Origin of the sequence: Budvicia diplopodorum, from assembly GCF_009800925.1 — a bacterium.
In the GTDB taxonomy this organism is placed as follows: Bacteria; Pseudomonadota; Gammaproteobacteria; order Enterobacterales; family Enterobacteriaceae; genus Budvicia; species Budvicia diplopodorum.
Map to the genome: position 1 here is coordinate 57,672 of NZ_WOYF01000011.1, position 56,103 is coordinate 113,774.

Annotated in this window: 50 protein-coding genes, 1 pseudogene, 1 riboswitch and 1 other annotated feature (1 of these 53 cut by a window edge); of the genes and pseudogenes, 28 read left to right on the top strand and 23 right to left on the bottom strand. The window is 48.5% G+C overall.

Annotation, left to right across the window (positions count from 1 at the left end):
- A protein-coding gene (locus GVI43_RS11040; RefSeq protein WP_159566916.1) for a tetratricopeptide repeat protein crosses the window boundary here: on the top strand, positions 1–828 show its end. It extends 1,488 nt beyond the left edge of the window; the window shows 828 of its 2,316 coding nt (coding positions 1,489–2,316); its start codon lies beyond the left edge, outside the window; it ends in the stop codon at positions 826–828.
- A gap of 84 nt (positions 829–912) precedes the next feature.
- Here the strand turns inward: GVI43_RS11040 and xseA are convergent, their stop codons facing one another.
- Entirely contained in the window at positions 913–2,274 is a 1,362-nt protein-coding gene (xseA, locus tag GVI43_RS11045) for an exodeoxyribonuclease VII large subunit (RefSeq protein ID WP_159566917.1), read from the bottom strand.
- A gap of 168 nt (positions 2,275–2,442) precedes the next feature.
- Between xseA and guaB the strand changes: the two genes are divergently transcribed.
- The 7 genes from guaB (at position 2,443) to pspE (ending at position 10,872) form a co-directional block, all read left to right on the top strand.
- Positions 2,443–3,906: an IMP dehydrogenase gene (gene guaB, locus GVI43_RS11050; RefSeq protein ID WP_159566918.1), complete on the top strand. Its 1,464-nt coding sequence runs from the start codon at positions 2,443–2,445 to the stop codon at positions 3,904–3,906.
- Between the two features lie 195 nt (positions 3,907–4,101).
- On the top strand, positions 4,102–5,679 hold the full coding sequence (gene guaA, locus GVI43_RS11055; RefSeq protein WP_159566919.1) for a glutamine-hydrolyzing GMP synthase: 1,578 nt from the start codon (positions 4,102–4,104) through the stop codon (positions 5,677–5,679).
- A gap of 332 nt (positions 5,680–6,011) precedes the next feature.
- A complete protein-coding gene (locus GVI43_RS11060) occupies positions 6,012–6,329 on the top strand; it encodes a type II toxin-antitoxin system RelE/ParE family toxin (protein WP_159566920.1) in 318 nt (105 codons plus the stop codon).
- Between the two features lie 34 nt (positions 6,330–6,363).
- Positions 6,364–6,660 carry a NadS family protein gene (nadS, locus tag GVI43_RS11065; protein ID WP_159566921.1) on the top strand — a complete coding sequence of 99 codons (297 nt, stop codon included), beginning with the start codon at positions 6,364–6,366 and terminating at the stop codon, positions 6,658–6,660.
- 421 nt (positions 6,661–7,081) lie between these two features.
- Positions 7,082–8,323, top strand: a complete 1,242-nt coding sequence (locus GVI43_RS11070) for a DUF3142 domain-containing protein (protein WP_159566922.1) — start codon at positions 7,082–7,084, stop codon at positions 8,321–8,323.
- Positions 8,310–10,466: a hypothetical protein gene (locus tag GVI43_RS11075; protein ID WP_159566923.1), complete on the top strand. Its 2,157-nt coding sequence runs from the start codon at positions 8,310–8,312 to the stop codon at positions 10,464–10,466. Before GVI43_RS11070 ends, GVI43_RS11075 begins: the two co-directional genes overlap by 14 nt.
- An 85-nt stretch (positions 10,467–10,551) precedes the next feature.
- Complete coding sequence (gene pspE / locus GVI43_RS11080) at positions 10,552–10,872, top strand: thiosulfate sulfurtransferase PspE (RefSeq protein WP_159566924.1); 321 nt, start codon at positions 10,552–10,554, stop codon at positions 10,870–10,872.
- Between the two features lie 43 nt (positions 10,873–10,915).
- Here pspE and GVI43_RS11085 read toward each other — a convergent pair whose 3' ends face one another.
- Together GVI43_RS11085 and btsR are read right to left on the bottom strand one after the other, a co-directional pair.
- Positions 10,916–11,278, bottom strand: coding sequence for a DUF2799 domain-containing protein (locus tag GVI43_RS11085; protein WP_159566925.1), 363 nt, complete (start codon positions 11,276–11,278; stop codon positions 10,916–10,918).
- A gap of 71 nt (positions 11,279–11,349) precedes the next feature.
- Positions 11,350–12,066, bottom strand: coding sequence for a two-component system response regulator BtsR (gene btsR / locus GVI43_RS11090; RefSeq protein WP_159566926.1), 717 nt, complete (start codon positions 12,064–12,066; stop codon positions 11,350–11,352).
- A 245-nt stretch (positions 12,067–12,311) separates the two neighbouring features.
- On the opposite strand from btsR, the gene GVI43_RS11095 reads away from it, so the two are divergent.
- Positions 12,312–13,385 (top strand): 3-deoxy-7-phosphoheptulonate synthase, encoded by a 1,074-nt coding sequence (locus GVI43_RS11095; protein WP_281351007.1) that lies wholly within the window; start codon positions 12,312–12,314, stop codon positions 13,383–13,385.
- 118 nt (positions 13,386–13,503) lie between these two features.
- The gene (gene tyrA / locus GVI43_RS11100) at positions 13,504–14,625 is read left to right on the top strand and encodes a bifunctional chorismate mutase/prephenate dehydrogenase (protein ID WP_159566928.1); all 1,122 of its coding nucleotides are present in this window, start codon (positions 13,504–13,506) and stop codon (positions 14,623–14,625) included.
- Between the two features lie 65 nt (positions 14,626–14,690).
- Here the strand turns inward: tyrA and speD are convergent, their stop codons facing one another.
- The 3 genes from speD to GVI43_RS11115 all read right to left on the bottom strand — a co-directional run bounded on the left by speD (position 14,691) and on the right by GVI43_RS11115 (position 16,985).
- Positions 14,691–15,491, bottom strand: a complete 801-nt coding sequence (gene speD / locus GVI43_RS11105) for an adenosylmethionine decarboxylase (protein WP_159566929.1) — start codon at positions 15,489–15,491, stop codon at positions 14,691–14,693.
- Between the two features lie 43 nt (positions 15,492–15,534).
- Positions 15,535–16,392 carry a polyamine aminopropyltransferase gene (gene speE, locus GVI43_RS11110; protein ID WP_159566930.1) on the bottom strand — a complete coding sequence of 286 codons (858 nt, stop codon included), beginning with the start codon at positions 16,390–16,392 and terminating at the stop codon, positions 15,535–15,537.
- Positions 16,393–16,628: 236 nt separating this feature from the next.
- Positions 16,629–16,985 (bottom strand): YacC family pilotin-like protein, encoded by a 357-nt coding sequence (locus tag GVI43_RS11115; RefSeq protein ID WP_159566931.1) that lies wholly within the window; start codon positions 16,983–16,985, stop codon positions 16,629–16,631.
- 371 nt (positions 16,986–17,356) lie between these two features.
- Here GVI43_RS11115 and GVI43_RS11120 point away from each other — a divergent pair, with 371 nt between their 5' ends.
- On the top strand, positions 17,357–17,635 hold the full coding sequence (locus GVI43_RS11120) for a YdgH/BhsA/McbA family protein (protein WP_159566932.1): 279 nt from the start codon (positions 17,357–17,359) through the stop codon (positions 17,633–17,635).
- 203 nt (positions 17,636–17,838) lie between these two features.
- Here GVI43_RS11120 and GVI43_RS11125 read toward each other — a convergent pair whose 3' ends face one another.
- Both GVI43_RS11125 and GVI43_RS11130 read right to left on the bottom strand, forming a co-directional pair.
- Positions 17,839–18,669, bottom strand: a complete 831-nt coding sequence (locus GVI43_RS11125) for a phosphoenolpyruvate hydrolase family protein (protein WP_159566933.1) — start codon at positions 18,667–18,669, stop codon at positions 17,839–17,841.
- Positions 18,670–18,678: 9 nt separating this feature from the next.
- Positions 18,679–19,890 carry a Tm-1-like ATP-binding domain-containing protein gene (locus GVI43_RS11130; protein ID WP_159566934.1) on the bottom strand — a complete coding sequence of 404 codons (1,212 nt, stop codon included), beginning with the start codon at positions 19,888–19,890 and terminating at the stop codon, positions 18,679–18,681.
- A gap of 116 nt (positions 19,891–20,006) precedes the next feature.
- Between GVI43_RS11130 and GVI43_RS11135 the strand changes: the two genes are divergently transcribed.
- Positions 20,007–20,669 carry a TetR/AcrR family transcriptional regulator gene (locus tag GVI43_RS11135; protein WP_246201813.1) on the top strand — a complete coding sequence of 221 codons (663 nt, stop codon included), beginning with the start codon at positions 20,007–20,009 and terminating at the stop codon, positions 20,667–20,669.
- A gap of 153 nt (positions 20,670–20,822) precedes the next feature.
- A complete protein-coding gene (gene hpt, locus GVI43_RS11140) occupies positions 20,823–21,359 on the top strand; it encodes a hypoxanthine phosphoribosyltransferase (RefSeq protein ID WP_159566935.1) in 537 nt (178 codons plus the stop codon).
- A gap of 77 nt (positions 21,360–21,436) precedes the next feature.
- On the opposite strand, the gene can is transcribed toward hpt, so the two are convergent.
- Positions 21,437–22,090 (bottom strand): carbonate dehydratase, encoded by a 654-nt coding sequence (gene can, locus GVI43_RS11145; protein WP_159566936.1) that lies wholly within the window; start codon positions 22,088–22,090, stop codon positions 21,437–21,439.
- Between the two features lie 338 nt (positions 22,091–22,428).
- Between can and GVI43_RS11150 the strand changes: the two genes are divergently transcribed.
- The 4 genes from GVI43_RS11150 (at position 22,429) to GVI43_RS11165 (ending at position 26,152) form a co-directional block, all read left to right on the top strand.
- Positions 22,429–23,355, top strand: a complete 927-nt coding sequence (locus tag GVI43_RS11150; RefSeq protein WP_159566937.1) for an ABC transporter ATP-binding protein — start codon at positions 22,429–22,431, stop codon at positions 23,353–23,355.
- Complete coding sequence (locus GVI43_RS11155; RefSeq protein ID WP_159566938.1) at positions 23,352–24,122, top strand: ABC transporter permease; 771 nt, start codon at positions 23,352–23,354, stop codon at positions 24,120–24,122. Before GVI43_RS11150 ends, GVI43_RS11155 begins: the two co-directional genes overlap by 4 nt.
- Positions 24,123–24,174: 52 nt before the next feature.
- Positions 24,175–24,726, top strand: a complete 552-nt coding sequence (locus GVI43_RS11160; RefSeq protein WP_246201821.1) for a DUF1287 domain-containing protein — start codon at positions 24,175–24,177, stop codon at positions 24,724–24,726.
- A 139-nt stretch (positions 24,727–24,865) separates the two neighbouring features.
- Positions 24,866–26,152 (top strand): polysaccharide deacetylase family protein, encoded by a 1,287-nt coding sequence (locus GVI43_RS11165; RefSeq protein WP_425482145.1) that lies wholly within the window; start codon positions 24,866–24,868, stop codon positions 26,150–26,152.
- A 236-nt stretch (positions 26,153–26,388) separates the two neighbouring features.
- Here GVI43_RS11165 and folK read toward each other — a convergent pair whose 3' ends face one another.
- The 5 genes from folK to sfsA form a co-directional block, all read right to left on the bottom strand.
- Positions 26,389–26,883, bottom strand: a complete 495-nt coding sequence (gene folK, locus GVI43_RS11170) for a 2-amino-4-hydroxy-6-hydroxymethyldihydropteridine diphosphokinase (protein WP_159566941.1) — start codon at positions 26,881–26,883, stop codon at positions 26,389–26,391.
- Positions 26,884–27,075: 192 nt separating this feature from the next.
- Complete coding sequence (pcnB, locus tag GVI43_RS11175) at positions 27,076–28,470, bottom strand: polynucleotide adenylyltransferase PcnB (protein WP_159566968.1); 1,395 nt, start codon at positions 28,468–28,470, stop codon at positions 27,076–27,078.
- Positions 28,471–28,601: 131 nt separating this feature from the next.
- The gene (gene gluQRS / locus GVI43_RS11180) at positions 28,602–29,489 is read right to left on the bottom strand and encodes a tRNA glutamyl-Q(34) synthetase GluQRS (protein WP_159566942.1); all 888 of its coding nucleotides are present in this window, start codon (positions 29,487–29,489) and stop codon (positions 28,602–28,604) included.
- 130 nt (positions 29,490–29,619) lie between these two features.
- The gene (dksA, locus tag GVI43_RS11185; RefSeq protein WP_159566943.1) at positions 29,620–30,075 is read right to left on the bottom strand and encodes an RNA polymerase-binding protein DksA; all 456 of its coding nucleotides are present in this window, start codon (positions 30,073–30,075) and stop codon (positions 29,620–29,622) included.
- A 200-nt stretch (positions 30,076–30,275) separates the two neighbouring features.
- A complete protein-coding gene (gene sfsA, locus GVI43_RS11190; protein ID WP_159566944.1) occupies positions 30,276–30,980 on the bottom strand; it encodes a DNA/RNA nuclease SfsA in 705 nt (234 codons plus the stop codon).
- Between the two features lie 193 nt (positions 30,981–31,173).
- On the opposite strand from sfsA, the gene hrpB reads away from it, so the two are divergent.
- Positions 31,174–33,618, top strand: coding sequence for an ATP-dependent helicase HrpB (gene hrpB, locus GVI43_RS11195; RefSeq protein WP_159566945.1), 2,445 nt, complete (start codon positions 31,174–31,176; stop codon positions 33,616–33,618).
- Positions 33,619–33,806: 188 nt separating this feature from the next.
- Positions 33,807–36,137: pseudogene (gene mrcB, locus GVI43_RS11200) on the top strand (bifunctional glycosyl transferase/transpeptidase); the annotation flags it as partial.
- A gap of 350 nt (positions 36,138–36,487) precedes the next feature.
- Here the strand turns inward: mrcB and pheA are convergent.
- From pheA to raiA, 3 genes are all read right to left on the bottom strand, one after another.
- The gene (gene pheA, locus GVI43_RS11205) at positions 36,488–37,645 is read right to left on the bottom strand and encodes a bifunctional chorismate mutase/prephenate dehydratase (RefSeq protein WP_159566947.1); all 1,158 of its coding nucleotides are present in this window, start codon (positions 37,643–37,645) and stop codon (positions 36,488–36,490) included.
- A 32-nt stretch (positions 37,646–37,677) separates the two neighbouring features.
- Positions 37,678–37,814: a sequence feature (Phe leader region), on the bottom strand.
- Positions 37,815–38,054: 240 nt separating this feature from the next.
- Positions 38,055–38,975 carry a L,D-transpeptidase family protein gene (locus GVI43_RS11210; protein ID WP_170324329.1) on the bottom strand — a complete coding sequence of 307 codons (921 nt, stop codon included), beginning with the start codon at positions 38,973–38,975 and terminating at the stop codon, positions 38,055–38,057.
- A gap of 168 nt (positions 38,976–39,143) precedes the next feature.
- Positions 39,144–39,482, bottom strand: coding sequence for a ribosome-associated translation inhibitor RaiA (raiA, locus tag GVI43_RS11215; RefSeq protein ID WP_159566949.1), 339 nt, complete (start codon positions 39,480–39,482; stop codon positions 39,144–39,146).
- 397 nt (positions 39,483–39,879) lie between these two features.
- A riboswitch (TPP riboswitch) is annotated at positions 39,880–39,987 on the top strand.
- A 49-nt stretch (positions 39,988–40,036) separates the two neighbouring features.
- Here raiA and thiM point away from each other — a divergent pair.
- Both thiM and thiD read left to right on the top strand, forming a co-directional pair.
- Positions 40,037–40,846, top strand: coding sequence for a hydroxyethylthiazole kinase (thiM, locus tag GVI43_RS11220; RefSeq protein ID WP_425482146.1), 810 nt, complete (start codon positions 40,037–40,039; stop codon positions 40,844–40,846).
- The gene (gene thiD / locus GVI43_RS11225; RefSeq protein WP_159566951.1) at positions 40,843–41,640 is read left to right on the top strand and encodes a bifunctional hydroxymethylpyrimidine kinase/phosphomethylpyrimidine kinase; all 798 of its coding nucleotides are present in this window, start codon (positions 40,843–40,845) and stop codon (positions 41,638–41,640) included. Before thiM ends, thiD begins: the two co-directional genes overlap by 4 nt.
- A 100-nt stretch (positions 41,641–41,740) precedes the next feature.
- Here the strand turns inward: thiD and epd are convergent, their stop codons facing one another.
- Positions 41,741–42,799 (bottom strand): erythrose-4-phosphate dehydrogenase, encoded by a 1,059-nt coding sequence (epd, locus tag GVI43_RS11230; RefSeq protein ID WP_159566952.1) that lies wholly within the window; start codon positions 42,797–42,799, stop codon positions 41,741–41,743.
- A gap of 440 nt (positions 42,800–43,239) precedes the next feature.
- On the opposite strand from epd, the gene GVI43_RS11235 reads away from it, so the two are divergent.
- Both GVI43_RS11235 and GVI43_RS11240 read left to right on the top strand, forming a co-directional pair.
- Complete coding sequence (locus tag GVI43_RS11235; protein ID WP_159566953.1) at positions 43,240–43,524, top strand: hypothetical protein; 285 nt, start codon at positions 43,240–43,242, stop codon at positions 43,522–43,524.
- Between the two features lie 123 nt (positions 43,525–43,647).
- Complete coding sequence (locus GVI43_RS11240; protein WP_159566954.1) at positions 43,648–43,860, top strand: hypothetical protein; 213 nt, start codon at positions 43,648–43,650, stop codon at positions 43,858–43,860.
- Positions 43,861–43,962: 102 nt separating this feature from the next.
- Here the strand turns inward: GVI43_RS11240 and purN are convergent, their stop codons facing one another.
- Entirely contained in the window at positions 43,963–44,610 is a 648-nt protein-coding gene (gene purN, locus GVI43_RS11245) for a phosphoribosylglycinamide formyltransferase (protein WP_159566955.1), read from the bottom strand.
- Complete coding sequence (gene purM, locus GVI43_RS11250; protein ID WP_159566956.1) at positions 44,610–45,647, bottom strand: phosphoribosylformylglycinamidine cyclo-ligase; 1,038 nt, start codon at positions 45,645–45,647, stop codon at positions 44,610–44,612. The genes purN and purM overlap by 1 nt, the downstream gene beginning before the upstream one ends.
- A gap of 439 nt (positions 45,648–46,086) precedes the next feature.
- Between purM and upp the strand changes: the two genes are divergently transcribed.
- The 4 genes from upp (at position 46,087) to hda (ending at position 50,031) form a co-directional block, all read left to right on the top strand.
- The gene (upp, locus tag GVI43_RS11255; protein WP_159566957.1) at positions 46,087–46,713 is read left to right on the top strand and encodes a uracil phosphoribosyltransferase; all 627 of its coding nucleotides are present in this window, start codon (positions 46,087–46,089) and stop codon (positions 46,711–46,713) included.
- A 153-nt stretch (positions 46,714–46,866) separates the two neighbouring features.
- Complete coding sequence (locus tag GVI43_RS11260; protein ID WP_159566958.1) at positions 46,867–47,766, top strand: endonuclease/exonuclease/phosphatase family protein; 900 nt, start codon at positions 46,867–46,869, stop codon at positions 47,764–47,766.
- A gap of 195 nt (positions 47,767–47,961) precedes the next feature.
- On the top strand, positions 47,962–49,233 hold the full coding sequence (locus GVI43_RS11265) for a uracil-xanthine permease family protein (protein ID WP_159566959.1): 1,272 nt from the start codon (positions 47,962–47,964) through the stop codon (positions 49,231–49,233).
- A gap of 90 nt (positions 49,234–49,323) precedes the next feature.
- Positions 49,324–50,031, top strand: a complete 708-nt coding sequence (gene hda / locus GVI43_RS11270) for a DnaA inactivator Hda (RefSeq protein ID WP_159566960.1) — start codon at positions 49,324–49,326, stop codon at positions 50,029–50,031.
- Between the two features lie 24 nt (positions 50,032–50,055).
- Here the strand turns inward: hda and arsC are convergent, their stop codons facing one another.
- Positions 50,056–50,406 carry an arsenate reductase (glutaredoxin) gene (arsC, locus tag GVI43_RS11275; protein ID WP_159566961.1) on the bottom strand — a complete coding sequence of 117 codons (351 nt, stop codon included), beginning with the start codon at positions 50,404–50,406 and terminating at the stop codon, positions 50,056–50,058.
- 25 nt (positions 50,407–50,431) lie between these two features.
- Positions 50,432–51,901 carry a beta-barrel assembly-enhancing protease gene (gene bepA, locus GVI43_RS11280; RefSeq protein WP_159566962.1) on the bottom strand — a complete coding sequence of 490 codons (1,470 nt, stop codon included), beginning with the start codon at positions 51,899–51,901 and terminating at the stop codon, positions 50,432–50,434.
- A 476-nt stretch (positions 51,902–52,377) separates the two neighbouring features.
- Here bepA and GVI43_RS11285 point away from each other — a divergent pair, with 476 nt between their 5' ends.
- A complete protein-coding gene (locus GVI43_RS11285) occupies positions 52,378–53,445 on the top strand; it encodes an AI-2E family transporter (RefSeq protein ID WP_159566963.1) in 1,068 nt (355 codons plus the stop codon).
- Between the two features lie 144 nt (positions 53,446–53,589).
- Here the strand turns inward: GVI43_RS11285 and GVI43_RS11290 are convergent.
- On the bottom strand, positions 53,590–56,103 hold a 2,514-nt coding region (locus tag GVI43_RS11290), incomplete at its 5' end, for an autotransporter outer membrane beta-barrel domain-containing protein (RefSeq protein WP_159566964.1).

Here is a 56,103-nt window from a genome sequence, read left to right on the forward strand (position 1 = left end):
AAGCAAATGATTGAGGCTGCGCCGGAATATCGCGGCCCACGTATGCTGCTGGCTGAAGCATCGATGAACCAAAAGTCATTTCAACAGGCTATCGAATGTTATCAGCAACTGGCTAAGCAGCTGGACGACCCGAGCAATACCCTTTGGGATTTAATGACCGCGGCCAGCGCTGCCGAACGTTGGGATTTAGTGCGTGAAACGGCCGAACGGCTGGATATCAAGCTGGCGCCGGGTGAAGGGGAAATTAATGAAGATTGGGGCTGGGTTCGTTTACGTATAAAAGACCGTGACGAAGAGGTTGAATATTACGGTCAGTTTATTGGCCCTGTAACGGCCAGAGTTATGCAATTGGCGGCTCCGAACGGTACGCAATGCTTTAATGACGTGGTGGTTATTGATGCCGGGATGTTGGAAAACCCGCCGGAAGATGAAGAGGAACGTAAAGAGTACACCGCGGTTTATCGGGTGGTACATACCTTAAAACGAGGGAATTTCGGCGATAGCTGGTTTGTCGATGGCGTAATGCCAACCGAAGAGCAGTATCAAACTTTTGTTGATGCTATCGAGCAGCTTGGGTGGCAAATTCGCATCAGAAGTTCGGCCGATTATCAGGTTAGTGACGCACAGGATCCCGATGGTGAACCGCTGGATGGCATCTATTTTTATCTGGCTGCGCCGGAAAATGTGACTCCGGCAGAAATTAACGCCAAAATGTGGGCGTTAACCCAGAACTGGCAGCACGATTGGTGTTGGTTGACTTTGGCAGAGGAAGCCGATGCCGCGGATGTAGAAAGGCATCGGGGAGTGGTTGACCGTTATAGCCTATAACCTGGCTTTTTCCGCTAACGCTCGTTTTAGTTCGACCATGGGGAATTAATCTGAACCTCTGCCGCTATATTCGGTAGGGGTCTTTTATGACAAAATTTTTGTAGATTTTGTCACATGGTTCACGCTGCTTTCTACCCATCCGTCGCTCAGCCGGGTTTTTAGTACATCACCGGCTTTCACCTGTTTAGTCTTTTTCAGCGCGGTTCCGTCCGGTGCGCTGGTCACGCTGTAGCCTCTGGCGAGCGTTGCTAGCGGGCTAACGGCTTCCAGCTGTGAATAGCTAATGCTAAAGCGCTGTTTGGCTGCGTTCATTTGGCGTTCTAGCGCCTGTTGTAGTTGATACTGGCGCTGCTGTAGCAACTGCTGATAACGATGAATACGCGCCTGCGGCTGGGTTTGGGCTAAACGTTGTTGTAAACGCTCGGCCTGACGAATGTTTAGCCGTAGCTGGGTCTGGATACCATCTTCTAAACGGTTGTGTAATTTTAGTAACGCCGTTTGCTGGCGTGACAGACGTAGCTGTGGGTGCTGTTGCTGTAACCGGCTGTCTAAGCGGTTAACGATTTGGTGCTGGCGAGAGAGGAAATAATCCATTGCCATTTCCAGCCGCTGTTGCTGAGACTGTAAACGGCGCACCAGTTCTAGCTGATTACGGCTGACCATTTCAGCCGCCGCGGACGGCGTGGGTGCCCGTAAATCGGCGACGAAATCAGCAATAGTCACGTCGGTTTCATGGCCAACGGCGCTGACTACCGGGATTCGGCTGTTAAAAATTGCTCTGGCGACTAGCTCTTCGTTAAAGCACCATAAATCTTCTAGCGATCCACCGCCGCGGCCAACAATGAGCACATCACACTCGTTACGCTGATTGGCCAGCTCAATGGTTTTAACTATTTGTAAGGTTGCATCCACACCCTGAACGGTCGTTGGATAAATCACTACCGGCAGCGAAGGATCGCGTCGCCGGAGGATCTGTAAAATATCATGCAGAGCAGCGCCAGATTTTGAGGTAATAACGCCGATGCAGTTGGCCGGTGAAGGAAGAGAGCGTTTGCGCTGCGGGTCGAATAGCCCTTCTTCAGACAGCCGATGCTTTAACTGCTCAAAACGCTGCTGTAGCAGGCCATCTCCGGCTGGTTGCATACTTTCCGCAATGATTTGATAGTCGCCGCGTGGTTCATAAAGGGTAATGGTTGCCCGAACTAAAACCTGCTGGCCATTTTGCGGCTGGAACGTGGTTTTGCGATTAGCGGTGCGAAACATCGCACAGCGCACCTGAGCCCGGTCATCTTTTAGCGTAAAGTACCAGTGGCCAGAAGACGGTTGAGATAAGTTTGATATCTCGGCTGAAATCCAGATCTGGCCCATCTCCATTTCCAATAGCTGACGGACCGTCTGATTCAGGCGGCTAACGGTGAAAATTGGGGGCGATGCTGGCGTTAACATGTGACGGAGATCAAACTCTAAAACAAAGACGTAATTTAGCGATACTACATAGGTGCACGGGCTAATCAAGTTTTATTTGAGAAATGTGTGGCGGCAGAGGGCTTGGCTCTGTATAATGCCACTGCAATATTTTATCTGTTTCTAACCCACTGTCGGTGAGATATTGCCATGCTACGTATCGCTAAAGAAGCTCTAACGTTCGACGACGTCCTACTAGTTCCTGCCCATTCATCCGTGCTGCCAAATACTGCTGAATTATCGACGATGTTGACCTCAACAATTCGTTTGAATATTCCTATGCTTTCAGCCGCGATGGACACCGTCACTGAAGCCAGCCTGGCTATTGCGCTTGCTCAGGAAGGTGGAATCGGTTTTATCCATAAAAATATGTCTATTGAACGCCAGGCGGAAGAAGTTCGCCGGGTAAAAAGACATGAAAGCGGTATCGTTACCGATCCGATTACCGTTACCCCTGAAACCACCGTGCGTGAAGTTAAAGAACTGGCGGTAATTAACGGTTTTGCCGGTTATCCGGTGGTTGGTAAAAACAACGAACTGGTTGGTATTATTACCGGCCGTGACGTGCGTTTCGTTACCGATCTCGATCAGCCAGTCAGCGCGCTGATGACTCAGAAAACTAATCTGGTGACGGTAAAAGAGGGTGAAACCCGCGAAGTTGTATTCCAGAAAATGCACGAAAAACGCGTTGAGAAAGCGCTGGTTATCGATGACCAGTTTCACCTGTGCGGCATGATCACGGTTAAAGACTTTCAGAAAGCTGAACGTAAACCCAATGCCTGTAAAGATGAGCACGGTCGTTTACGCGTTGGCGCTGCGGTTGGTGCCGGTGGTGGTAACGAAGAGCGCGTTGCTGCGCTAGTGGAAGCCGGCGTTGACGTGTTACTGATTGACTCTTCTCACGGGCATTCTGAAGGCGTATTACAGCGCATTCGTGAAACCCGCGCGGCTTATCCTGACCTGCAAATTATCGGCGGTAACGTTGCGACGTCTGCCGGCGCGCTGGCTTTAGTTGAAGCCGGTGTTAACGCGGTTAAAGTGGGTATCGGCCCGGGTTCTATCTGTACTACCCGTATCGTTACCGGCGTTGGCGTTCCGCAAATTACCGCCATTGCCGATGCGGTAGACGCGGTTGGTCACTTAGGCATTCCGGTTATCGCCGACGGTGGGATTCGCTTCTCCGGCGATATAGCTAAAGCCATTGCTGCCGGTGCATCCTGCGTGATGGTCGGTTCAATGTTAGCCGGTACGGAAGAGTCTCCGGGCGAAATTGAGCTTTTCCAAGGTCGTTCATTTAAGTCATATCGCGGAATGGGCTCCTTGGGCGCAATGTCTAAAGGCTCATCGGATCGCTATTTTCAGACTGACAATGCGGCAGACAAATTAGTGCCTGAAGGGATCGAAGGTCGGGTTGCTTATAAAGGTTTGCTGAAAGTGATTATTCACCAACAAATGGGTGGATTACGCTCATGCATGGGCCTGACCGGCTGCGGTACTATTGAGGAGTTGCGCACTAAAGCTGAGTTTGTGCGCATTACCGGTGCCGGTATTCAAGAGAGCCACGTGCACGATGTGACCATCACTAAAGAGTCACCGAACTACCGCATGGGCTGATTTAGATATATCCGTTATATTTCAAGCTGCAGCCAACGTACCTGAAGCTTGAATTGTTTAAGATATAAATAAGATACGGGGGTCTGAACAACAGATTCAGCTCTCGTAATCCCTCTGCCAACGCGGCTATAATATTGAAAATTCCCAGTCCGGCCTGTGTTCAGGCCACCCACAACCGTTTTTGGAAAGCTATTCATGTCAAAAAACATCCATAAGCATCGTATCCTGATTCTGGATTTTGGTTCTCAATACACTCAATTAATTGCCCGCCGCGTACGTGAAATCGGCGTTTATTGTGAACTATGGGCGTGGGACGTTAGCGAAGCACAAATTCGTGAGTTTCAGCCAACCGGCATTATCTTGTCCGGTAGTCCTGAAAGTACCACTGAAGCCGGAAGTCCGCGCGCGCCGGAATACGTATTTAGCGCAGGTATCCCCGTTTTAGGCATTTGCTACGGCATGCAAACCATGGCGATGCAGCTTGGTGGTCAGGTTCAGGGTTCTACCGAGCGTGAATTTGGCTACGCGAAGGTTGATATCGTGGCGCAGAGTGAGTTTATCCGCGATATTCAAGATTGCCTGTCTGCCGAAGGCCGCCCTCAGCTTGACGTATGGATGAGCCACGGCGATAAAGTCACCGCTATCCCGGCCGGTTTTGAAGCCGTTGCCCGCACAGAAACCTGCCCATTCGCCATTATGGCCAATGAAGATAAACGCTTTTATGGCATTCAGTTCCACCCGGAAGTAACCCATACTCATCAAGGGCTGAATCTGCTAAAACGCTTCGTGCTGGATATTTGCGGCTGTGAAGCGCTCTGGACGCCGGCAACGATCATTGATGACGCCATTGAGCGTATTCGTGAGCAGGTGGGTGAAGATGAAGTGATTCTTGGTTTGTCAGGCGGAGTGGACTCTTCCGTTACTGCCATGCTGTTGCACCGCGCAATCGGCAAGCGCCTGACCTGCGTATTTGTTGATAACGGCCTGCTGCGCCTAAATGAAGCTACCCAGGTAATGGAAATGTTCGGTGACCACTTCGGTTTGAACATTATCCACGTTGAGGCCGAGCATCGATTCCTGAGCGCTTTAGCCGGTATTGATGAGCCTGAAGCCAAGCGTAAGACCATCGGTCGCGTATTCGTTGAAGTGTTTGACGAAGAGGCAACCAAGCAGTCTAACGTTAAGTGGCTGGCTCAGGGCACTATTTATCCTGACGTTATCGAGTCCGCCGCCTCGGCGACCGGTAAAGCCCACGTGATTAAGTCTCACCACAATGTCGGTGGCTTACCGCCAGAAATGAAAATGGGCTTGGTTGAGCCATTAAAAGAGCTGTTTAAAGATGAAGTTCGTAAGATTGGTTTAGAGCTGGGCCTGCCGTACGCCATGCTTTACCGTCACCCGTTCCCGGGCCCGGGCTTAGGCGTTCGCGTGCTGGGCGAAGTGAAAAAAGAGTACTGCGACCTATTGCGCCGCGCTGATGCCATCTTTATTGAAGAACTGCATAAAGCCGATTTGTACAATAAGGTCAGTCAGGCTTTTACCGTATTTTTACCGGTACGTTCAGTCGGCGTGATGGGCGACGGCCGTAAATATGACTGGGTCGTTTCACTGCGTGCGGTAGAAACCATCGACTTCATGACCGCCCACTGGGCACACCTACCGTATGATTTCTTAGGCCGAGTTTCTAACCGGATCATTAACGAAGTTAACGGTATTTCACGGGTGGTTTATGACATCAGCGGCAAGCCACCGGCGACGATTGAGTGGGAATGATTTTATCTCTGTTTTTTGCTGTTTATAGCCATTAAAAATAATACTAACCGCCTTGATTTATTGGCGGTTTTTTTATTTTTTACCGTTAGCGCTGATTAGCGACAATCCGTTATTTCAGATGGTAATTTTGACAGTGTAAAAAATTCTAACATGGGGGAATAATCCATTTTGCCTGCGGTTATAATGAAACAAGTTTGTTTTGATAGCACTAGCGCGGTTGGCGAAATTGGCCGAGTGGCTTGAAGGTGTACTCCGTACATGAATAACTTGATTTAGTGTACGTGGTACATGTATGATTATATCAATTAGGTAATCATAAGTCAGGGAGTCTGATGTTTACTTTTATTGAGCTGCAAGGTTTCAGTAAGCGGCGGCAAGAATTGTTACCTGACGATGAATTTTGGGCTTTTCAGGAAGAGCTGATTAATAATCCTGAGGCCGGAGATACTATTTCTGGTACCGGAGGTTTTCGTAAAATCCGCTGGAGTCGTCCGGGAATGGGAAAGTGCGGTGGTGTGCGGGTCATTTACTATAATGTGACAAGCAGAGGGCGTATCTATCTGGCTCTGATATATCCAAAGAATGAGCAGGATAATTTAACTGAAGGGCAGAAGAAAGCCCTTGAACAGTTATCTAATCAACTGACATAGCAAATATCTGTCGCGCAAGACGAGCGAGGTGTACATGAAAGACGAACTGTTTGCCGATCTGCTGGCCAGTGCAGAAGAGATGGTAAGAATTGAAAAGGGTGAACAGACGCCGAAGCCGGAGCATGTTCATACTTTTAGCGAGATTGATGTAAAGGCGATACGCGAGGCTACCGGGTTAATACAGCAAGATTTTGCTGTAGCTGTGGGTGTCAGCTATGACCTTGTGAAAAGCTGGGAAACTAAGCGTCGTCAACCTACGGGAGCGGCCCGTAAATTGCTTATTTTGCTACAGGCTAATCCTTTTATTATTAATCAGATTAAAGTTGCATAATTGGTGCACCCGTTCCGTGGGTGCACTGTTGTTTTGCTAGATATTTAATCGATATATTAGACATATTTTGGGCCTAGACCAAAGTATCCATAAAGCAATCTAGTTACTATTCTGGCCGAGTGTTCCCCGTGGTCGCGGGGGATAAACCGTATGATGACGGTTGTCACTGTTACCAGCAAACAGAAACATCAGATCGGAATGCTGATATTCCTGATAAATCTCCCATACGGATGGTCCGTTCCAGCTCTTTTTTGCCCAACTATTAGCTCAATATTGTGTTCTGGATTGTATTCGACCATATAGATCTGCTGGCGCTCCGTATTGAATAATTGTCATAATTTATTCGTATGGATTGGCCCGTGTGACTAAGGTATCTTATGAACAATACCATGCTCGCTTTGCCAGGATTGCGCTGATAGATATGAAATCTGTACTCATTTTCCTTGGGGTAATCGCATTTCTACTCGGGATGTATATTGGCTACGACCAAAATCAAAATTCTCAGCGGCCAGCCAATGCTTCTTTCTGGGATCAACAGGCCTATGTCTGGCAGAGAGTCTGGACGCCGCAGCACCACGATGCGCTTAAACAAAGTCACGATCTATTCTCTGGGTTACGTATTTTGGGGCTGCAGCTAAATCGCGGTGAAGTCATCCGTAAAATCGCAGTAGACGCTCAATTGCTCAAGCAAGATGGGCGGCCGGTTTGGCTGGTGGTCCGTCTTGACGGCCAACTGCCAAACATTGACCAGACGCTAGTGTATGACAATTTATTAAGCCAGCTACAGCAATGGCGGCGGGCAGGCTTAACCGTTACCGGCGTTGAGGTTGACTACGATGCTGCCAGCTCAAAGCTGAGGGACTATCAGCAGTTTATTCAGCTACTTCGCACAAAGCTGCCGCGAGATCTACAGTTAAGCCTTACTGCGCTGCCAACGTGGATTAATTCCCCTGATTTACCTGCGTTATTACAACAGGCGGATATCTCGGTATTACAGGTGCACGCGGTTCTTTCACCGGATAAAGGTCTATTTGACGCAGGCCTTGCCGCTGGCTGGATCGAGCGTTACGCCAGGCTAACGGCCAAACCATTTTACGTTGCTTTACCCGCTTACGGCATGGGGCTGGCGGGCTATGAAGACCAAAAACCTTTGGTTGAGAGTGAGGCCCCGGTGCGCATTGCCGGTCAGATGCAAGAGCTGTCCGTAGCGCCTCAGGCGATGGCTGACTTTTTATCTCAGCTCAGGCAACAACAAACGCCGAATCTGAAAGGCTTGGTTTGGTTTCGCCTGCCGTTGGAAAGCGATCGGCGAGCATGGTCAATGTCGACGCTGAAAGCGGTCATTCTTCAGCAGCCACTAGCTTCTGAATGGGTCGTTGAGCTACAGGCTCAGCCCGATCAATCCAACCAGACTAATTCATTATTTAACCTGATATTGCGTAATACCGGCCAAATAGATGGCGTTCTGCCTAGCGAAATTACATTGCCTGCGGGCAAGTGTCAGATTGGCGATGCGGTTGGTAACTATCAATTGAACGCCGATAATCAGCAGTTACGCTTTATCCGTACTCACTCTCAGCAGCTACGGGCAGGGCAAAGCCAGGCTATTGGATGGGTTCGCTGTACTCAAATTGACCAAGGAGAAATTCATGTTACGCCCTGAATTATTAGTCAAAAAATCTCACCGCCGAGTACCACTGCCATTAAGCCTGCTGATTGCCGCATCGTTTACGCTTTCCGTTCCGGTTAATGCCTGTGGCCCGGATTTTGTTGTCCGCCTGTTGGACGACCGTAATAGTACGTTGCTGTATATGCCAGAAGGGAACTTTTTATTTGAAGCGGGTAGGTTGGTCGATGTTGATAAACAACTACCGCTCCAGAAGGAAACGGTTGAAATATCTACGCAGGAAGCCAGAGCGCAGATGTCCGACCAAGAACGGCAGACGTCAGATGTTATCGATCAAATGCGCGCCAGTAATAGCCTCGAGCAGGCCGATGCATTGAGCAAAGGATTAACCGCGGAAGAGCGGTTGTACACTCTCGGCGCAGTGGCTTTTAAGCTGATGGATCCAAGTGCCGCCGATTATTTCAATCAGGTACTGGCTTTGCCGAGCAATGAGCAGAAATTTTATGGTCTGGATGCTCAATATTCTCTGGGGCGCGCATTGATGGGCGACTATTCCACGGAGAATCAGGATGGCTCCAGTGTCTCTCCCATCCATCGACCGGATGAAGCCCAGCTAAGGTTAGCGCTGGCCGCGTTCCAGAAGGTGATTGATAGAGTTAAGAACGGTGAGGCTGATGAAACTTCCTTATCTCTCAGCAGCCTTGGGCAGCAAGCGAGAGTCCATATCTGGCTGGGGGATATGGTGACTGCTACTCACCTTTATGCCCAGCAGGCCGCTCAGGGGGACTATACCGGCAGCCGGTCGCTTCGCTATATTTCTAGTACCCTGATGAACCCAAAAAATGAACATCTTGTGGTACAGGCCATTAAAGACCCGTTAGTGCAACAACTGATGACAATCCAGCTGTTTACCAATAACTGGGGCTGGCTGGATTACGAGCGAGAGAGCGAAAAGCCTAAAATTACCGCTAAGATAATAGCCTTAATTGGTTCATCGGCGAGTACCGGCTTTAAAGGCAGCGATCGCTTGGCCGCTTTGGCTTACCGCTCCGGCGAATATGATATGGCAGCCGCGTTGCTGAAAAGCTCCGGTGATAGCGCACTAAGCTGGTGGCTGCGGGCAAAAATGGCGCTGCGCAGTGGCGATGAAAAAGCGGCTACCGTGGCCTATGCTAAAGCGGCCGCTGGATTTCCGGCCAGTGAACTTTGGGGATATACCCCAGATATTGATGAAGGAACGGTGAGTTACAATATGCCACCGGCCTGTCGGGTAGCCGGTGAACAGGGTATTCTGGCGCTCAACCGCGGTGATTATCTTCAGGCTATGGAGTTATTTTATCGCAGCAATGAGGTTTATCGGGCCGACGTGATGGATATTGCCGAGCGGGTATTAACCCTTGATGAGCTAAAAGGCTTTGTGGATAAAAATGTTCCGGCGGTTGCTGAGTTAATTAAGAAAGGCCCCGAAGAAGACTACTATTACGGCATGGGCGTCGCGCCAGCGGTTGAACTACGCGAAGTTCTGGCCCGTCGCCTGATGCGAGCAGGGCGATATGATGACGCGCTGGCTTACTTTCAGTTTGCAAGCCATCAGCAGTGGGCGAAACAGTATATCGACAGTCTCAAGGTCGCTAATAACCTAAAAGCAGATAAGTTAACCCGCGCTCAGGCTTACTATCAGGCGGCGCTTTTGCTGCGTAATCAGGGGGTAGAATTAATCAGCTATGAGATGACGCCGGACTATGCGATTTACGGTGCGGACTATTCATACGTTGGTGATAGCTATGATACTGGCCGTAAACGTAGGAATAGCTGGCTGCTCGATGAGGCAGCGCAGGGCAGTGCTATACAGGCCGGTCTCAAATCGGTGAAAGCCAAAACCTGGATTAGTGCATCTGAGGCCTCTAGGGCAAAATCGGAATTACCGAAAACCAATAATAATTATCTTCATTATCGCTGGAAGGCGGTTGATTTAGCGGTGAAATCAGCCGATCTTCTGCCGCCAAAAAGTCAGGCTTATGCCGCAGTATTGTGTAAAGCAACCGGCTGGATTATTAACCGGGATCGCAAAGGCGGGCTAAAGCTGTATCAGCGCTATATTAAAAACGGTGCCGCTTTTGATTGGGCGCCTCAGTTTGGCTATCAGTGCCCGGATCCTGATTTTATCGTGAAGCGTTGATCTCTGACGGTTGCCAGAAAATGAAGTCGTGCAGTAATCTACATTAATGCGTTGGGTGGATAACGCTTTTCAGGAAGGGGTAATTATGCTCAAAACATGTTTAATGGCGATAACGTTGCTATTCGCTTCTACCTCTGCGCTAGCGGCAGAGTACTGGATTGATGTCCGTATTCCTCCGCAGTATGAGGCGGAGCATCTTGATGGGGCGATTAATATTCCGCTCAAGCAGCTAAAGGGTGAGATTGCTAATCGGGTCAAGAATAAAGACGATACGCTGCATCTCTACTGTAATTCGGGCCGCCAGTCAGGGCTTGCTAAGCAAGAGTTACTCGATATGGGGTACACCAACGTGCTGAATGAAGGTGGAATCGATGGCATCAAACAGCGCTTAAAAGCTCATAAATAGAGCCGCAGAGGGCTGCCGTTATATCAATACGGCGGATCCTCGGTTATTTATCTACTATCTGTTGCCATTGGTGCTTTAGCTCCTGAGCGTTAGCCACGTTATCACAGCTTGCCGGGTAGTCTTTGCCTGCGTTGGCCCAACTAACAATATTCTCCGGGTAACAAAACTCCTGCTGCCCTTTGGCATATCCTTGTAGATAAGCTTGGCGGTTTATTTCTGCTTCACCATACCATTCAGCCAGCGTAGTATTTTCTTTTACGCCGCTTCCACCCATCGCTTCACCATAGCCGATATCAAACCATTTAGACACAGGTGCTGCGTTATCGGCATTCTCAACGCTGCCTGAGTGTTGAACTGTGCAACCGGTTAGCAGAAGGGTTAGCGTTAAAACGAGCGTATAGGTCATGGTGGAGCCTTAATGAGTTAGAGAATAGAGCCTGTCACGCGACCAGCTTTCACTCGATTAAATCAATGGGTTTAGACAATGCCCAGCTGTTCTTTTAGCTGTTTCAAATAGCGACGACTAACCGGGATACGTTTACCTGAACGGGTTATCACTTCAGCCGAACCGTTATCCATTAGCTGGATTTCACTTATCCTATCAAGATTAACCAGATACTGGCGATGGCAGCGAGCATAGGGCGTTTTCTCTTCCAGAATTTTTAGGGTTAACTGGGTGTAGCCGCTTTGATTAATGCCAACAACGTGTACACCGCTGAGCTCTGAACTGAGATATTCAACTTCGTCTAGCCGAAGGAGAAATATGCGGTTGTGGCCATAGCAAGGAATATGCTTTAAGGGGATATTCATAGCGAGGTGTATATTATTGTTTACGGATATGCTGTTGTTTAGCCGTTTAACCGTTTTTAACAGGCGTTGGTAATCAATGGGTTTTAGCAGGTAGTCAAAGGCGTTTTGCTCAAATGCTTTAATGGCATATTCATCGTAAGCGGTGGTAAAAACAATATGGGGCATGGTGAGCGGATCGAGCATGGCGACCATCTCTAACCCGCTAATTCTGGGCATCTGAATATCTAAAAACACCACATCAGGCTGGAGCTGGTGAATGGCCTGAATAGCCTCTAAAGCGTTACTGCACTCACTTACAATGATCAGATCTTCAACTTCTCCGAGAAGCTCCGCTAGCTCTTCTCGGGCCGGCTGTTCATCATCAACAATAATCGCTCTAAGCATGTATCCTCCACCAATTTGTTATAGTTTAACATGGGCTGCATTAACTGCGAATGGTCGAGGCTGGTTATCTAACCAGAGCAGAAAAAAGTGAGCTTAATATCGTGCTCTTTTTAGTGAAATGGAGCTGTTAGTAAAAATATGTTTACATTTATGGATGTAAAAGTTTACATTAAGTTTGGTTGTGCTAATCTCTTCCATAATTAGGTGTTTTATCATCGTTGGGTTCGATGGTTTAAGGAATAAAAATGATCATGCAGAAAGATAAATTAAATAACGTCAATATAAGTGCAGAGCAAATTTTAGTCACACCGGAAGAGCTTAAAGCAAAGTATCCATTGAGCTTGAATGATGAAGCCAAGATTACCGCGGCTCGCCAGACTATTGCTGATATTTTACACGGCCGGGACAAGCGCCTGTTAGTGGTTTGTGGCCCTTGTTCAATTCACGATACCGAAGCGGCTTTAGAGTACGCGGCACGGCTCAAAAAGCTGGCCGATGAAACCAAAGATAGCCTGTTTATCGTTATGCGTGTGTATTTCGAAAAACCGCGTACTACCGTGGGCTGGAAAGGTTTGATCAACGACCCTCATATGGACGGCTCGTTTGATATGGAGCATGGTTTGCATCTTGCCCGTCAGCTTTTGCTCAAGCTGATTGCGATGGGGTTACCTCTGGCGACTGAAGCGTTAGATCCTAACAGCCCACAGTATTTAGGCGATCTGTTCAGCTGGTCGGCGATTGGTGCTCGTACTACTGAATCACAAACTCATCGTGAAATGGCCTCTGGCTTGTCGATGCCGGTTGGTTTTAAAAATGGTACTGATGGTAGCTTAGGAACTGCGATTAATGCGATGAAAGCGGCTTCTATGCCTCACCGTTTTATGGGAATTAACCAGTCAGGTCAGGTTTGCCTGTTACAGACCCAGGGCAATCCTGACGGTCATATTATTCTGCGCGGTGGTAAAACGCCGAACTATGAAGCAGAGCACGTGAAAGAGTGTGAAGTGCAGATGGCGAAAGCCGGCCTGAATGCCTCTTTGATGATTGACTGCAGCCACGGTAATTCTAATAAAGATTTTCGCCGTCAGACTGACGTGGTGAATTCAGTGCTGGCTCAGATTAAAGCCGGCAATCGTTCTATCATTGGCATTATGTTAGAAAGCAATATTCATGAAGGTAACCAGTCATCTGAACAGCCGCGCGCTGGTATGATCTACGGCGTTTCAGTCACCGATGCTTGCATTAACTGGGAAACCACCGATTCGTTATTGCGCAAAGTCCATCAGAACCTGAAAACGGCAGAGTTGGTATGCCAGTAAGCTGTATGTCTGTGCATTTATTGATATATTAAGATATGACCGAACTTCGTCGCCTAAGGGCGACGAAGTGCTTATTAAAGGCAAAAGTCGGATTTTATTTTTAGGAGACAGACTAGTTATGGTGGCTGAATTAACGGCTCTGCGCGATCAAATAGACGAAGTTGACAAAGCGCTGCTGAAATTGCTGGCTAAGCGGTTAGAGCTGGTGGCCGAAGTAGGGGAAGTGAAGAGTCATCACGGTTTACCGATTTATGTCCCTGAACGTGAAGTCAGCATGCTTGCCTCTCGTCGTAAAGAGGCCGAAGCCTTGGGCGTTCCGCCAGATTTAATTGAAGACGTATTACGCCGGATAATGCGTGAATCGTACACCAGTGAAAATGATAAAGGTTTCAAAATGCTGTGCCCGCAAATCGGCCCGATCGTTATTATTGGCGGTCAGGGAAAGATGGGGCAACTGTTTAGTAAGCTGTTTCAGCTTTCTGGCTATCAGGTGCGCGTTTTGGAACAAAATGACTGGGCCGAGGCCGATACCATATTATCCGGTGCCGGAATGGTGATGGTCAGCGTACCCATTCACGCGACTGAGCAGGTTATTCACCGGTTACCTAAGCTGCCAGATGATTGTATTTTGGTGGATTTAGCATCGGTTAAAGAATTACCTCTGGCGGCAATGCTGGAAGTGCACAATGGTCCCGTTCTGGGTCTGCACCCGATGTTCGGCCCTGACGTGGGTAGTCTGGCTAAACAGGTGATTGCTTATTGCGATGGGCGCCAGCCAGAAACTTACCAGTGGCTACTGCAGCAGCTTCAGGTCTGGGGGGCGAAGCTGCACGCTATCAGTGCTGCTGAACACGATCGGAACATGGCGTTTATTCAAGCATTGCGCCACTTTGCTACTTTTACCTATGGTTTAAATCTGTCTCAGGAAAACGTACGGCTGGAGCAATTGCTGGCGCTGTCATCTCCTATTTATCGTTTGGAACTGGCAATGATTGGCCGACTGTTTGCTCAAGACGCCGAGCTGTATGCGGACATTATTATGTCCTCTGAAGACAACATTGCCCTGATCAAGCGCTATTATGCCTGTTTTGGTGAGGCTATTAGCCTGCTGGATAACAGCAATAAAGCGGAGTTTATTGAGAAGTTCAATAAGATAAAAAACTGGTTTGGTGACTATGCGCCACGTTTCTTAAATGAAAGTAGAACATTGTTACGTCAGGCCAATGATAGCCGACAGTAAAGGGTGTTTTCGCCGATAGCTGATTTTGCAAAGGGCCACGTTTGTGGCCCTTTGCTTATTACTGGCTAGACGATGATTTCTGGCATATTTCGACCGTAGTAAATTTCTTGCATTTCTTTGCGTAAGCGTTTGGTTATATGCAGCCTTTCGTTTGGATCTAAGTCTTCAGGCTTGGCATTAAATAAGTAATGGTCCAAGTCAAATTCCTTGAGCATCATTTTGGTGTGGAAGATATTTTCCTGATACACGTTCACATCGACCATCTGGTAGAGCGAAGTAATATCTTCGCTGATGAAGTTCTGAATAGAATTAATCTCATGATCGATATAATGCTTCATGCCGTTAATATCACGGGTAAATCCGCGCACCCGATAATCGAGCGTGACGATGTCGGACTCTAGCTGGTGAATGAGGTAATTCAGCGCTTTTAGCGGAGAGATAACGCCACAGGTTGACACTTCAATATCCGCTCTAAAAGTGCATAGTCCGTTTTCAGGATGGCTTTCAGGATAAGTGTGAACGCAGATATGGCTTTTATCTAAATGGGCGACGATAGCGTCCGGCAACGGGCAGGCATTTTCCGATTGATCGGCTAAGCTTGGGGCCATTGGTTCTTCACTAATCAGAATAGTGACGCTGGCTCCCTGCGGATCGTAGTTTTGACGTGCAATATTCAAGATATTAGCGCCGATGATTGAACAGGTTTCGGTCAGGATCTCAGTCAATCGGTTAGCGTTGTACTGCTCATCGATATAAGCAATGTATCTGTCTCTGTCATGGGCCGTTTTGGTATAGCAAATGTCATAGATACAAAAACTCAGGCTTTTGGTTAAGTTATTAAAGCCGTGTAGTCTTAGCTTATTCAATTGGGTGCACCGCCATATTTATTGGTTCAATGATCTAATAGTATTATTGGGATAATGCATCTTGTAAATATTGTGGCAGGGCAAAACTGCCCGCATGAATCGCTGGGTTATAATAGCGACACCGGATGCCGGATTTGCTAACGCGCTCTTGCAAAATAGATAAATCATGTTGACGCAGTAATGCATTCTGGCTTGCCCAGACGAAGGTCATAATTCCGCCGTAATAGGTTGGAATGGCGGCCTGATAAAAACTAACGTCTTCAAAATAGCTGGATAACTTATTATTGCTGCTGACGGCTTCATCCTGCTGTAAAAAGCACACGCCGTTTTGAGCGACAAAAATGCCATTTTCATTGAGGCAGCGGGCGCAGCCTTGATAAAAATCGGAGGTAAACAGGCTTTCTCCGGGCCCGATAGGGTCGGTACAGTCAGAGATGATCACATCGAATTTCATATCCGTCTGGTTAACGAAGTTGACGCCGTCTTCAATCACCAGATTAAAACGCGGATCCTCATAAGCCCCGGCGCTATGGTTTGGCAGGTATTCACGACAAAATTCCACGACGTTCGCATCAATTTCAACCATCGTAATTTGCTCAACGCTTTGATGCCTGCATACCTCGCGCAGCATTCCGCCATCGCCGCCGCCAATAATCAGAATGCGTTTAGCTCTACCGTGAGCAATGATAGGAACGTGGGCCATCATTTCGTGATAGATAAACTCATCGCGTTCAGTGGTTTGTATTACGCCATCTAAGGCCATCACTCGCCCCATCACTTCATTTTCAAAAATGATCAGATCCTGATGTTCGGTTTTATCGTGATACAGAGTCTTATCGATAGAGAAAAACTGACCAAATCCGTTGTGGAGGGTTTCAAACCAGATCTCTTTGGTGGACATAACCGTAATTCCTTAAGACCGTACAAAAAAGATGAGCGAAGTATAATAGATAACTCGTTTCACATATGCACGATTAATGGGACGCGGAGGCTTTGGTCCGCAAGATAGATAGAAATTTGTGGGTAGCCGCGCGGTGGCAATAAAGTAGGGATGTTTTTGGAATAGACGGGAATTTACGCTGAAACTAAATTAAACCAGCTTTGCTGACAGGTAAAAGGAAGCGCAAAGGCTTCCCTTTATTTCTTGTAATTCATTACGCCAAATGAATCTTTTGCTAAGGCTTCACATTTACGATCTTTAGCAATAGGAATTTGGCTAAGGTCGCTATAGCTGGACTGGCCTAATGCTTCCATATCGATCCGATCATAGTTACTCAAATCCCAGCGGTTTTGCTGAGCAAAGTAGACCAATGCTCGTTTAATTTCCGGAACCGGAAGGTCGTTATATCCGCATTCTCTCTTTAGGTAGAAAAATACGGCAGTAAGGTCGGCTAGATCTTCTGCTTCTGCTTCGGTAAGAGCCTGACAGGTTGCTGAAAACCCGAGAAGAGGTAACAGCAATAGCGCGATATTAAATAGGGATTTTTTCTTCATTACGTCAGCAATATTTTTATTAATGTGTTGACGTTACCATACAGTTTGGCGATGACAAATCTTTTTATGTTTAGCTAAACGTCCCCCGTTTTTTCCGGGTTATTAAATCTAATGTAGATCAATGAATTAACCCGATCTCATATTGAAGATACGGCACCGTACATACTGTAACGTGAAGTATTGATGTGTGGTGAGACAGGCAATAAAAACGCAATCGTTGGGGCATTCAACGTGAAGCTGTCGTCACTGCCGGGGAGTACAAGACAGCGACAATTTTGAGCTTTTGTATAATAAATACCGCCATATTTTTCTTCATCGAGCGTATTATAAATAGACAAACTTTTGGGATCGAATGCCTGACGGAGAAAACAATGAAGATATCGGCCTTACTGGCGGGGATAATAGTCGTTCTGACCATCAATACGGCTTATGCGATTACCGAGATTCAGAACGCTCAGCAGGCAGAGAAAATGCAATTGCAGAGTATGGGGGTGATCGGTGCTTCGGTGGCTGTCGATACGCTGGATGAAGCGGTAGCCGCGATTAGAGATAAAGCAGAGAAGCAAAACGCTTCCTACTTTCGGGTGATTGGCGTTCAATCTTATGACACCTCGCCATATTGGCGTGTTTCTGCTGAAATATATAAGTAATAGATCAAGAGAAGTCATGAATAAAAAGAAGTCATAGATCAAAAAGTTAAAATGCCTAGGAATAACTTCTTCGGGCATTTCTTCTTGGAATTTAACCAGCGCTTAGCCCGTCTAAATTAGAAGCACTTCGTCATATTTCCGTTTCCTCTCGGCTAGTAGAATATTGCCCGCTGAACGTTAGGCGGGCATTCATCATTTCTGAATTAGCGAGTAATTTTCTTAAACTGACTGGTAGTTTCTGTTAACGCCACTTCTGTTGGCAGGCGCTCCATCGAGCTTGCGCCATAGAAACCATCGCAGTCGGGGCAGTTAGCTAAAATATAGTGTGCATCTTCAGGTGACGAAATCGGGCCACCGTGGCAAAGCACGATAATATCTTTTCGCACGGACTTCGCCGCCTTAGCCCAAGCGTTAATCATAGAAACGCAGTCGGGTAGCTTTATTGCAGTTTCTGCACCGATATTACCGCCGGTCGTTAGTCCCATATGGGTAACAATAATGTCGGCGCCAGCTTCCGTCATGGCGATGGCATCGGCTTCGCTAAAGACATAAGGCGTAGTCAGTAGTCCTTTCTGGTGGGCTAGGCGAATCATATCGACTTCTAAGGCATAACCCATTCCGGTCTCTTCCAAATTGGCGCGGAAGTTACCGTCAATCAGGCCAACGGTCGGAAAGTTTTGTACTCCGGAAAAACCGGTTCGAATAACCTCATCCAGAAAAACATCGAAGTTAACAAATGGGTCAGTACCGTTAACGCCAGCCAGAACCGGTGTGTTTTTCACGACAGGAAGCACTTCTTTGGCCATATCCATAACGATTTCATTGGCGTTGCCATAAGCCAGTAAACCCGCTAATGAACCGCGTCCGGCCATACGGTAGCGCCCTGAGTTATAAATAACAATTAGGTCGATGCCACCGGCTTCTTCACATTTAGCCGATAGCCCGGTACCGGCGCCACCGCCGATAATCGGCTCTTTACGCGCAATCATGGTGCGGAATTTTTGTAATAGTACTTCCCGAGAAAAACGTGGCATATAGACTCCTTATTTCTTATTCCAGATTTCTTTAAATTGAGCCACCGCCGTTTCGGCAAATTGTGGATCGTTAATATTATAGGGAACGCGGATTAAGCGACGGCGATCGGTCTGTTTTACTGTCTTTTCCAAGGCTTCAAACAGCGCAGCGTCATTTTCTGGTGACCAAAACAATTGATTCGGAGCGTCTAACGCTGAAACTCCGCCTTCAGGAATTAAGAAGCGAACTTCACCTTCACAGGCATTCAGCTTATGGCCGATCCATTCTCCCATTTTTTGGTTTTCTTCTTTAGTCGTCCGCATTAGCGTGACCTGAGCATTGTGTGGGTAGAACAGGCGATCTTTATAGCGATCCGGAATAGAGTCCGGGTTACCAAAGTTCACCATATCCAGAGCACCGCAGGAGCCTACGTAAGGGATTTGAGTTTTAGCCACCACGTCCAAACGTTCAGGGCCACAGGCCAGTACGCCGCCAAACATCATGTCACACACTTCGGTGGTTGTAATATCCAGCAGGCCATCCAACAGGTTGCTACCGGCCAACTTCTCCATGGCAGCGCCTCCTGTACCGGTTGCGTGGAAGATCAGACAATCGAACTGGTCTGACAGACTGGCTGAAATTGCCTGCATGCACGGCGTGGTAACGCCAAACATAGTTAATCCGAGAGCAGGCTTTTCATTGTTAGCTTCTGGTACCACGAATTTCACCGCACCGGCGATACTGTGGGCTGCATTGGCTAATACTTGGCGGGATATTCGATTTAGCCCGGCGATGTCGGTGACGGAGTGGAGCATGGATATATCACTGGCTCCAACATAGTTGGAAACGTCGCCCGATGCCATGGTTGAAACCATCAGCTTAGGTAGGCCCACGGGCAATGTTTGCATTGCCGGGGTAATTAATGCGGTTCCGCCGGACCCGCCCAAGCCAAGCAGGCCAGCGATGTCGTCACGAGAAAGCATAAAGTGCTCGAAGGCTAATGCCATTGCAACCATGGCTTTACCTCGGTCATCGCAAAATACGGCCTGAACACCCTGTGGATGAAATGCAGCAACGTCTTGAGCCGACAGGTCTGCACCAAAATGGTTTTGTACATATTTGGTAGACAGATCAACGGTGGTGACCGAAAGGCCAGTTGCAATAATAAGGTCCCGAATGTACAAAGCCTCTTCACTTTTAGTATCAAAAGTTGTGGCGATATAAATAGATTTCTTTTTCATTTTAACACTTCCTTGGCATCAGAATTTTAGTCGAGGTATTTAGTTTTCTAGTGAACGCCATAATGTAACTGATTTATTTACTATAACTATAATGAGACTGGAGTATCACATTGAAAATGAGAGATGACCTACAAAATGGACAAAAAATCTCTTTAATGGAGAGTAGACAAACGTTAACACGGGCTCGTGCCAGAACACAAAATAAGCTGATTGGTACGGCAATGAGTATGCTGGAACAAGGTTGGTTTCCATCAATTACTGAACTTGCTACCGAAGCCGGTGTTTCACGAGCAACGGCCTATCGCTATTTTCCGACCCAAAGCGTTTTGGTTTCATCAATTGTGGATGAAAGCTTAGGGCCAATTCAGGATTGGTCTCCTAAAGAAGAAACCGTTGGCGAGAGGATTTCTGCGTTACTTGAGTTTGCCTACCCTCAAATGGAAAAACATGAAGGCGCACTGCGCGCCGCTCTTCAGGTTTCTTTACAGCAGTGGGCTGCTCTGAGAGCGCAAAAGCTAGATAAAGAAAATAACCAGCTGTTTGTGCGGGGTAATCGCAAGCGTTTAGTTGAGTTAGCCTCTGAGCCGTTAAAAGGAAAAATTTCTACCGAAGAGCTGGTCCGCATGAAGCATGCTTTTTCTCTGATTTATGGATCTGAAGTTTTTCTGGTGTTTAAAGATATCTGGAATCTTGATCTGGGCCAGATTCAGAATATCGTTCAGTGGATGGGTAAAGCGATTGTTCGTCAGGTTGAAGAAGACGCTGGTTTACTCAATTAATACTCGCCTAATACATCCGGCTGTAATGCCGGATGGTGTTTATCCATATAGTTTCATCCTCTAATCGCACCTCTAATTGAGTTATGCTAAACTCTTCGGCCTTCTTTCAGCCCAAGGGATGATGCGGTCAACTACTTTGACCGATATTTCACTATGAAACATATTGTTGAAGTTATGATTACCGAGCAAGACGTGAAAACGCGCATTGCTGAACTTGCTCATCAAATTAACGAACGCTATGGCGACAGTGGTAAAGAACTGGTTTTAGTCGGTTTATTGCGTGGATCTTTCATCTTTATGGCCGATCTATGCCGCTTGATCGCAGTGAACCATGAGGTCGATTTTATTACTGCATCGAGCTATGGCAATAGCATGAGCAGTAATCGTGATGTCAAAATTCTGAAAGACTTAGATGAAGACATTCGCGGTAAAGACGTGCTGATTGTTGAAGATATTATTGATACCGGTTATACCCTAACCAAAGTGCGGGAAATATTAGAGCTTCGGGAACCTAACTCTGTAGCACTGTGCACTCTGTTAGATAAGCCGTCTCGTCGCGAAATTGACGTGCCTATTGACTACATCGGCTTCTCTATTGAAGATGAGTTTGTCGTTGGCTACGGTATTGACTATGCACAGCGCTATCGCCATTTACCATATGTTGGTAAAGTCGTTATGCTGGACGAATAGCACCATTATATTGATAAAACAAAAGCTGAACGTAGTTAATCACCGGTTCAGCTTTTATTTTTACGTCAGAAAGCTTTTTACTTACTGATCGTTAGCAGGTTTGAAATGGCTTTACGATAAAGCAGTTCCAGCGACTCACGGCTGGATGCACTGACTTCCAGATCCCGTAGTTTTCCGTCCTGCATACCGTAAACCCATCCGTGAATTAACACTTTCTGGCCTCTTTTCCAGGCTGACTGGACAATCGTTGAGTGGCCTACGTTATAGACCTGTTCAACCACGTTTATTTCGCTTAACAGATCGGCGCGTTTTTCTGGCGGAAGTTCTCCGATCAGTGAGCTGTGTTTGTACCAAAGATCGCGAATATGCAGCAGCCAGTTGTTAATCAGGCCGAGTTCAGGATTATTAATTGCCGCATTGACGCCACCGCAGTCGTAGTGACCACAAATAATAATATGTTCGACTTCCAGAACTTCGACGGCATATTGAACGACGGATAAACAGTTAAGGTCAGTGTGAATCACCAGATTTGCTACGTTACGGTGCACAAACAGTTCACCGGGCTCTAGTCCGGTCAGGCGTTCAGCCGGTACGCGGCTATCTGAGCAGCCAATCCATAGAAAACGAGGTTTTTGTGCCCGAGCCAGACGTTCAAAAAAGCCCGGATCGTCTTTACACATGCTGGCTGACCAGATCTCATTGTTATGTATCAATCGTTCTATTTCTTTCATGCTGTTTAATAGCCCGTAATTTGCAATGGCGTTAATATAAGGGAATGCGTGATTTTGTCAAAATGGAACCACCGGTTTTAACATAGTCGGAGGTGCTGAGATGGGCAAGATATTAGCCCGGTTATTACAGTGATTTTTGGCGTAGTAGTTCAACGCTGTTGGTGGAATAAGCCCGGCGGGACGGTTTTTCAGTAAGTTTTAGGGCCTGAATATAATATTTCTATCCTGCTATTTCTTTTATATTCAGCCGCCGCTTCACGGAGTAAGCTATGGATAATATCCGTTACATTTTTTAACTGCTTATTTTCTAGTATCAGCTACAAGGTAATCGTCGAGTTATGACATATGCGTTGGAATTATCGCACTTAAGTAAAGTTTACTCCGGTGGCGTGAAGGCGTTGCGCGGTATTAATCTCAATGTGGAAGCGGGTGATTTTTATGCGCTGCTTGGTCCTAACGGGGCCGGAAAGTCTACTACCATCGGTATTATCAGTTCACTGGTTAATAAAACCTCCGGCCATGTCAGGGTATTTGGCTATGACATTGACAGCGATTTAGTCAACGCTAAACGTCAGTTAGGTCTGGTTCCTCAGGAATTTAATTTCAATCCGTTTGAAACCGTACTGCAAATTGTGGTGACGCAGGCAGGCTATTATGGCGTTCCTCGCGCTGAAGCGATGGAAAGGGCTAAAACCTATTTACAGCGGTTGGAGCTTTGGGAAAAACGTAACGAAAAGGCCATGAGGCTTTCAGGTGGTATGAAGCGTCGCCTGATGATTGCCCGTGCCCTTATGCATCAGCCAAAGCTGCTTATTCTTGATGAACCCACCGCGGGCGTTGATATCGAACTTCGTCGTTCAATGTGGCTGTTCTTAAAAGAGCTTAATCAGCAGGGCATTACTATTATTCTGACGACGCACTATCTTGAAGAAGCTGAAATGCTGTGTCGCAACATCGGCATTATTCGTCAGGGTGAATTAGTCGAAAATACGACGATGCGCGATCTATTATCTAAGCTCAAGTCGGAAACCTTCATTCTTGATTTAGCACCAAAAAGCCCCATTCCTCATTTGGAAGGGTATTCAAGCCGGTTAATTGATACGGGTACTCTGGAAGTGGACGTTGAGCGCGAGCAGGGGCTGAACAGCGTTTTCGCCCAGCTTAGCGCTCAGGGCGTGGCCATTTCCAGCATGCGCAATAAAGCCAACCGGCTTGAAGAACTATTTGTTCATTTGGTGAATAATTATGAGGAAGATGCGAAATGATTCGCCTGTACTGGATTGCGCTAAAAAGTATCTGGATTAAAGAAGTCACCCGATTTGGTCGTATTTGGATACAGACGCTGGTTCCTCCGGTGATCACCATGACGCTGTATTTTATCATCTTTGGGAATTTAATTGGTTCTCGTATTGGTGATATGCAGGGTTTTGACTATATGAAGTTTATCGTCCCCGGCTTAATCATGATGTCGGTGATTACTAACTCCTACTCGAACGTGGCGTCGTCTTTTTTTGGTGCTAAATATCAGCATAGCATCGAAGAGCTATTGGTGGCGCCAGTACCCACTCACATTGTGATTATTGGCTTCGTTGGCGGCGGCGTAGCTCGTGGGATTTGCGTTGGCGTTCTGGTTACCTTGATTTCTCTGTTCTTTGTCCCGCTGGAAATTCATTCATGGTGGGTGATAGCGCTGACGCTATTACTGACGTCGGTGCTGTTTTCTTTAGGCGGGCTAGTGAATGCGATTTTCGCTGAAAGTTTTGACGATATCAGCATTGTGCCAACGTTTGTGCTGACTCCGTTAACCTATCTGGGCGGCGTATTTTACTCGCTGACTCTGTTGCCGCCGGTATGGCAGGCTATTTCTAAGATTAACCCTATCGTCTATATGATCAGCGGTTTTCGTTATGGCTTCTTGGGTATCTCAGACGTATCTCTGTCCCTGACTTTTGGCGTACTTGTTGCTTTTACCGCCGTTTTCTATTTGCTAAGCTGGTGGCTGATCTCTCGTGGTAAAGGACTGCGTAGTTAACTATTCACGTTCATGGAGGAATATGACAATATTGATGCGGGCGCTGGCTGCGATGTTAGCGCTTAGTTTTTGTTTACCGCTTCAGGCAGGTAATCGTGAACTGGCAGTGAGCGCACAGCAGCAGATAGGAAAAACGCTGTTGTACGATCCAGCCTATGTTTCTCTGGCCTACCCTAGTGGTGATGTGCCAATAGAACGCGGTGTATGTTCTGACGTAGTGACCCGAGCTTTGCGCCAGCAAGGGGCAGATTTACAGCAATTAGTCCATAATGATATGAAAGCTCATTTTTCTGCGTATCCTCAAAGTTGGGGATTAAAACGGCCAGATACCAATATTGACCATCGACGCGTTCCAAACCTTGAAACTTATTTTAAACGACATAAAATGGAGCGGCCAATAACGCGTAATGCAGCGGATTACCGGGCCGGAGATATCGTTTCTTGGCGCTTGGATAACGGATTGCCGCATATTGGTATTGTGACCGAACGCTACAATCATGAAGGCCGCCCTCTGGTTATTCATAACATAGGCAGCGGCGTGAAGGCTGAAGACATTTTGTTTTTATGGAAGATTAACGGTCATTTTCGTTATTTCTCCCAATAGATAGGCCATTGAGATAAATTTTTAATGAGTGTTTGTTTGCGTTATCTCACGGTTGTTGATGAAAATATTCTTTATATTTAACTAGGTTTAAACCATCAGTATTCCTACAAGAAAAACATAACTTATGAGTTTTAGAAATATTTCTATTCTACTAATTTTATTACCTTTATTTATCTTCTCTTCGGCTCAGGCTGATGATGAAACCAATTTTGATAGTAACGGTATGATACCTGTTCAGGTCAAGATGCTTCGCGATAGTGATATTCTGGCTCAGGTAGGCAGTGATGTGATTAAAGTCGGTGAGTTGAATAAAGATCAGGAGTTAATGGTTTACCCACTTAACTCGGAATATTATGAGCTTACCTTTGGTAATGCTCATGGATTGATCCAGAAAGATTCCTTCCTTCCTATCCTCAAATCTAAAAAGCAGTTAGGGCTAGCGCTTGCCGGTTTACAGAAAATTAATCAGAACCTGATTACGACTAAAGAAATAAACATGTTTGATAGTGCCGACGTTAACAGCACTATATCCGGCGTGCTGGAAGGTAATCTACGTTACCCTATTATGGGGCGGCTACGGGATAAAAATGATGATGTGTGGTACGAGATTAACATTGGCGATGACATCAAATACGTACGGGCAGAGGACTGTGAGCTGGATGATGGCGTACCCATTCTTACGTACCACCATGTACTGAAAGACGATGAAAATAAGCTCTTTCGCCATACGTCGACCACCACTTCTGACGTTGCCTTTGATGCTCAAATGGCTTATTTGAAAGAGGCCGGATACCAGACTATTTCGATGTATCAGCTGGAAGGCTATCTGAACAATACGGTAAATATCCCGGCTAAAGCGGTAGTTTTAACCTTTGATGACGGTCTTAAATCAGTTCATCGCTACGCTTATCCTATCTTGAAAAAATACGGGCAGCAGGCGACGGCCTTTATTATTTCTTCCCGTATTAAACATCAACCACAGCCGTGGGATGCTAACTCATTACAATTTATGAGTATTAGTGAGATGAAAGAAATTCAGAGCGTATTTGATATTCAGTCCCATACGCATTTTTTACACCGCTACTCTGATGATAATCAGCCGGTCTTGTTAAGCCGAACTGAGCGTAATATTGAACTGGATTTAGAACGTTCTGCCCGGGCTTTATCTCAGTTTAATCCCAAAGTATTGTATGTTTCTTACCCGTTTGGTGGATATAACGATAAGGCTATTCAGGCCGCTAAGCTGGCTGGGTATCATATGGCGGTGACTACGGTAAAAGGCAAGGTGAAGCCCGGGGATAATCCGTTTACCCTCAAGCGCCTGTATATTCTGAGTTCAGATTCAATACCGGAAATGGCGAAACGTATTGCTAACGGGAGCTCCGAGCCTGTGCCGATGTATCAGCTAGAGTCAGAGTTAGAGTAAGCAGAATTTATTGAAGGTAGGCGTTATCGGTTGAGTAGATTACTCTATTTCTGCCGTCTGATTTCGCCTGAGAAAGCGCCCGCTCTGCCCGGTGAACTAGTGATTTTAATCTAGAATTAACCGCTTTTTTCCCCATGGCTTTCGCAATATCAACCAGCATTAGCGCCATGTTCTCTTGTACCTGATTCGATAACCTATGCGTTATCTCAATAGGGTGGGGCGATGGCGTGAATATGTCAGCTTTGACTTTCAAACCACAGCATCAGGCCCTCTTTTGGGATGTGCTGTAGCCTCTCCACTAACGACGTACCGTTAGGAAAAATCAATTCGGGAGCTATATCCGCCAACGGGTAAAGCATAAATCCGCGGTTGTGCATATCGTAATGAGGAATGGTTAAGCGAGGGGTATCAATCGTTTGGTTACCGTAAAGAAGAATGTCTAAATCCAAAGTCCGCGGGCCCCAGCGGTGATCTTTTCTGACTCTTCCTTGATTAAGTTCGATAGCCTGAGTTGCATCCAGTAACGGCTCGGGAAGCAGTTCGCTATCCAGTTCGATAACTGCATTAAGATAGTCGGGCTGGTCCTGCGGGCCGAGGGGCTTGGTGCGGTAGAACGGAGAACATTTAACTAAGCGCGTATGGGGAATTTGCCTGATGGCTTCAAGTGCAGATTCCACCTGAGTCAGCGGGTGGTTTAGGTTACTACCCAGAGCGATAAATACTTGAGTCATTGACCACTCCTAGTGCTGAGGATGTTTGAGGTTATGACAAACTACATCCGTCGTCACCCCGTTGTAAAACGGGGCCTAGCTCTTAAGCCAAGCGTTAATTTATAAGCTAAATTCTTGATCCCGGCTTTCGCCGGGATGACGAGCTAAGGTTTTGTCAACAATCTGATGCCTCCGTAAGGGGGCTTTTCATGATTACGACTGCTTTGCTGATGACTTATGCGGGCGCCGTGAACGGTGGCGTCGGGCATTAGGTTCATCGCCCAGCGAGGTCAGCATCGTCTTCTGACGCTGAATATCCGCCTGCTGGAACTCTTCCCACCAATGGGCCAGCTTTATCAGTTCGCCTTTTTCTATTTCAGAACGCAGCTGTAGCAAATCAAAAGCGGCGCGGAACTTAGGATGCTCCATTAGTTTATACGCCTTACGACCATGACGGCGCGGCAAACGCAACTGTAGCTGCCAGATATCACGCACCAATGACGTAATGCGTTTAGGAATCGCCAGAGTACGGCACTGTTCGTCCAACACGTCATTCATTGCCAGAGCAAAGGCATCGTAATAGGCCAAACCACTTTCCTGAGCCAATTTTTGCGCATGCTCAACCTGCGGGTACCACAGCATGGCTGCAAATAAAAATGCTGGATTAACTCGTTTACCGTTTTGCAGACGGCTATCGGTATTTTTCAATACCTGAGAGAGAATTTGTTCCATATTGCTGTCGCCCTGAGGCGTAAAGTTATTAGCAATAACTGGAAACAGCGGCCGGAACAGATGATGCTGGCGCAGTAGCTGATAGGTTGGGTAACCGTATCCTGACTGGAGCAGTTTTAGCGCTTCTTCAAACAGGCGGGCTGGCGGGATTTCGCTCAGTAACGAGGCGAGGCGACCTATAGGTTCCGCGGTTACCGGCTCAATTTGCATATCCAGCTTAGCGGCAAAACGGACCGCTCTGAGCATTCTGACCGGATCTTCACGATAGCGCGTTTCCGGATCGCCGATCAGGCGAATGATGCCCTGTTTCAAATCCTGAAGGCCGCCGGTGAAGTCACGCACGGTAAAATCATCGGCGCTGTAATATAAGCTATTGATAGTAAAGTCACGACGATGTGCATCTTCGGTTATTGAGCCGTAAACGTTATCACGCAGCAACATACCGTTGTTGGCCTGTTGTGATGCATTCTTATCATCGTTATCGCTGTGCCCGCCACGAAAGGTGGCAACTTCAATAATTTCTGGCCCAAACATAATATGGGCCAGACGGAAGCGGCGGCCAATCAGACGGCAGTTACGAAATAGCTTCCGTACTTGTTCCGGTGTGGCATTGGTGGTGATATCAAAATCTTTCGGCTCTTTATTCAGCAACAGGTCGCGGACACCGCCGCCAACCAGATAGGCTTCATAGCCGGATTTATTTAAGCGATAAAGCACTTTTAGAGCATTATCGCTAATTTCCTGACGGGAAATGGTGTGCTGCGCGCGAGGAATAATAGCTACATCACTCTCACTGTGATGGCTTTCTTGCTGCGTGTCCGTCCCAGGCTCTCTAGCGAGTACCTTACGGCAAAAATTAGCTACGCGAGTAAAAATAGGACACCTCTGTCATTGTATATCAGTATAAGTAGTGCCGTTGTTAGGACTACGGGTCGACTCAAACATAGAGTCCGTTAAATAGAGAACGGTAAAAAACGGCGGCCTATCATAGCTCACACTGAATCATTTTAGAATGAGTAGTGTGAAGAGAAGGCCGCTCGTCGTGGAACCCGATCGCTATTCCAATGTTGAATGCTCCATGCCAGTAGGCTCTGCAGCGTAGCATCTTGCCAGTCAGGCGGTAAATCCTGACCTAAAAAAGTTAAAGCCTTAGCCAAAATGGGAAGCGGTGCGTTATTTGGTATCGGACTGGCGTGGTTTTGTTTCGATAGCTTGTTACCATCGGTATTTAACGCCAGCGGCAGGTGAAAATAGGCTGGCTCAGGCCAGCCAAGATGCCGATAGAGCGCTATCTGCCGTATCGTTGGCTGAATTAAGTCTGCGCCGCGTACTATTTCTGTCACGCCCTGAAAATGGTCATCGACCACCACCGCTAGATTATAGGCAAATAGACCGTCTTTGCGATGAATAATAAAATCTTCATTAGCCAGCTTAGGATCGGCAAACAGCTGGCCTAAATGTCGGTCATAGAAACTATAAACAGGCTGAGACAGGCGCAACCGGAGCGAAGCATTTTTGGGCGTAAGCTGAAGGTCTCGACAGTGTCCGTCATACACTCCGCCAATTTGCTGAATCCTTGTTCGGGTACAGTGGCAGTAATAGCACCGTTTTCGCTGGTGTAGAGTGTTTAGCACTTCACGATAAGCGTCGTGACGCTGAGACTGGTATAAAACATCACCATCCCAATGTAATCCATAATTTTCTAGGGTATTAAGAATTCTGAAAGCTGCGCCGGAAACTTCCCGAGGGGGATCAATATCTTCAATTCGAACCAACCAGCGACCATGATTTGACCGCGCCTGTAAAAAACTACCCAGCGCGGCAATCAATGAACCAAAATGTAAATCCCCGGAGGGTGATGGGGCAAAGCGCCCCACATAATGGTTGTTCGTCATCAATACGTTAATAAACGGTGGGTCATTAATCTAAGCATAGTCCTCTGTTACGTCATCTACCTGCTACGATAAGGCCTGATAGCCGTTCTCCTCGACAGAGTAAACTAGTTGCGTCAGATATAACTACGGATTAACCCGCCATTTGTTTTTCACGAATCTCAGCCAGAGTCTTACAGTCGATGCACAGATCGGCAGTAGGACGCGCCTCAAGACGACGAATACCGATTTCTACTCCGCACGATTCACAGTAACCAAAATCATCTTCCGCTATTTTTTGTAGCGTCTTATCGATTTTTTTGATCAGCTTACGTTCGCGGTCACGGTTACGCAGTTCAAGACTGAACTCTTCTTCTTGGGTCGCGCGATCGGCTGGATCAGGGAAATTAGCCGCTTCGTCCTGCATATGGGATACAGTGCGATCGACTTCATCTCGTAGCTGACCGCGCCATGCTTCAAGAATTAGCTTGAAGTGGGTGCGCTGAGCTTCATTCATGTACTCTTCGCCCGGCTTTTCCTTATAGGGCTCTAAACCCGCAATAGCCAAGATACTTAAGGACGATGTTTTACGTTTTTGCCCTTCTTGCATTTTGCTTCTCCTACAAAACACGCGGTGTAAATTCTAAAGTAGAGAAAAAAACAGGCCGCTATAAATAACAGATGAGGCAGCAGTTAGCAATTTTTCATAGCTTAAGTATGACAATGCTCTGAAGAAATGCATGTTATTGTCAGCTCACTTGCTGATTATTTAATCAAAACCTAGCTTTTTATTACTTTTCATCTAAAAAGTTAATCCATGACGGATATTTGTTCTTGCAAAATAATCTCTGTTGGCGAAAGTTTTGCTTTATAACAGATGACTTCGACACCATGTTTCTGAACTTGTTCAAAAAGAGTGGCATAAGCTGGATCAATGTGCTTGGCTGCCGACACCTGATTGATACCTGAATGTAATACGGCAAACAGTAATACTGCCCGATGCCCCCGTTCTGCCATGCTTTGTAATTCCCGCAGGTGCTTTTGCCCCCGAAGCGTTACGGCATCGGGGAAATAGCCGCGAGTTTTATCCAGCAAAGTGACAGACTTAACTTCCACATAGCAGCTTGGTCGATTTTCGTCTTCAAGCAAAAAGTCGATACGGCTGTTTTCTTCACCGTAACGAACTTCCCCCCGCAGGCTTGAGTATTCGCTAAGCTGCGGGATGCTACCTTGCTCTATCGCTTCCTTAACCAACGCATTAGCCTGTAGAGTATTAACGCAAATTAGATTTCCTGCCTGAGTTTCTGTCAGTTCCCACGAATGAGCATATTTACGCTTAGGATTTAATGAGGTGGAATACCACACGGTATCACCCTGTTCGGCACATCCGGTCATTGCACCCGTATTGGCACAGTGTAAGGTTAATATCTCGCCGCCCGGCGTAATAACATCGGCCAAAAAACGCTTATAGCGCTTAATTAACGTGGCAGATTGCAATGGCACAGGAAACTGCATAGTGGCTCCAGCTTTCGAATGTGTGATCCAACGGATCCGCATTATTAGGGCGCATACGGTACAGGTATGCGCCAGAGGATGCCATCATTATTAATCGCCAGAGCAGATATCCGTTTTCCTGAATCATCCAACTGTTACACTATGTCGGCAGTTTAAGGACCATCGTCTATTTAACGAGAATATTGAGGTTTGTGTGAGTTTTCTGCCGGTAAGTGACGTTCTGGAATCATTGCTTGAAGCACTGCGGCAATCGCCGACGGTATTGCTACAGGCTCCGCCAGGAGCGGGCAAGTCGACATGGTTACCTTTACGGCTACTTGAGCAATCTTGGCTACCCGGGCGGATTATTATGTTGGAACCTCGCCGGTTGGCCGCCCGTAACGTGGCGCAGCGATTGGCTCAGCAACGTAATGAATCGGTTGGTCATACTATCGGCTATCGCATGCGCTCAGAAAGCCTTACCGGGCCCGATACCCGCTTGGAAGTGGTGACCGAAGGCGTTTTGATTCGAATGCTCCAGCAGGATCCGATGCTGGAAGGCGTCTCGTTGATTATTCTGGACGAATTCCATGAACGTAGCCTGCAGGCCGATTTGGCCCTAAGCCTATCGCTTGACGTACAAAACGGCCTACGTGACGATCTCCGGCTACTGATCATGTCAGCGACGCTGGATAATCAAAAGCTTCAACAATTTTTACCCGATGCGCCGATGATTAATGCTGAAGGCCGCAGCTTCCCCGTAGCGCGAAATTACCTGTCGTTGCCCGCCAGTGGCTATTTTGAAGAGAAGGTTGCCGTAGCCGTCAGGCAGTTGCTCAGCCATCACCAAGGTTCAATGTTGCTTTTTCTGCCCGGAGTGGCAGAGATTAAACGAGTTTATAACTATTTATTAGTTAACCTGCCTGACAGTATCGATCTATGCCCGCTGTATGGCGCGCTGTCATTAGCTGAACAACAAAAAGCGATATTGCCTTCAGCGCCGGGCCGTAGAAAAGTGGTGCTGGCGACCAATATTGCTGAAACTAGCTTAACCATTGATGGTATTACGCTAGTGGTAGACAGCGGGTTGGAGCGGGTTGCCCGTTTCGATGCCAAAAGCGGGATCACCCGATTAATAACCCAACGTATATCTAAAGCTTCTATGGTTCAGCGCTCGGGCCGTGCCGGGCGGCTATCGGCCGGTACTGCCTGGCATTTGCTGGCTAAAGAGCAGGCTGAGCGCGCGGCGGAGCAGGGCGAGCCTGAAATTATGCAGGCTGACTTATCCGTTGTGCTGCTTGAACTTCTCCAGTGGGGATGCCGCGATATCAGCCAAATGCGCTGGCTAGATCGGCCACCAGCAGCATCGGTTAGCGCGGCGCAGGCCTTACTGACTCAGCTTGGGGCCGTTGATAATGAAGGCGCGTTAACCACCTCGGGTCGTCAAATGGCGGAGGTTGGCTGCGATCCGCGTCTGGCGGCGATGATCGTCTATGCCCGAACTCAGGGCCCGGCGTCTGTGGCTACGGCCTTGCTACTGACGGCGATTATCGAAGAACCGCCAAGAACCGGCGTGCGTGATATCGGCTACTGGCTGACTCATCCGCAGCCGCAGTGGATTAAACGTGCCAAACAGCTGGGGCAGCGTTTACGGGTGCCTAACGTGGGCGCTGAGCCGGATGAAATTCCCTTTCTGCTGGCGGTCGGCTTTTCCGATCGCATCGCCCGCAAACGTGGTGAAGAAGGGCGGTATCTGTTGGCTAACGGCGTGGGTGCTCAGTTGGATACCGAAGATGGACTATGCCGTAACGACTGGCTGGTTGTTGCCAGCCTATTGCAGGGCGCTAATAGCCCAGATGCCCGCATCTTACTGGCTTCAGCGTTAGATCCTGATGCGCTGGCTTTGAGACTACCCCGCCTGATTCACCAACAAAGTGCCATCGAATGGGATGAAGAAAAAGGTACACTGCGCGCATGGCAACGCCAGCAAATTGGGCGTTTGGTATTAAAAGCCGCGCCGTTGGCGAAACCGTCAGAACAGCAGCTGCATTCCGCGCTGCTGGATTGGGTCAGAACTCAGGGCATTGATGCCTTAGGCTGGGACGACGATGCGCTTCAGCTGCGCACTCGGATTATGCGCGCCCATGGCTGGCTGCCCGAAGATTCATGGCCGGATGTTAGCGACGACGGGCTTTTGGCTTCGCTGGAGAAATGGCTATTGCCCTCCTTTAGTAAGGTCCGGGATATTAAAACCCTCAAACAGGTTAACCTATCGGAAGCGCTCGGGCGTAGCCTCGACTGGCAGCAACGACAGCGGCTGGATAAAGCGCTACCCACTTCCTACTGTGTGCCAACCGGATCGCGGTTGCCTATCCGTTATGATAGTGAACGCCCACCCGCTTTAGCGGTCAGACTGCAGGAAATGTTTGGTGAGAAGTCGACGCCGTCAATCGCTGACGGGCGGGTATCGTTAGTGGTTGAACTGCTATCTCCGGCACACCGGCCGTTACAAATTACTCAGGATCTGGCCGCGTTCTGGCAAGGTGCCTATAAAGAAGTGCAAAAAGAGATGAAAGGGCGTTATCCAAAGCACGTTTGGCCTGACGATCCGGAAAATGCCACGCCAACCCGTAAAACGAAACGCTTTCAAGGCGGGTAACATTGGGTTACCAGAATCGCAAATGACTGTCGGTCTGAATCGTTCAATTAGGGTACAATATACGGCGCTGGCGTTAGACTATATCGGTGATATGACAACAAAGTCATGCCGGTCATAGGGTTAAATAATTTGTGTTACAGGAATCAAGATGAGAGTAGTAATGATGTCGGGAGAAATTCATGGCTCGTAGAAAGGCAAAACCTCGTAAGTCAGGTGGTTTACGCCGTTTTATCGGTTTAATCATTAAATTGTCGATTGTCGCCATTGCGTTGCTGGCGTTTTATGGCATTTATCTTGATTCGCAAATTCGTAACCGAATTGACGGAAAAGTCTGGCAGTTGCCAGCGGCGGTATATGGCCGGGTGGTTAACCTTGAGCCGGGCATGTCCTACAGTAAAAAAGAGATGATCGATTTACTCAATGGCATGCAGTATCGCATCGTATCTAAAATTACGCGCCCCGGTGAATTTACCGTTCAGGGGGACAATATCGACCTGTTGCGTCGTCCGTTTGATTTTCCAGACGTTAAAGAGGGGCAAATTAATGCCCGTATGGAGTTCAATAGCAACGGCCTGTCGCGCATTCTGAATTTGGACACCGGCCGGGAGTTTGGTTTCTTTCGCTTGGATCCTAAGCTGATTACCATGCTTCAGGCGCCGAATGGTGAACAGCGCCTGTTCGTGGGAGGCAAAAATTTCCCTTATCCGATGGCCGATACCCTGATCGCCACCGAAGACCGCCATTTCTATGAGCATGACGGGGTTAGCCTTTATTCTATTGGCCGCGCGGTGGTGGCTAACATTACTGCCGGTAGAGCGGTGCAGGGCGGCAGTACGCTCACTCAGCAGCTGGTTAAAAACTTATTTCTGACCAACGAACGCTCGCTCTCGCGTAAGCTGCGTGAAGCCTACATGGCGATCATTTTAGACGCTCGTTACAGCAAAGAGCGCATTCTCGAACTGTACATGAACGAGGTCTATTTGGGGCAGAGCGGCGACGACCAAATTCGTGGTTTTCCGCTGGCCAGCCTCTATTACTTTGGCCGACCAATTAACGAGCTGAGCGTTGACCAACAGGCGATGCTAGTGGGCATGGTGAAAGGTGCGTCACTGTACAATCCGTGGAGAAATCCGGATATCGTGCTTGAGCGACGTAATCTGGTGCTACGTTTGGCTCAACAGCAAAACGTTATCGACCAAGAACTGTATGACGTATTAAGCGCTCGGCCGTTAGGCGTTCAGCCTAAGGGTGGCGTGATTACGCCACAGCCTGCCTTTATGCAACTGGTTCATCAGGAGCTGAAAGATAAGCTCGGCGATAAAGTGGAAGACATGGCCGGCGTTAAAATTTTTACAACGCTGGATCCTGTTTCTCAGTCAGCGGCTGAAAAATCTATTGAAGAGGGTATCCCGGCTCTTCGCGCAGCCCGTAACGTGAAGGACTTAGAAACGGCAATGGTGATTGTCGACCGTTTTAGCGGTGAAGTTCGTGCGGTTATTGGCGGTTCTCAGCCTCAGTTTGCCGGTTACAACCGCGCGTTGAACGCCCGTCGGCCAATCGGCTCTTTGGCTAAGCCACCAACTTATCTGGCCGCCCTGAGTGAACAGAACGTTTTCCGACTGAACACCTGGTTGAACGATCAGCCATTGGCATTAAAGCAGCCGGGAGGAAAACTCTGGCAGCCGCAGAACTACGATCGCGAGTTCCGCGGGCGTGTGATGTTGGTAGATGCTCTGGCTAACTCATTGAACGTCCCAACGGTGAATCTGGGGCTAGATTTGGGGCTAGATAAAGTGAATTCAATGCTGGTGCGTTTAGGCGTTCCGGCATCGTCAATCACCATGGTTCCTGCGATGCTGCTGGGTTCTACCAGCTTAACGCCAATGGAAGCCGCGCAAATGTACCAAACCATTGCCAGCGGTGGCCAGCGTGCTCCGCTGTCGGTTCTACGGTCGGTCATGGCGGAAGACGGTTCGGTAATGTATCAAAGCTTACCGCAGGCCCAGCGGGTGGTTGAACCTCAGGCCGCCTATCTGGCCCTATACGGGATGCAGCAGGTGGTTGAGCGCGGCACGTCTCGTTCACTGTCGGTTAAATTTCCTAATTTCCATCTGGCGGCGAAGACCGGTACCACCAACGATTTACGCGACAGCTGGTTTGTGGGTATCGATGGTAAAGAAGTGGTGATCACATGGGTCGGGCGCGACAACAACGGGCCAGCTAAGCTGACCGGCGCCAACGGCGCATTGACACTGTATCGCCGCTATTTAGAAAACCAGACTCCGCTATCGTTGAATCTGGTACCGCCGGAGCACATTGCGTTGATGAACGTTGACGCAGACGGTAACTTTATCTGTGGCGACGGTGGCAATCGTAGCTTACCGGTCTGGACTGACAATCCTCAGAACCTGTGCCAGCAATCGCAGCCTGCTCAGCCTGAATCACAGCAGCCGCTGAATGAGCAAAAAGACGCTGACGGCGTTGCCGGCTGGATTAAGGATATGTTTGGCGGAGGCTAAACGTAAGCTGAATTATTGCTATCAATGATTAAAAGCCACCTGAGAAGGTGGCTTCAGACTGATGATAAAGTGGTTTAATTGGATTTCATCGCAAGTTTCGTCCGCGAAAACAATGTCGAAATATTATCTTTTCCTAGCGGCCGAGGGGCGGTGTTTTTGAGTGTGTCGGGCTCCGGGCCTAGGATTCCTAGGGGCGCTCCGGCTGGCAAGCCAGCTACGACCCCAACGGGACCCTCTCCCTCCGATTAGCTATTTTTAAGACCAAACCATTAACCATTGGGTTTGTCAGTAGTCTGAAAAGCCACCTGAGAAGGTGGCTTTTTACCTTAACTTATCCGATCTGGCTTAGGCTACGCCGGGTTAACCGGTATGACCGTTTCACTCGGATAACAGCCCAATACCTTCATCGAACGGGTTATTGGCGTGAGATCCTGTAGTGCCGCCTGCATATTGGCTGAGTTAAGGTTCACTTGCGTATCAATGTAGAACATCTCTTCCCATGGGTTGCCGTTGATCGGGCGTGATTCGAGCTTAGTCATAACGATATTGTGGTTACGCAATACCAGCAAAGCCTCAACTAGCGCGCCTGACTGCTGGCCGGTGGCCAAAATAATAGTGGTTTTTGCCGGTATCTGCGGGGCCACTTCAACGGGTTTGCGCGCAACGATAATAAAGCGGGTGATGTTCTCTTTCTGGTTAGCCAAACTGTGCTCTAACACCTGAAGTTGATACAGCGCACCGCCCGGTTCGCTGCCCAGCGCTACGGCTTTCGGCGATTTCAGACTGGCGACTTTTTCCATCGCCGCCGACGTGCTTTCACAATACTCTATTTTCCAGTTAGGAAAACCATTCAGATACTGGCTGCACTGCTGGAACGGTTGGGGATGGCTATAAACCACTTCGATCTGGCTTAAATCAGTCTCGATCGACGAGAGCAAACAGTGATTAATCGGATTGGTTAACTCACCGACAATAAACAGGTTGGTTGACTGTAGCAGATCGTAAACTTCGTTGATTGACCCTGAACTGGTGTTCTCAATGGGTAGAATACCGTAGTCAGCCTGACCAATTTCAACCTGCTTGAAAATATCGTCGAACTTATTACAACCGCACTCTATAAGGTGATCGAAATGCCGGGCTGCATACTGACGGGCTGCAAGGTGAGAGTAGGAGCCCTTAGGACCAAGAAATGCCACTCTTGCAGTGCGTTGGGTATCCTGATTGATGTGCTGCTGTAGCAGGGCCTGCTGAGTAAGAACGGAATCTTCAATAATCACCTGAAACAAACGGGTAATGTAGTGCCCATCGAGGCGCTGTTTCTTACCCGCTTCGACCAATGCCTTGAGTAAGTCGCGCTCGCGCTCTTTATCGCGAATTGGCAGGTGTGACGATTGCTTAGTTCTGGCGACGTCTAACGCTAAGTCCCTGCGTTCGGCTAATAGCTCTAGCAGCTTAAGGTCCAGTGCGGTAATTCGTTCTCTTAGCCCTAACAACGGGTTATCGCTCATGATGTTGTGTCACCTTTATTGTTATTAAATCCAATAAAAAAGCCCCCCTTTGGGAGGCTTGAATGTTCGTCTTCGCTTTATTTCTACTCTTTGCAGAGCTACGGACGAATTGCCTCCCGGTCAGGGGACGCTAAAAAAGAAAGCGAAGAAAAACGATAGAAGTTTCATTAGATCGTAATATTTCCGTGTTGAATGACCCCTAACTTAACCGCGGGGTTTTGATCCTGTCAATAAATATTGTTTTATTGGCGAGCTTTCGCGCAAAGAGAATGGGCAAAAAAGAATGAAGAGGGCTGAGCGTTGATTCTGCAATTCATTTTATCTGCCACAGCTGGGGTATGTGACGTTAACAACAAGGGGTAGGCTTTGCGGGCCTACCCCTTGGATATCTGAACGGCATAAACCGGGCTTAGTTCACTTTAACCGGTATACCTGCACGTTCTTGAACGGCCTGTTCTACTACAGTATGGCTTACGCTGGAGTCAGCGGTAATATTAGTGATGCCTGCGTTAAGCGTAATTGGAACCGGCGTTTCGGATTTTAGCTGCGCTTCGTTTACCGATAGCGGGTTGTGAACTTCAATATAACGAGAGCCGTCTGGCTCAACCGTGGCTTTGACCGACTCATTGATAAACTGAACGCGGGTACCAACGGGCACGTTGTCAAACAGATATTTGATGTCGTCATTACGTAAACGTACGCAACCGTGACTTACGCGCAAACCGATACCGAAATTGGCGTTAGTACCATGAATGGCATACAGGCGGCCGACGTATAGCGCATACAGCCCCATCGGGTTATCTGGACCAGCTGGAAAGACGGCAGGTAGAATTTCACCGTTTGCTCTGTATTCTTCATGCATTTTTGCAGTCGGAGTCCAGGTCGGCCCGGCTTTTTTACGTTCAACTTTGGTGATCCAGTCAAACGGCGTGTCTTTGCCCAATTGACCAATGCCGATTGGCAAAACGATAACCTTATTCTGGCCTTTCGGGTAATAGTAAATTCTCATCTCAGCGCTGTTAACGATGATGCCTTCACGCGGAGTATCAGGCAGAATCAACTGCTGAGGGATGATCAGCATACTACCGGGAACAGGCAGCAGGACATCAACGCCCGGATTGGCTTCTAACATGTTGCTCAGGCCCATTTGATATTGGGCAGCAATATCTTCCAGAGGCTGTTTACTGTCTTGAGGAATAATCAGGTTGATGTTTTCCCCTACCAGGCGGCTGTTACCTGCTGGTAGTGGATATTCAACGGCAAAGGCTGTTTGGCTGAAGGCGACAAGCGCCAGAGATAGTGTCAATAACGCGCGAATATTCATTTTTATCTTCGTGTTGGAGTGTGGCTGCACTGGCAGTAATCTTACAAATTATATCTGCTGTTAGGCAAAGAGGGAACAAATACACGCATTAATGACATATCTTGGATTGTTTGAAGCCAATTGCAGAGATAAAAAAACGCGCCCGAAGGCGCGTTATAAAATGCTATTTGAATATTAATCTTCTTCTGGTAGCTGCAAATTGGCTTCTTTAACGCTGGCCTCAGCGCGCCGGGCTTCGCTCTTATGCTGTACTTTATTCAGTTGCCGTTCGAGCTTCATAATCAGCTCATTGATAGCGGTGTACATATCCTCATGTTTGGCGCTTGCAACCAGCGGGCCATTTGGCGTAGTAATTGCGGCATCAGCCATAAAACCTTTGGGCTCTTTTGATAACACAATATGCGGGTTGATTAACTGAGCCTGCCATTTCTCGAGTTTTTTAAGACGGTCTTCGACGTGAGCACGTATTGCTGGGGTAATGTCCATTTGTTTGCTAGTAATATTTAATGTCATATAACTTACCTCTTAGTCAATTGCCGTCAGATATGAAGCCAGAATACCGTTGTTGCTAAACTATTGTGTGATAGCGATCACATCTCTCCACTCCTCAAAACAAAGCTAACAGAAGTGTGATTGGCATAATAGTTTATGACTTCTAGCTTGTATTTTGAGTATAGCTCAAGCACTATCGTTGGTTGTGCATATCGAGTGGTTTTGTACAAAAATTAGGCTAATTATAGTATTCTAATCAATAAGTTCCTGCATCAGCTCCTTTCCAGACTACTTTTTATTTTCCATCGATTTTAATTGCCTAATCAGTGCCGATTTTTAGCTATGCTTAAAGCCTGACCTTTGTTCTGACGTGCACCTTGCTTCCCCTTGACCCATTCCAATAATCAACCAATAATGTCACTTCGACTCGGGGTGCCTTGCGTATAAATTTTTGCGCTAGGCTGAGATCTTACCCGTATTACCTGATCTGGATTATGCCAGCGTAGGGAAGTCACGGTTTCCAACCGGAACCGCCTTCTTAAGCGCCGGTTGGGAGTCTTATGAGTTCATCTGATTTGCTTCACAACCCCGTTCATTTACCTTACTCCGTAGCCGCTTATTGGCTGTCTCAACTGCGTGAGAAATCGCCGCTGGTTCACTGCCTGACCAATCAGGTAGTGCAGAATTTTACCGCCAACGTACTGCTGGCCGTCGGGGCTTGCCCTGCGATGGTAGTAGCTAAGCAGGAGGCGGGGGAGTTCAGTGCGATTGCCGGTGGTTTACTGGTTAACGTCGGGACGCTCAATGACGTTCAGGCTGAAGCCATGGAGTTAGCGGTTTCTGCGGCCAATATTGCCGAGGTTCCTTGGGTTCTCGACCCGGTTGCCGTCGGAGGGCTAGGCTACCGAACGGATTTCTGTCGCCATCTGCTATCGCTAAAGCCAACGGCCATTCGCGGGAATGCCTCGGAAATTATGGCGCTGGGCGGGTTTTCCTCCTCTGGACGTGGCGTTGATAGCTGCGATGATTCATTAACCGCGTTACCGGCAGCCATGGCGCTGGCGCAAAGTAGCGGTGCCGTCGTGGCGGTAACCGGTGAGATCGATTACATAACCGATGGCAACATGTATTACGCCTTACCGTTTGGCGATGTGCTGATGACCCGCGTAGTGGGTACCGGCTGCGCGTTATCTGCGGTAGTGGCCGCATTTTTGGCTAGCGGCGTTGAAAACCGCCTTGAGCAGGTGGCCTCTGCCTGTATGGTGATGGCGATTTGCGGCGCTGCCGCCTCGGTGGCATCCTCAGGACCAGGCAGCTTTACGCCGTTATTCCTTGATGGGTTATATAACCTTCGGCCTGAACAACTGGTAGGTAAAATGCGATGAGAATTAACGCATTAACTATTGCCGGTACCGATCCGAGCGGCGGCGCAGGTATTCAGGCCGATTTAAAAACCTTTTCGGCGCTGGAGGCGTACGGCACCAGCGTGATTACCGCGCTGGTGGCTCAAAACACCCAAGGGGTTCAGTCGGTTTACCGCATTGAGCCTGAGTTCGTTTTCGCCCAGCTGAGTTCTGTACTGAGCGATGTTCGGATTGATAGCGCGAAAATCGGCATGCTGGCCGAGTCTGATATTGTCAATACGGTGGCCGATGCGCTGCTGCGTTATCCGATCCCCTATGTGGTATTGGATACGGTGATGGTGGCTAAAAGTGGCGATCCGTTGCTGGCGCTGGACGCCGTCGATGCTATCCGAAAACGCTTGCTGCCCATTGTTTCATTGATCACCCCAAACCTGCCGGAAGCCGCCGCTCTGCTGGAGACCAATATGGCCACAACCGAGCAGGAAATGCTGGAACAGGGTAAGGCATTGCTGGCCATGGGATGCGCTGCGGTACTGATGAAGGGCGGCCATTTAAGCGAATCAGAAAGCCCCGACTGGCTGATTCTTCCTGACCAGACGTTACGCTTTAGCGCGCCCAGAATAGCAACCAAGCACACGCATGGTACCGGTTGTACGCTTTCTGCCGCTCTGGCTGCGCTGCGCCCCCGCTATAGTAACTGGGCGCAAACGGTTCAGGTGGCCAAAGACTACTTGCAGCAGGCGTTGGTTATGGCCGATTCTTTGGGCGTAGGGCATGGAATCGGGCCGGTACACCATTTTCACCGCTGGTGGTAATGAGTGAGGTGGTATGGTTTAGACAATAGCAGGGCCGCGGAGACAATCCACGGCCCTGTCTTGGCATCATTGATACCCGCACCGGATGCTAGTTTGTAACTTAGCTTTTAACTTCGGCCTGCGCGACTGATTCACCGATACTAAACCGATCGCTTGCCGCCATCGCCAGAGTGGTATCGATCATACGATTGGCAAAGCCCCATTCGTTATCACACCAGACCAACATTTTAACCAGATGATGACCGCTGACTCGGGTTTGAGTGCCGTCGACGATGGCGCTGTGCGGGTCGTGGTTGAAATCACTGGAGACCAGCGGCAGTTCGGTGTAGTCGATAATGCCGCGGAATGAGCCCTGAGCGGCGTGTTCCAGCAGGCGGTTAACCTCCTCGACGTTAACCGGGACTTCTAAGGTCACGCTGAGGTCGATGGCGGTAACGTTTATGGTTGGCACGCGAACTGAAATCGCTTCGAAACGATCGCAAAATTTTGGGAAGAAGCGGGTGATCCCCGCCGCCAGCTTGGTATCAACCGGAATGATCGATTGGCTGGCTGCACGGGTACGGCGCAGGTCCTCATGGTAGGCATCGATTACGGGCTGGTCGTTCATAGCGGAGTGAATGGTGGTTACCGTGCCTGAGCGAATGTCAAAGGCGTCGTCTAACAGTTTGATCACCGGGATAATACAGTTGGTGGTACAGGAGGCGTTAGAGACAATCCGATGCTCCGGGCGCAGGCTCATGTGGTTAACGCCGTAAACGATGGTGGTATCTAAATCGTGCGTGCCCGGGTGAGAGAACAGCACTTTTTTGGCACCGGCGGCGATATGGGCTTCACCATCGGCACGACTGCCGTAAACGCCGCTACAGTCGAGAACAATATCAATACCGGCAGATTTCCAGGGTAAGCCTTTAATTTCTTTCTGATGAAACAGGCTAATGGCGTCACCGTTAACCCAGAGGGTTTCGCCCTCCTGACGCACGCTGTGGCCAAATCGCCCATGGCTTGAGTCGTATTTTAACAGGTGGGCCATACCTTTAGGATCGGCCAGTTCATTAATTGCCACCACGCTGATATCAGCATTGCGGCCGGATTCATACAAGGCGCGTAAAACGCTGCGACCTATACGGCCAAAGCCGTTTATTGCAATACGGATTGTCATTGGGCTCCTTGGTTATTCGTTGCTATGGCGGACGGGTAGGATAATGCAATGCGTTATCTGGCGTAAGCCCCGGGATCACAATAACGTCAGGCTAGCGCGGCATTTTTATCAGAAGTTGAGGGGCTGTGGTAGCTTTGCCTGATGTATGCTCTCTGGATATTTCATTATTGAGTTACATCATTGGTAACTCAATATTGAGAATCACTTTTCTTAAAACTTATTAAAACATCAATTGTTATTAGCAATGATCTATTTTTATTGGTTTTTATTCTTTGTGTAATATCCTGCAGTTTCTAATAATTTTAGGGAGTCAGGGTATGAACTGATTATTTTTCAATTGATACGTTTAAATATGGCCGCTTCAGGCAACTTTATATTCTATAGCTATACTTAAACCGCATTTATTGTACTTATTTATCGGACTTACTAAGGATTATTACATGAAAAAATTATTAATTGTGTCACTGTTGGCTTTTTCTATGGTGCCAGTTATGTCATTTGCGGCAGACGATGCGGCTACGCATGATGCAGCAGTGGTTAAGCATGAGCAGGCAGCAGCGGATCATAAAAATGCTGCAGAGATGCACAAGAAAGCCTCTGCATCACACAAAGCTAAAAAAACGGACGAAGCTAAAGGCCATGCAGCTAAAGCCAAAGAGAGTTCAGAAAAAGCGGCTGAATCATCAAAAGAAGCTCATGTAGCAACACAAGAAGTCGCTAAATAAAATATTTCTTTTGCATTGATTAAATTTTCAGGCGTTAATTGTTACTCACATTGTGAATGGCAATTAACGCCTTTTTTGTCAGTTTTTTAATCGCAAGAATAAATGCGGATTGGAGATAAGGAAATGAAATCCTCTTTTTTGGCCGTGGTAGCTCTGTTAGCGTGCGGATGTCATAATGACCTTGGTGTTACTGGCTGCCAACATATTAACGATCGACCTATTTATCGCTACGACCCTGAAACTAAAATCTCTAATCGAGACTATCGGCAAGAGCGAATTCGCGATCAAGGGGCGTGCGATAACTCTACTGACCAAGGTGCCGTTTTTGGCCAGTGAGCCATTGTTATTTAAATCTTCAGCAAACCCTTTATCCAATAAGCCGCTATCGATTAACCAGCCTAAGTGAAAAACCGCTGTAAACTTAGGCCTGAATCACCTTTAGTCACTCTCTTTTTCGCAATATCCCTGAGCAGGTAGCTCCACTCCGTCCATCCAAGCTTTGGCGTCGCGCATGGCCAAACGGCCCTCAACAAACCAGCGTATCACCAAGGGGTAAATACGGTGTTCCTGAACCTGAACTTTACCAATTACGCTGGCTTCGGTGTCGCCGGTGGCCAGTGGAACTCTGGCCTGTAGGATAACCGGGCCACCGTCGAGTTCTTCAGTAACAAAATGCACCGTGGTGCCGTGTTCTGAATCACCGTTGGCTAACGCCTGAGTATGAGTATGAAGGCCGGGGTATTTCGGCAGAAGGGAAGGGTGAATATTCAATAGTTTGCTGCGATAGCGGCTAACGAACGCCGGGCTGAGGATCCGCATATAGCCAGCCAGCACGATTAAGTCTGGCTGATAGCCGTCGATGCGCTCGGCCAGCGCCAGATCGTAAGCCGTGCGGTCAGCAAAGTTTTTGGGCTCCACCACTTCAGTCTCAATACCCGCCTGCCGGGCGCGGGTTAGCCCGTAGGCCTGTGGGACATTGCTAAATACGGCGCGAATGCTTCCTTCAATCGCGCCGCTTTGGCAAGCATCAATGATGGCCTGAAGGTTAGAACCACTGCCGGAAATCAGCACAATGATATTTTTCATTAGCGGATAACGACCTGCTCATCGGATGATGACGCATTGACTTTGCCAATTTTCCACGCGACTTCACCGGTAGCGTTCAACTGAGCAATAGCGCTATCGGCACGGTCTGCCGGTAGGGCGATAATCATGCCAACGCCACAGTTAAAGGTGCGGTACATTTCGTAGCGGCTAACGTTACCGGCCTGCTGTAGCCAATGAAACACGTCTGGCCATTTCCAACTGGATTCATCAATATCAGCCTGCGTTCCCTGAGGTAACACGCGCGGAATATTCTCCCAGAAACCGCCGCCGGTGATATGGGCAATGGCGTTAACTTCGATTTTCTCAAGCAATTGTAAAATGGATTTAACGTAGATTTTGGTAGGTGCCAGTAAGTGGTCGGCTAAGGATTTACCCGCCAACTGAACGGTTAGCGGATCGGCCTTGCTGACTTCCAGAATTTTACGCACCAGTGAATAACCGTTAGAGTGTGGCCCGCTGGCGGCCAGTGCGATCAATACATCACCTTCACCGACTTTACTGCCGTCGATAATCTCTGACTTTTCAACTACCCCGACGCAAAAACCGGCTACGTCATAGTCATCTCCGTGATACATCCCCGGCATTTCAGCGGTTTCACCGCCGACTAAAGCACAGCCTGACTGTTTGCAGCCTTCGGCGATGCCGGTTATTACGCTGGCAGCGGTATCGACATCCAGCTTACCGGTGGCGTAGTAGTCTAGAAAAAACAGCGGCTCAGCGCCCTGAACGATCAGGTCGTTAACGCACATGGCAACCAAATCAATACCGATAGTGTCGTGGCGTTTTAAATCCATGGCTAAGCGAAGTTTAGTGCCAACGCCGTCGGTGCCGGAGACTAAAATGGGTTCACGATATTTTTGTGGCAGCGCGCAGAGTGCTCCAAACCCGCCGAGTCCGCCCATCACTTCAGGGCGGCGGGTTTGCTTTACAACACTTTTGATTCGATCGACTAAAGCATTACCTGCATCAATATCAACGCCGGCATCTTTGTAGCTTAGAGAGGTTTTATCGGTCACTGCGGATTCCCCGTAGGTAGGTGATTTTAGCCAGAAACGCGCTAATTCTATCAGTCATGGCAAACGTTTGCCTAGGGTTATTTACTCACCATAAACCAAGAGAATTGATGATATTCAGTTTATCAGTTAAACCCGTTGTGGCTACAATATAGAGCGATTGAATATTGGTTATTACGGCGTAAACGCCCTGAACGACGTTGGTCATGCGCTGTTAGCCAAGCTGTTTTAATGAGTCATCATAGAGGGAAAATTTCTGGAATCCTGCTCGGGCCGTTCAGTGAATAGATTTGAAGGCCGCTGGCGGCATTATTTGAATGTTCTATCGCCTATTATGATCTTAATCATGCATTTCTTTGCCACAGCATCGTCAATATCAGGTATAATTTGCCGATTTTTTTGAGAACAGTGCGCCATTTTGCGATATGGGGAAAATAAAGAAATGAAAATAGTCGTAGTCAAACACCCGCTGGTTAAACATAAAATTGGCCTGATGCGCGAAGAGGATATCAGCACTAAACGTTTTCGTGAATTGGCCTCTGAAGTCGGTAGTTTACTGACCTATGAAGCAACGGCCGATTTAGAAACTGAAAAAGTAACTATTGATGGCTGGAACGGCCCGGTAGAGATTGAGCAAATCAAAGGTAAGAAGATTACCGTTGTTCCTATTCTGCGTGCAGGACTAGGCATGATGGACGGCGTACTGGAGCATGTTCCAAGTGCTCGTATCAGCGTTGTTGGCGTTTATCGCGATGAAAAAACGCTGCAGCCTGTGCCTTATTTCCAAAAGTTAGTTTCCAATATCGAAGAGCGTATGGCGCTGGTGGTTGACCCAATGCTGGCAACCGGCGGTTCTATGATCGCCACTATCGATTTGCTGAAAAAAGCCGGCTGCCACTCCATTAAAGTATTAGTACTGGTTGCTGCGCCTGAAGGTATTGCCGCGTTAGAGAAAGCGCACCCGGACGTTGAGCTATATACCGCTTCTATCGATCAGGGGCTGAATGATAAAGGTTATATCATTCCCGGATTAGGCGATGCGGGCGATAAGATTTTTGGTACTAAGTAATTTAGTTAACGTTTTGCTATAACAAGGACGTTGTTATAAAAGCAATATTTATATCCGGCGAGCCGTGCGGTTTTATGGCTCGCTACCGCTAAACCATCGGGGCCGGATTGCCCGCTAGCGGTTGTGATAAGCTACGATAAATAGGTGCTGAATATGTCACGTTACAGCTATTTCTTAGCCGCAATATTCACTCTTTCTATATCGGCTCCCGTCTGGAGCAATGAAGCACCGGTCAGCAATGCCAATAGCAACGCAAACAGTCGTGAAGTTGCCAGCGCGCTGGGCGGTATTACCAATAAAACTTTTTCTTTAGCGGACGCGCCGGTATTAAAAGTCGCTTCTTTTAATATGGCTGCCGGTAAAGTCAGTAAGATGACCGAGATAGCTAATGCTATTAAGGCCATGAACGTTGATATTGTGGCGCTGCAGGAAGTCGATAAGCTAACGGCCCGCAGTGGGAACATCGATCAATTGGCCGAGCTGATGAAGCTGACCGGTATGTACGGCGCTTTTGGCCGGGCGATTGATTTTGACGGCGGTGAGTACGGCGTCGCTTTCTTATCTAAATATCCAATTAGTGATTCAGTGGTTTATCCGTTGCCTTCAGGGCAGCGTGAACAGCGAATCGCGTTTACGGCCAACGTTGCCGTTCCCGGTTTTGCTGCACCAATCACCGTAATTAATGCGCACCTAGACACCAAAGAAGACCCGGCTATGCGCTTAGAGCAGGTCAGGGAACTTAACGATCGCACCATTGAAATTCGCGGTATTAAGCTACTGTTTGGTGATATGAACGATGTGCCACAAAGCGTGACGTGGCGCGAGTTGAGCCGTTACTGGAATGACATTCAGCCGGAAAATAAAGATGGACGTAGCTGGCCGGCAGAAAATGCTGAGATAAAAGTAGACTATATTTTTACCGGCAATGCACAGCGCTGGCATTTGGATCGCCTGACCATTCCGAACGCTACCGGCGAATGGCTGGGTATCAACTGGCCGTCCGTTAGCGATCACCTTCCCTTGGTGGCCGAGCTAAGGATGACCGAACAATAGAATATAAAATGGGCGACTGGATCGTCCATTTTTATGGCCGTTGGTTGGCGGATTTTACCGCCAGCTAACGAGTAAAACGTAGTCAATAGGTAGAACATAATAAGTACGTAATGCCGTAAGCAAGGAGTTCCGAAGCCGCTGGTTTCAGGCGTCGGATGAAAACACAATCATCATTTAAAACTAGAGGTTTATTCTATGCAACAGCCGTCAATGACCGGCGCACAGCCGCCTACCTGGCAAAATATTTTGGTGGGTGCACAAATGCTGTTTGTCGCGTTTGGTGCGTTAGTACTGGTACCGCTGATCACTGGATTAGATACTAACGTGGCGCTGTTTACCGCCGGTTTTGGAACCCTGCTGTTCCAGATTTGTACCAAAGGTAAAGTGCCGGTCTTTTTAGCCTCTTCTTTCGCTTTTATCGTTCCGATTCACTACGGAGTTCAGACCTGGGGAATTCCGGCAACCATGGGTGGGTTATTGGCTGCCGGCGTGATGTATATGATTTTTGGCGGGCTGATTAAGCTACGTGGTTCAAGGGTTATTGAAGCCTTACTGCCACCGGTAGTTACCGGACCGATGATTGCGATTATCGGCCTGACGCTGGCGCCGGTCGCAGTCAATATGGCGCTGGGTAAGAGCGGCGACGGTAGCGCCGTTGTTGTGGGTAGCTATAGTACCGCGCTGTTTATTTCTATGTTATCCCTGCTGACGACCTTGCTGGTCGCGGTGTGGGCTAAAGGAATATTCCGTCTGATTCCAATTCTGTCGGGCATTGTGGTGGGTTACCTGACCGCGTTGGCGATGGGGCTGGTTGACTTTAAACCGGTTCTGGATGCGCCGTGGTTTTCGATACCGCACTTTACTACGCCAGAATTCCAGTGGCAGGCCATTCTGTTCATGCTGCCGGTGGTTATCGCCCCGACCATTGAACACGTTGGCGATATTATGGCCATCAGCTCTGTTACTGGTAAAGACTATGCCAAAGACCCAGGTTTGCACCGTACTCTGGGCGGTGACGGGCTGGCGACTTCTGCAGCCGCTTTATTGGGCGGGCCTCCGTGTATCACCTATGCAGAAGTTATTGGTGCGGTAACCTTGACCCGTAACTTTAACCCGATGGTCATGACGTTCGCCGCCTGCTGGGCGGTGTTTATGTCTTTCATCGGTAAAATTGGCGCTTTCCTCAATACCATTCCTTCTGTGGTCATGGGCGGCATTATGGTGCTGTTATTTGGTTCGATTGCGGCAGTCGGTATCAATATTCTGGTTAAGAATAAGGTCGACCTGTCGGCTGCGCGTAACCTGTGTATTGTATCAATCGTACTGGTCTTCGGTATTGGCGGAATGGTATTTAACTTCGGTGAATATTCTCTGCAGGGTATCAGCCTGTGCGGCGTGATTGCGATTGTTCTGAACCTGATCCTGCCAAAAGCGCCGGTTCATGATTCAACCCATTCAGTACATTGATCCTTTAACCGGCAGCGCTCTGCGTTGCCGGTTCTCCCGAGGATCCCTCTGTGATAGACTGCTCCGGTTTTTCGATCTTCTAGGTTTGAGGTGTTTCTGAATACGTCGACGCAGCTATCTTTTCCTCTTTATCTTACTGATGATGAGACTTTTGCCAGTTTTTATTCTGGCGAAAATGCGTCGTTACTTGCGGCCGTTCATTCTGCGCTGATGCAGGACCACAGTACCTATATCTATTTCTGGTCCGGCGATGCAGGCGGTAAAAGCCATTTATTACACGCAGCCTGCGCTGAGCTTTCTCAAAAAGGAATGGCCGTTGGCTATGTTCCACTGGATAAGCGGGCCTATTTTGTGCCGGAAGTTCTGGAAGGTATGGAGCATTTGGCTCTGGTATGCATCGATAATATTGAGTGCATTGCCGGTGACGAACAGTGGGAAATGGCAATCTTCAATTTATATAATCGTATTCTTGAAACCGGATTTACCCGGCTGCTTATCAGCGGCGATCGTCCGCCCCGCCAGATCGATTTATCACTCCCCGATCTAGCTTCCCGGCTCGACTGGGGGCAGATTTATAAACTTCAGCCGCTGTTAGACGATGACAAACTTCAGGCATTAATTTTGCGGGCTAAGCTGCGCGGGTTTGAACTACCGGAAGACGTCGGACGCTTTTTGCTTAAACGCCTCGATAGAGATATGCGTACGCTGTTTGCTACGCTCGATCGTCTGGACAGCGCGTCAATTACCGCTCAGCGTAAGTTAACCATTCCGTTTGTAAAAGAGGCGCTGGAGCTGTAGCTGGTGCCAGCGGTAATCACTGGTTTAGAGTATTTCCAGCACCCGCTCAGGCGGGCGTCCTAAGCGAGCGTTATTGCCAGCAATAACGATAGGGCGCTCGATAAGTTTTGGATGTTCAACCATGGCGGCGAGAAGCCGGGCTTCTGATGCATCCGCCAGAGTTAACTCTTGGTATAAATCCTCTTTAGTCCGGATTAGCTGACGGGCAGAATCAAAACCAAGCTGTTTGAGCAAGTTCTTAATCGCCGCCTCGTCTGGCGGCGTTTCCAGATACAGTACGATATTTGGTTTGATGCCCTGCGCTTCAACCAGCGCCAGCGTTTCCCTGCTTTTAGAACAGCGAGGGTTATGATAAATAGTGACGTTCTTCGTCATACGTTATGCACTCCTGCTTTGCCGTTTAAGACTTCTCAAACTGTTTGAAGCGTTGCTGTAGCTGGCGCAACTGATCGATTCTGGCGTCATAGCGCGCCTGTTCGAGGCTACCGATTTTAGAGATAGAACTGGCCGATGTCAGCATGCTGATGGCCTGATCTAAGCGACCCACTAACGCCATGCTTTCTGCTCTGGCTGAAAGTTCTTCTGCACGAAGCCCTTGGTCAGCATTGGCTTTAGTCAGTAGATCCCAACCGTTTGGATCTTCAGGGTTAGCGTAGGTGTAGCGGTAAAGCAGCTTAGCGGCCTGCACCGGCTGGCGGCCCTGAAGGTAGGCATTGGCCAGATTCAGCTGCAGTACCGGATTAGCCGACTGGCTTTTTATTGCCTGTTCTAGCCGCCTGATAGCTTCAGGAGCTCGATTTTGTTCAAGATCGATATCCGTCATCAGATCCAAAAACCATGGGTTATTTGGCTGTTGAGACAATAATGGTTGTATCAGTGCGCTGGCTTGGTCGTACTGTTTGGCCTTATAGCTGATAATTGCCCGACCATATCTTGCGGCTAGCTGCTCTCTGTCCGTTCCCTTTGCGTAGGCGTCCAGCATTGTGGTATCTAGCCCGCCAAGGCCGCTGTACATGCCCATGATACGAAACTTAGCGAATAAATAATCTTGTGATGAAGGGACATTTTTGTGGCCCATTTGGCTGGCTCGACTACGGGTGTCTGACATCCGGCTATCGGGTAATGGGTGAGTTAGCAAGATTTCAGGCGGTTTGCTGGCATAACGGTATTTATCAGCCAGTTTTTGCATAAAGTCAGGCATGCCCATTGGGTCAAAACCGGCCCGCTGTAGAACTTTAATACCAATACGATCGGCTTCTTGTTCATTCGATTGGGTAAAGCTAATCATGCCTTGCTGAGTACCGGCCAGCGTGGTGCTTAGCGCCGCCATGCCGGCCTGAGGATTAGCCATGGCCAATAGGATCGATCCTAATGCGCCAACCCAGGTTAATGGCGCATTGCGCTGCTGCTCTTCCATCGCTCTGGCTAAGTGCCGTTGGGTGACGTGAGAGATTTCGTGAGCCATGACGGAAGCCAGCTGGCTTTCGTTATCGGTTTCACGGAACAGCGATGAGTGAAGAACAACGTTTCCGCCAAAAAAGGCGAAGGCGTTAATATCATCATTTTGAATCAGATAGAAATGAAATGGGGTGCGAACGGTATCGGCTTTGGAAACCAATCGTTGACCAAGGCTATTTACATAAGAGGTCAGCAGCGGATCGTAAATCAGCGGAGCGCCGGAACGCAACTGACGAACATAAAAGTCACCCATCACCAATTCTTGGTTGATGGTCAACGTTCCCCCGGCGGTGGTGCCGATATCGGGTAAGTCGGTAGTCGTATCAGCCATCACCATTGGAATAGCGGCAGGAAATAGTAGCGAGCTGCCTAATAGGGTGACGAGCAATGATTTACGTAGGCCAGTGGACATAATGGTTTTGGTTCCAGACGTTAGCGTTTAACTTTAACACCTTTCGTACCAAGCATATTTTCTTAATACGGCTCTTTTAAGCAATAGCGTATCAACGGTTGATACGCTATTAAGATAGGTGTAACCCATTGATGTAAATATACTCTTATTGTCATTTCTTTTTCCAGCCTAAATAGCCGAACGGCCTGAAATGTTATCGTTACGCGGCGCGTTTGTTGCTATTATAGCGACAGTTCTGATGTACAGCCGCTCTGAATTGGAAATTAACAATAAATTGTCATTGTTATGTTGTATCTACGCTGGATTACCAAGGGCGTTTCCCTTTGAGCGTTCAGCAATTCATAGCACTTCAAAACGTAGACAATCATTTTTGCATTTTGTCCCGTTTATTTTGCCCTTGCTATAGGGTTATTGAATTTAAACCCAGCGCTGAATTAAATATGCCGTTGCTGAGTTGGTTCATTCCGGAGGTTGTTATGCTGGATATGTTGTTACGTTGGTATCGCCGACGTTTCACCGATCCCCAGGCTGTTGCTCTACTGATTATTTTAGCGGTTGGCTTTGGTATCATCTATTTTTTCCACGATATTCTGGCTCCGTTGCTGGTGGCTATCGTTCTGGCCTATTTACTTGAGTGGCCGACGGTTAAACTACAGAAAATGGGGCTATCCCGCGGTTTGGCCGTGGGGGGCGTTTTGATTTTATTCTGCGGGGTTGCTTCACTGGCGGCGTTAGTCGTGATGCCGGCAGTATGGCAGCAGGGCGTTAACTTACTGGTTGATTTGCCTAAAATGTTGAATAAATTCCATGACTATGCCGCAACGCTGCCAGCCCGGTATCCTGCGCTGATGGATGCCGGTATTATCGATTTGTTCGCTGAAAATTTGCGAACCAAGCTAATGGGCATGGCTGAGTCAGTAGTCAAGTATTCAATGGCATCGCTGGTTGGTTTACTGACGCTGGCAATTTATCTGATTTTAGTGCCGTTAATGGTGTTCTTTTTACTCAAAGATAAAAAGCAGATGCTGTCCGCTTTTCGCCGAGTCCTGCCCCGTAACCGCGGTTTGGCCAGTAAGGTTTGGATTGAGATGAATCAGCAGATCACCAACTACATTCGTGGCAAAGTGGTCGAAATTGTCATTGTGGGCGTGGCGACGTATCTGGTGTTTTGGGCGATGGATATGCGTTATTCGCTGCTATTGGCGGTGTTGGTCGGGATTTCGGTCTTGATTCCTTATATCGGGGCGGTATTAGTGACTATCCCGGTGTTCATCGTGGCGCTGTTTCAGTGGGGGCTTGGGCCTGATTTCTGGACCTTGTTCGTTGCCTATCTAGTGGTTCAGGGGTTAGACAGTAATTTATTGGTGCCATTCTTGTTCTCCGAAGCGGTGAACCTGCATCCGTTAGTGATTATTCTGTCGGTGGTCATATTTGGAGGCCTGTGGGGCTTCTGGGGCGTGTTCTTTGCCATCCCACTGGCGACGCTGGTTAAAGCGGTGATGCACGTATGGCCTGATGATTTAATCGCCGAAAATTTAGATTAAACGCTTTTGTCCGAGTTGAATGATTCGGCAATGCGGTAAAAATAAGGGCTATCTGTTTACAGATAGCCCTTAATTGTATTTATAGCTAAAGTCATTATCTAAAGGCCCGCCATTATCCATGGCGGGCCGGTTATATCACAACGGTCAGAACTTATATTTAAATCCTACGGTTAACGCCGTATCGCTGTAGCCCTCATCACCCATTTGCTGAGCCACGTTGGTCCACAGATTAACGTGCTTATTCAGTTGGCCTTCGGCCCCCAGCTTCAGCTCGCCCACGTTAGCGTTGCCCGCTTGCTTGACCGCCACGCCGTCCAGCACGGCACCTGCCTGCTCCGAGTTATGCAACCAGTTGGCTTCGGCATACACGGTAAATAACTTGTCTTTACCTTTGTCGCCGTCGCTCACGCCATCACGGGACAGCTTCACGCCCAGACGAGTCTGCACGTTGTTGTTGCCATCTGACGTCACGCGGGTGCCGTTGATCTCACGGTGGTCATCGGCTTTGATACCGCTCCAGGTGATTTGCGCCTGTGGTGTCACAAACACCTGACCGTTCTCACCCTGATAAACCGGGAGACGATAGCCGCTTTCAACCGAGGCGCTCAGGCCACTCATATCGTAGCTTTCGCCCGATAGCTGCTCGCCGTGTACCTCAGCGTCCAGCAGGCTGTACTGCACCCAGCTGTCCACATACAGGCCGTTCAGGGTGTTGGCATCCTGATACCAGGTGGCATAAACGCCGCCGCTGTAGCCGTCAACCCGGCCTTTGGAGCTATAACCGCTGTGGCTATTCCCGCTCTGGCTGTCTGACTGGCCGTAGCCCAGCATCACGCCCACGCCTAAGCGGTCGTTATCGCTGAACTGCGTCTGCGCCACTTCACCGCCGCCCTGAATCACATAGGTGTTGGTGGCGGTTTTAATCTGACCGCTGGTGTCTCTGAACTTAGTACGGTTGCCCACCTGACGTAACCACATGCTGGAGTTCTCTGCCCGGCCTTCACGGTCTTCTAAGCGCAGGTTAAACAGTTTACCGGCTGCGGCCATATTGGCCATATAGCTACCGGCCTCAGGGCGAATAACGTTATTCGCTGGCGTCGGGTTAACCGGATTGAACGGGTCAGCTGGATTAGCCGGGTCAGGTAACTGAGAACGCAGATACCAGCCGCCGTCGTTCGGTGTTGCAACACCGCCCTTATTCAGGAAGTACTCATAAGCTCCGGCTACCGCACGGTTATTGAGCGTAAAGGTACCGTTAGATACACCGCCGACCCTCACTACTTCAATCCCGTTCACCGTCTGGTCACCGGCACCGTTGACGTTGTTGACAACAACGCCGGTATTACCGGAGGTATCGCCGGTGATAATTAACTTATCGGTCGCCGAGCTGTCATCGCCTAAGGCGGTGTTAACCACGAGCGTGCCGCCGCCGGTATAGTCACCGTTGACCGTCAGGGTATTGCCAGTCTGGCTGCCTGCCAGTTGGATAGTGCCGCCGTTGGTTAGTGCACCGATATTCTGGTTACCGGCCGCGGCGCCCGCATAGCCGCTTAAGGCATTGAGTGACGCAACGGTGCCCTGATTGTTGACCGCGCCAACAACGTCGCCCAGTCCGCTCAGCGTACCGTTAGCCAGTACGTTAACCTGAGCACTGCCCGATAGGGTACCGGCTGAGCCGACGGCGTCACCGATAATCAGTTGACCCGCATCAACGGTGGTGTTGCCGGTATAGGCCAAATCATGGTTAACCACGAGTTTGTCTGTGCCTTGCTTAACCAGCGCGCCGGTACCGGTGATAGCGTTTTCCAGTTCCCACAGGCTATTGGCGGTCAGATACGTCACGCCGTCGTTGGCAATGGCTGAACTGCCTAAGTGCTTCTGCTCTGACGCCCGTAATGCCGCGCCGGTTTCCACCGTGAACAGGCCGCTGAAGCCCGCGTTATTGCCAGAGACCGTCAGGTCAGTGACGTTTTGAACGGTCACTTCACCCGCACCGGCCAGCGATTTGCTCAGGTTGGTGCTATTACCGGACAGCGGGTTGATATTGACATTCAGACGGTCGCTCGCGGTGGCAACGGTGATGGTGCCCAACGTTCCCAGACCCTGTGCGCCGTCTAAGGTAGCCAGTGAGGTATTGGACAGCGTCACGTCACCGGTATAACCGGCGTTAGCGCCGTTCACCACCAATTCACTGCCAGACACGCGCAGTTCACCCGCACCGCTCAGGGTGCTGTCAGCGATGGTTCCGCCGTCAGTCACACCGGCAGCGCGCTGGGTATCACTAATCGTCAACACGCTGCCCGTAGCCAGCGTCACGGACGCGCCGCCAACGGTATTTAACGCCCCCACGGTCTGGCTGTAGCTGCCTGCGCCGTCAGCGGTGTTAAACGCGGCCCCGTTGTTAACGGTTAAGTTAGCCGTATTGCCCAGCACGTGATTATTCGCCATCACCAGCGTACCGTTACGCACGGTGGTGTCACCGGTGTAATTGTTCAGCTGGTTAGACAGGCTAACGGTTTGAGTACCGGCTTCGATGGCTACATCACCGCTGCCGATGACTTTAGCGCTCAGGTCAGCCGCCTTGCCGGTCGCACCCACGTTTGGCGTCAGAATTAACGCATTGGCCGCCGTACCCTGCAGGTCAAGCTGGGTCAGACC

Bases quoted from the DNA above. Each gene is read 5' to 3' on its own strand.
- xseA (WP_159566917.1), bottom strand. From the start codon at position 2,274: ATGTTAACGCCAGCATCGCCCCCAATTTTCACCGTTAGCCGCCTGAAT.
- guaB (WP_159566918.1), top strand. From the start codon at position 2,443: ATGCTACGTATCGCTAAAGAAGCTCTAACGTTCGACGACGTCCTACTA.
- guaA (WP_159566919.1), top strand. From the start codon at position 4,102: ATGTCAAAAAACATCCATAAGCATCGTATCCTGATTCTGGATTTTGGT.
- GVI43_RS11060 (WP_159566920.1), top strand. From the start codon at position 6,012: ATGTTTACTTTTATTGAGCTGCAAGGTTTCAGTAAGCGGCGGCAAGAA.
- nadS (WP_159566921.1), top strand. From the start codon at position 6,364: ATGAAAGACGAACTGTTTGCCGATCTGCTGGCCAGTGCAGAAGAGATG.
- GVI43_RS11070 (WP_159566922.1), top strand. From the start codon at position 7,082: ATGAAATCTGTACTCATTTTCCTTGGGGTAATCGCATTTCTACTCGGG.
- GVI43_RS11075 (WP_159566923.1), top strand. From the start codon at position 8,310: ATGTTACGCCCTGAATTATTAGTCAAAAAATCTCACCGCCGAGTACCA.
- pspE (WP_159566924.1), top strand. From the start codon at position 10,552: ATGCTCAAAACATGTTTAATGGCGATAACGTTGCTATTCGCTTCTACC.
- GVI43_RS11085 (WP_159566925.1), bottom strand. From the start codon at position 11,278: ATGACCTATACGCTCGTTTTAACGCTAACCCTTCTGCTAACCGGTTGC.
- btsR (WP_159566926.1), bottom strand. From the start codon at position 12,066: ATGCTTAGAGCGATTATTGTTGATGATGAACAGCCGGCCCGAGAAGAG.
- GVI43_RS11095 (WP_281351007.1), top strand. From the start codon at position 12,312: ATGATCATGCAGAAAGATAAATTAAATAACGTCAATATAAGTGCAGAG.
- tyrA (WP_159566928.1), top strand. From the start codon at position 13,504: ATGGTGGCTGAATTAACGGCTCTGCGCGATCAAATAGACGAAGTTGAC.
- speE (WP_159566930.1), bottom strand. From the start codon at position 16,392: ATGTCCACCAAAGAGATCTGGTTTGAAACCCTCCACAACGGATTTGGT.
- GVI43_RS11115 (WP_159566931.1), bottom strand. From the start codon at position 16,985: ATGAAGAAAAAATCCCTATTTAATATCGCGCTATTGCTGTTACCTCTT.
- GVI43_RS11120 (WP_159566932.1), top strand. From the start codon at position 17,357: ATGAAGATATCGGCCTTACTGGCGGGGATAATAGTCGTTCTGACCATC.
- GVI43_RS11125 (WP_159566933.1), bottom strand. From the start codon at position 18,669: ATGCCACGTTTTTCTCGGGAAGTACTATTACAAAAATTCCGCACCATG.
- GVI43_RS11130 (WP_159566934.1), bottom strand. From the start codon at position 19,890: ATGAAAAAGAAATCTATTTATATCGCCACAACTTTTGATACTAAAAGT.
- GVI43_RS11135 (WP_246201813.1), top strand. From the start codon at position 20,007: ATGAGAGATGACCTACAAAATGGACAAAAAATCTCTTTAATGGAGAGT.
- hpt (WP_159566935.1), top strand. From the start codon at position 20,823: ATGAAACATATTGTTGAAGTTATGATTACCGAGCAAGACGTGAAAACG.
- can (WP_159566936.1), bottom strand. From the start codon at position 22,090: ATGAAAGAAATAGAACGATTGATACATAACAATGAGATCTGGTCAGCC.
- GVI43_RS11150 (WP_159566937.1), top strand. From the start codon at position 22,429: ATGACATATGCGTTGGAATTATCGCACTTAAGTAAAGTTTACTCCGGT.
- GVI43_RS11155 (WP_159566938.1), top strand. From the start codon at position 23,352: ATGATTCGCCTGTACTGGATTGCGCTAAAAAGTATCTGGATTAAAGAA.
- GVI43_RS11160 (WP_246201821.1), top strand. From the start codon at position 24,175: ATGTTAGCGCTTAGTTTTTGTTTACCGCTTCAGGCAGGTAATCGTGAA.
- folK (WP_159566941.1), bottom strand. From the start codon at position 26,883: ATGACTCAAGTATTTATCGCTCTGGGTAGTAACCTAAACCACCCGCTG.
- gluQRS (WP_159566942.1), bottom strand. From the start codon at position 29,489: ATGACGAACAACCATTATGTGGGGCGCTTTGCCCCATCACCCTCCGGG.
- dksA (WP_159566943.1), bottom strand. From the start codon at position 30,075: ATGCAAGAAGGGCAAAAACGTAAAACATCGTCCTTAAGTATCTTGGCT.
- sfsA (WP_159566944.1), bottom strand. From the start codon at position 30,980: ATGCAGTTTCCTGTGCCATTGCAATCTGCCACGTTAATTAAGCGCTAT.
- pheA (WP_159566947.1), bottom strand. From the start codon at position 37,645: ATGAGCGATAACCCGTTGTTAGGGCTAAGAGAACGAATTACCGCACTG.
- raiA (WP_159566949.1), bottom strand. From the start codon at position 39,482: ATGACATTAAATATTACTAGCAAACAAATGGACATTACCCCAGCAATA.
- thiD (WP_159566951.1), top strand. From the start codon at position 40,843: ATGAGAATTAACGCATTAACTATTGCCGGTACCGATCCGAGCGGCGGC.
- epd (WP_159566952.1), bottom strand. From the start codon at position 42,799: ATGACAATCCGTATTGCAATAAACGGCTTTGGCCGTATAGGTCGCAGC.
- GVI43_RS11235 (WP_159566953.1), top strand. From the start codon at position 43,240: ATGAAAAAATTATTAATTGTGTCACTGTTGGCTTTTTCTATGGTGCCA.
- GVI43_RS11240 (WP_159566954.1), top strand. From the start codon at position 43,648: ATGAAATCCTCTTTTTTGGCCGTGGTAGCTCTGTTAGCGTGCGGATGT.
- purN (WP_159566955.1), bottom strand. From the start codon at position 44,610: ATGAAAAATATCATTGTGCTGATTTCCGGCAGTGGTTCTAACCTTCAG.
- upp (WP_159566957.1), top strand. From the start codon at position 46,087: ATGAAAATAGTCGTAGTCAAACACCCGCTGGTTAAACATAAAATTGGC.
- GVI43_RS11260 (WP_159566958.1), top strand. From the start codon at position 46,867: ATGTCACGTTACAGCTATTTCTTAGCCGCAATATTCACTCTTTCTATA.
- GVI43_RS11265 (WP_159566959.1), top strand. From the start codon at position 47,962: ATGCAACAGCCGTCAATGACCGGCGCACAGCCGCCTACCTGGCAAAAT.
- arsC (WP_159566961.1), bottom strand. From the start codon at position 50,406: ATGACGAAGAACGTCACTATTTATCATAACCCTCGCTGTTCTAAAAGC.
- bepA (WP_159566962.1), bottom strand. From the start codon at position 51,901: ATGTCCACTGGCCTACGTAAATCATTGCTCGTCACCCTATTAGGCAGC.
- GVI43_RS11285 (WP_159566963.1), top strand. From the start codon at position 52,378: ATGCTGGATATGTTGTTACGTTGGTATCGCCGACGTTTCACCGATCCC.